Raw genomic sequence first — 57,119 nt, forward strand, 5'->3', positions numbered from 1 at the left:
CCCGGCTGCGCCCTGCCCGCCACCACCGCCGGCCGCGCCGGCACCGGCGACGGCCTCCGCTACACCACCGCCCTCCCCGCAGCCACCGCCCAGCCAGGCAACGGCCCCTACCAGGACACCGGCACCCGCACACCGCCCGACAAGGCAGACCGCCCCACCGGGGCACGCCCCGACACAACCGCCCGGCCAGGGCACCGGCAGGGGACTACTCCGCCGCCGCCCGCCCCGTCAGCGCCGCCAGGCTGGAGCGGACGTGGCTCATGTGGGCCCGCATCTCCTCCGCCGCCTCCGCGTGCTCCCGCAGGATCCGCTCCGTCTCCCGCCCCACCCGCTCCTCCGCGACCCGCGCCTGCGCGACCAGCTCCTCCGCCCGCGCCTCCGCGTCCTCCTGACCGTGCCGCGCCGACTCCTCGGCCTCGGCGTACCCCCGCCGCACCTCCGCCAGCCGCGCCTGCGCGTACCGCTCCAGCTCCGCGTTCCTGGCGTCCGCCTCCTCGGCCCGGGCCGCCAGTTCCCGCCCTTCCGCCTCCCACCGCTCCGTCTGCTCCTGCTCCTGCTCCGCGAGCAGCGCCCGCGACCGGCGCCCCGCCTCCGTCAGCGCGGCCTGCGCCTCGGACCGCCACCCCGCCGCGTCCTCCCGCGCCTGCGCCCGGATCCCGTCCGTCTCCCGCTGCGCCCGCAGCAGCCCCTGCCGCGCCCGCACCTCGGTCTGCTCCCGCACCGCCTCCGCGTCGTGCCGCGCCAGCTCGGCCACCCGGCCGGCGTGCGCTTCGGCCGCGTCCGCCGCCTCCGCCGCGTCCGCCCGCGCCTCGTCCCGCAGGGCCTGCGCCTCCTCCTGCGCCAACTGCAGGATCCGCCGCGCGCGCTCGCTCAGCTCCTCGTACGTCTGGGGAGCCAGCGCGGCGACGGCCACCCGCAACCGCTCGGACTCCGCCTCCATCTGACGGGCCAGCACGGTGAGCCGGGCCACCCGTTCCCAGGCCTCGTCCCGGCTGCCGGCCAGCCGCGCGAGATACCGGTCGACCTCGTCCGTCCGGTAGCCACGACCGCGCACGATCGCAAAGGGTGCAGTCATCCTGGGAGCGCCTCTCTCGCGGGGATTGCTGTCAAGGATGCGTCATTTGCACTCAGAAGCCGGAATGGCCGGGCCGGTCCCCCCTTCCGAGGGGACCGGCCCGGCCACACATCCGGTCCTACGGTCAGAGCAGGCCGTCCCACATCTGCTCCAGCAGCACCGACCACCAGCTCTCCGGGGAGGCCAGGGCCGCACTGTCGAGGCCGGCCAGATTCGCCTGGAAATCGACGGTCCAGCGGCCCGCCTGCTCCGGCGTCAGATGCTGGCGCAGCCGCCACATGTGACCCAGCATCGCCAGCGAGCGGGCGAACTGCGGCAGGCTCGAGTTCACGAACTGCGGCGGCACGGGCGCCCCGCCGGGACCGGCCTCCACCGGCACCGCCACTATGTGCGCGGTCCCGTACTGCACGCACAGCGCCTTGCCGAAGTCGCTGCCGACGACGAGGTACGAGCCCGCGTCGGACGCCGGCTGCACCCCGCGCTGCGCGGCCAGCTCGGCCAGCGTCGGCACCGGCTGGCCGGGCACCGCCTGCGCCCAGAAGAACGGCCCGAAGTCGACCGGCAGGCCCGCCCACATGAGCGTCTGCGCCACGATCTCCGGCACGCCCTGACGGGACACGGCCCGCTGGTCGTAGCGGAACACCCCCTGCGGACCGAAGGCCCCCGCCAGCTCCTGCGCGATCGCGTCCATCGGGATCGCCGGCTGGAGCGGGACCTGCGGCAGCGGCGCCCGGACCGGCGCCGGCCGCGCCGGCCCGTCCGCCACCTGGTGCAGCTCACCCTGATGGGTGAGCAGGTGGCGCATGCCCTGCTGACGGCCCGCGTGGTCGGTCCCGTACGGGGCCACGCTGGTGATCCGCACCTGCGGCCAGGTCTCCCGGATCATCCGGGCGCAGTAGCCGCCGGGCAGCTCGCACGAGGCCAGCTCGGTGTGCAGCTCCAGCACCTGCTGCGGCGGCACGTTCATCGCGCGGAGCTCGTACAGGATCTGCCACTCGGGGTGCGGCGTACCGGGCGCCGAGCGGCGGATGAGCTGCTGCTCGGAGCCGTCGGGCGCGCGGTAGCGCAGCACGGCCTGGTAGCCGGGGCCCACCGTGGGGACGCCGGACACGGCCGCCGGCAGCTGCGGAGCCGGGCCGGGAGGCGTGCCGGGCGGACCGGGCGGCTGCGGCACACCCCCGGGACCGGCCAGCATGGTCGCGGCATGGTGCGCCCCAGCCCCGGGCGCGCCGGGCGCACCGGGAGCCCCGGGGGCCCCTGGCGGACCGGGAGGCGCGGGCGGACCGGGCGGCTGCACGACGGCCGGACCGGCCAGCATCGTGGCGGCATGGTCCAGCCCCCCGCCCAGCGACCCGTGGGCACCGGGCACACCGGGAGCCCCGGGAGCCCCAGGGGCGCCGGGCGGACCAGGAGGCGCGGGCGGCCCGGACGGCGCAGCCGCACCCGGACCGGCGAGCATCGTCGCGGCATGGTGCGCCCCACCCCCGGGCGCACCGGGCGCACCAGGCGCTCCGGGGGCGCCCGGCGGACCAGGAGGCGCGGGCGGACCAGGAGGCCCCGGCGGCTGTACGACGGCCGGACCGGCCAGCATCGTGGCGGCATGGTCCAGCCCCCCACCCAGCGACCCGGGAGCACCAGGCGCCCCGGGCGCACCGGGCGGACCAGGAGGCGCCGGCGGCGTCCCCGGAGGTGCCGGCGGCCCACCCGGCGCCAGCATCGTGGCGGCGTACTGCGCCCCGCCCCCCGGCGTCCCAGGCGCACCCGGCATCCCAGGCGCACCCGGCGCCCCGGCCGGCGGCGCCGCGGGAGGTGCCGGCGGCTGCGGAGCCCCGCCCGCCCGGGGAGCCCGGGCCCGGCTGGTCGGCGCGTCGGCGATGGCGGCGGCCTCCGCCGGCACCGCCAGCGCCGGAGCGACCGTGGTCTTCGGCAGCCGGCTGCCGCCCGCCATCAGCGTGGTCTTGGCCTCCGGGGCCACCCCGGAGGGCGAGGGCGCGTCGTCCAGGTCGGACCCGGACAGCGGCGGCGCGAACACCGTCGCCGGCAGCGGCACCGAGCCGTCGTCGGCACCGGAGTTCACATCGGTCCCGGCCCACGGCGTGGACCCGGCCGGCACCCCGTCGTTCGCGGTCGGCTCGTAGGGGACCTCGCCCCCGCGGCTCAGCGGAACAGGCTCGTCCGCACCGGCCGCAGCCGAAGCCGCAGCCGACCCGGCCGAAGCACCCGAAGCACCCGCGGACGCGTCCCCGACCGCCGGCGGGATCCCCGCCCGGTCCGCCGCCTCCTGCAGCCACTGCGGCGGGGTCAGCATGAACGAGGTCTGCTCCGAGTCGATCCGCGGCGGCGGAACCGAAGCCTCCGAAGCCGCCGACGCAGCAGCCGCCCCGTACTCCTCCTCGTACCGCCGGATCACCTCGCCCACCGGCAGGCCCGGCCACAGCGTCACCTCACCGCTGTCCCGCGCGATGACCAGCCGCTGCCGCCCACCACCGGACACCGGACCGGCCGCCCGGTCCTCGGCCCACACCACGAACCCGAGCCCGAACTCCCGTACCCGCACCTCACGGTGCTGGTAGCCGGGCACGTCCCCGTTGATCCACTCCTCGGCGCGCTCCTGCGCCTGCGCGAACGTCACCACGACGCCGTCACCCCTCACCCATGCCGGCGCCGGACACTGCAACCGAACGCGCGAATCCGCCGTCCACCATCAGACCGGCCACCGTCTCCAGCTCCGGCGGGTTCCCCGCCAAGCGCTCCAGGAAGGCATCGAAATCGGCACCGCACGGCAGCAACAGACGCTCCACGCGCTCCTGCACCGACCAGCCGTCCCGGTCGCGCGCGTCGTCGTACGGGGAGAACCAGACAGAGCCCACGCCCTCCCCCTTCACCTTCACCGCGAGCAGCCCGCCCTGCACGAAGGCCACGCACAGGTAGTCCTTCGTCAGGTGGTCCCGCAGACACTTGTTGACGTACACGAGGTCGTTGACCGCCGCCTCCTCACGCACCGTGAAGAACGGCTGGTCCACCAGCAGCCCCAGCTCCACCAGCAGCCCCGCACCCACCGGCGCACAACCGCCCGCCGCCTTCAGGAACGAGCGGTACGCCTCCGGCAGCCGGTACCCCAGGTCCTCCTCGACGCCCTGCACCTGCGACTCCGACACCGACACCAGCGCCTTCGGCAGCCCCAGGTGCGCCGGACGCACCTCCTGCAACGGCCGGGCCCCGCGCTTGTCGTGGTCCACCGGAGCCGTCGCCAGACCCGCGTGGTGCCGCAGCAGCGCCTTGACCTCGACCGGAACCAGCTCCATCCGGCGCGAACCCGCCACGTGGTGCCACGTCCAGCCGTGCGGCGTCGCCACCGGGCCCACCGTGTCCCACAGCGGATGGCCCGCCGCCCGCATGGCCGCGTTCGCGGACACCACGTCCGTCAGCCGCAGCTCGTCCACCCCGAAGCCCTCCGGAGGCTCGGCGATCTCCACCGCCGCACGCGCGTAACGCGAGAAATCGGGATGACCGTTGCCGTCCATCCGCACCCCGTGGGGATGCCGAGCGGCCCGGACCGGGTCCGGGAAATGCACGACCTGCCCCGAGTAAGCGGCGTTGGGTGGCGCGGCCTGCTGCCCGAGCCGACCTGTCGTCATGGCGGTAGCCCCCTGCTGGATCTGGCTGGTTCACCACAGCCTATGTGCTCCGGCAAGACCCACGGCCGCCCGCGGGCCACGCACCGGCGAGCGGGACGGGAACATCCGAATTGATACGAATATTCGACCCCGCTTCCACGTGACAGAGGACGTTTGACAGGCTGTCCCGCAGCACGGGGGCGTGCGCGACAGCGACCGGCACCGCCGCCACGGGAGGGAAGAGCACATGCAGACCGCGACCACACAGACTGCGACCACACAAAACGCGGCACCCCGCACGGGCCGCCCGCAACCGGCCGAGACGGGCCCCGCCGGCGACCCCCGCCTGCGCTGGAGCAGCACCGGCACCGCCCACACCCCGCCCGTGCTCCGCTTCCGCCGCGACGGCATCCTCCCCACCGTCGCCGCCGCGCTCTCCGTCCGCGGCGAAACCCTCACCGGCACCGCCGGCAAGGGCGACCAGGCACCCGTCCTGCACCCCCTCGTCCAGGACTTCCTCGACACCCTCACCAGCGGCCAGCGGGAACGCTTCACCGGCCGCTGCCCCGAAGCCATCCTGCTCTCCCGCCACCTCACCGCCGTCGAGGGCTCCCGCAGCAAGCGCGCCTCGCGCAAGCCCCTCTCCGCCGGCGAAGCCCGCCGCTCCCTCAAACACGCCCGGATCACCGCCCGCCGCATCCGCGAGGACGGAGACCCCCTCCACGGCAGCTACGCACCGCCCTGCCGCTCCTGCGACGCGCTCCTCAACCACTTCGGCGTACGCCCCGTCGACCTCACCCACCCCGAGTAGCCACCATGACCGTCTCCTCCGCCTCCTACGACCGCTCCTCGGCCACCCGGTTCCCCGGCCCCGTGGACTCCGCCCTGCGCACCGCCGGCTGGGAACCCGGCCGCTGGGACATCAAGCAGGCCGAATACTGGGCCGACGCCCTGCGCGACCACACCACCCCCGCCGGCCACCGGCACACCGTCTTCCCCGCCGCCGTCGAAGCCTGGGCCGAATTCGGCGGCCTCACCCTCACCGCACCCGGCCCCGGCCGCCAGATAGCACCCACCCCGGTACGCGTCGACCCGCTCACCGGCCTCCACCTCGCCCGCACCTTCGCCGACCTCGGACGCGCCCTGTCCACCCAGATCTGCCCGCTCGGCGCCGGCACCGACGGCGACTCCCACCTGGCGATCGACCGCGAAGGCCGCACCTACCTCATCGACCACACCGGCGACTGGTACCTCGGCGCCGGCCTCGACGAAGCCCTCACCCTCCTCCTCACCGGCCTCCAGCCCGCCCGCCTCACCACCGGCTAACGGAACGGCAGCACCGCCGACACCTTGAAGCCGCCCCCGTCCGTCGGCCCCGACACGAACACCCCGCCCAGCCCCAGCACCCGCTCCCGCATGCCGACCAGCCCGTTGCCGCCGCTGGGCAGATCGGCCCCCCGCGCCTCCCCCTCGCACGGCCCGTTCTCCACCTGCATCGCCACCTCCCCCTCCCGGTGCGCCAGCCGTACGACGACCCGCGCGCCCGGAGCGTGCTTGTGGCAGTTGGTGAGCGCCTCCTGCACCACCCGGTACGCCGTCTGCTCCACCGCGGCCGGATACCCGCCCCCCTCCCCCTGCACCAGCACCTCCACCGACATCCCCGCCGCCCGGGACTGCCCCACCAGCGCCTCCAGCGCGTCCAGCGAAGGCCCCTCCTCCGGGCCCGCCGCCCGAGCCGCCACCCGCACCGGCTGCTTCGCCGGCGCCCGCAGGACCCCCAGCATCTCCCGCAGCTCCGTCAACGCCTGCCGGCCCATGTCACCCACCAGCGCCGCGTTGCGCACCGCCTTCACCGGATCCTTCGCCGCCACCGCCTGCAACGCCGCCGCGTGCACCACCATCAGCGACACCCGGTGCGCCACCACGTCGTGCATCTCCCGCGCGATCCGCGTCCGCTCCTCCTGACGCGCCCACTCCGCGCGCTCCTCGGCCCGGTCCGCCAGCAGCGACAGCTCCCGCTCCAGCGAGTCCGCCCGCTCCTGCAGGCTCTCCATCAGCCGCCGCCGCGCCCCCACGTACAACCCGAGCAGGACCGGCGGCACGGTCAGCGCCACCGCCATGAACACCGACAGCACGATCACGAGCGTGCCGTCGGCCTCCACGTCCCCCCGCGTCTGGACGTACGTCACCACGAACGTCCCGGCCAGCGACATCGAGGCCAGCGTGGCCGTGACCTGCCGGGGCACCTCGCAGGCGGCCAGCGTGTAGAGGCCGACCACCGACAGCAGGAAGCCCATCGTGGCCGGCGTGACGGCGATCCCGACGAGCACCACCGCGACCGGCCAGCGCCTGCGCAGCACGAGCGCCGACCCGGCCAGGGCCCCGAACAGCACCCCCGCCCACACCGGCAACCCGGCCTCACGGGCGCTCGGCACCCCCTCGAAGCCGCACTCGACGGCGGACACCACCCCGAGCCCCACATCGAGCAGCGCCGCCCGGCGCCGCCCCCACCACCAGGGCCCGTCCCGGCCCGTCCCCCCGCGCTCTTCCCCCGTACTGGTCATGCGCTCCAGCCTACGCAGCGGCCTCAGCACGCCGCCGAACGAAATTCCGGCAAACCCGAGGTAATCGCACGTACGACTGAATCGCCCGGCTCCCGAGACCTGAATCCCACATTCCGGACGAACCTGAGCCCATGAGCAAATACGCCGACTTCGAGGGCCTGCGCGAGCAGGCCCTCGCCCTCCGCCGCGAGGGCCTCAGCCGCCGGCAGATCCGCGACCGGCTCCACGTCGACAACAACGACATCCTCAACCGCCTCCTCCAGGGCGAGCCCCCACCGGCGTGGACCAAGCGCCCGAACGCGAAGGACGACCTCCGCGACCGGGCCAGGGAACTCCGCCTCCAGGGCATGACCTACGACCAGATCCAGCTCGAACTGGGCTGCTCGAAGAGCTCCATCTCCCTCTGGGTCCGCGACCTGCCGAAACCGGACCGCCGACGGACGCGCGAAGAGGCTTCCGCCATCGCAAGGAGGGGTTGGGAGCGAACGCTCCTGACTCGAGACACGGAAAGGCGCAGAGTCAAACAGCAGGCCGCCGCCGAGATCGGCCGGATGTCCGACAGGGAGCTCTTCCTCACGGGCGTCGGCCTCTACTGGGCCGAGGGCAGCAAGGACAAGCCCTACGACCGGCGCGAACGGGTGATCTTCGTGAACAGCGACCCGGGGATGATCAGCGTGTATCTCGCCTGGCTCCGCCTGCTCGGCGTGAACCCGGAACACCTGCGCTACTGCGTCACCATCCACGAAACAGCCAACGCCGCGGATGCGGTGCGGTTCTGGGCGAACCTGGTCGGCGTCGACGCCGACCGATTCCTCAAGACGGCCCTCAAACGCCACAACCCCAAGACCATCCGGAAGAACACCGGCGAGAACTACTACGGCTGCCTCACCGTTCGCGTTCTCCAAGGCGCCGATCTGTACCGTCGCATCGAAGGCTGGTGGTGCGGCATAGTAGGGGCTGCATCCGAATCCGATCAACCAAATCGGACATAGGGGACGAGCCATCCCGGATCGTCTAAGGGCAGGACAAATGGTTTTGGTCCATTGAATGAGGGTTCGAATCCTTCTCCGGGAGCACACAGAGGAAACAAGCTCAGTTCGGGTCCTGACCTCGCGGTCGGGACCCGGCCTCGTTTCCGGGCCGTGACCCCCCGCTATCCTTCACGGGTCCACCCCCGAAGCCGAAGGGCCCACCCGTGAGCGCAACCCGCCCGGCAGCCGTCGTCGTACTCGCAGCGGGTGAGGGCACCCGCATGAAGTCGGCCACACCCAAGGTCCTGCACGAGATCTGCGGGCGCTCGCTCGTCGGTCACGTCGTCGCGGCCTCCCGCGAACTCGACCCGGCCCACCTCGTGGTCGTCGTGGGCCACGCGCGCGAGCAGGTCACCGCGCACCTGGCCGGCATCGACGCCGGCGTCCGCACCGCCGTCCAGTACGAGCAGAACGGCACCGGCCACGCCGTCCGCATGGCGCTCGAGGAGCTCGGCGAGAGCCCGGCCGGCACCGTGATCGTCGTCTGCGGCGACACCCCGCTGCTGACCGGCGAGACCCTGCGCGCCCTGGCGGACACGCACGAGGCCGACGGGAACGCCGTCACCGTCCTGACCGCCGAGGTCCCCGACTCCACCGGCTACGGCCGCATCGTGCGCGACCCCGGCACCGGCGCGGTGACCGCCATCGTCGAGCACAAGGACGCCACGAACGCGCAGCGCGCGATCCGGGAGATCAACTCCGGGGTCTTCGCCTTCGACGGCGCCCTCCTCGCCGACGCGCTCGGCAAGGTCCGTACCGACAACAGCCAGGGCGAGGAGTACCTCACCGACGTGCTCGGCATCCTGCGCGAGGCGGGGCACCGCGTCGGTGCGGCGGTCGGCAGCGACCACCGGCAGATCCTCGGGATCAACAACCGGGTGCAGCTGGCCGAGGCGCGGGCGCTGCTGAACGCGCGCCTGCTGGAGCGGGCGATGCTCGCGGGCGTGACGGTCGTGGACCCGGCGAGTGTCTTCGTGGACGTCACCGTCACCTTCGGGCAGGACGCGGTGGTCCACCCCGGCACGCAGCTGCTCGGTGCGACGCACATCGGCGAGGGTGCGGAGGTCGGTCCGAACACCCGGCTGAAGGACACCCGCGTGGGCGCGGGCGCCCGGGTGGACAACACGGTGGCGGACGGCGCGGTCGTCGGCGACCAGGCGAGCGTGGGTCCGTTCGCGTACCTGCGGCCGGGCACGAACCTCGGTGTGAAGGCCAAGGCCGGCACGTACGTGGAGATGAAGAACGCGACGATCGGCGAGGGCACGAAGGTTCCGCACCTCTCCTATGTCGGTGACGCGACGATCGGCGAGTACACGAACATCGGCGCGGCGAGCGTGTTCGTGAACTACGACGGCGAGCACAAGCACCACACCACGGTCGGCTCACACTGCAAGACGGGCTCGGACAACATGTTTGTGGCTCCCGTCACCATCGGGGACGGCGCCTACACGGCGGCCGGCTCGGTGATCACGAAGGACGTGCCGCCCGGTGCGCTGGCCGTGGCCCGTGGCCAGCAGCGGAATATCGAGGGTTGGGTGGCTCGCAAGCGCCCCGGCAGTGCGGCCGCGACGGCCGCGCAGTCGTCGGCGGAGGAGGACTCCGGCAGCCGTTGAGGTGAACTGACCGGAAACAGGTACGCCCTGGACGGCGTACCGTGATAGGTGCACGCAATTCGGCTGGCTCACCGTGTGCGGGACGGACGCACACGGGGGCGAGCAGCTTTCACACGTCTGAGGAGACAGTGCTGTGACCGGGATCAAGACGACCGGCGAGAAGAAGCTGATGCTCTTCTCCGGCCGCGCCCACCCCGAGCTGGCCGAGGAGGTCGCGCACCAGCTCGGTGTCGGCCTCGTGCCGACCAAGGCTTTCGACTTCGCGAACGGTGAGATCTACGTCCGCTTCCAGGAGTCGGCTCGTGGCGCGGACTGCTTCCTGATCCAGAGCCACACGGCTCCGATCAACAAGTGGATCATGGAGCAGCTGATCATGATCGACGCGCTGAAGCGCGCGTCGGCACGCTCCATCACCGTGATCATCCCGTCCTACGGGTACGCCCGCCAGGACAAGAAGCACAAGGGGCGCGAGCCGATCTCGGCGCGCCTGGTCGCGGACCTGCTGAAGACCGCGGGTGCCGACCGCATCCTGACGGTCGACCTGCACACCGACCAGATCCAGGGCTTCTTCGACGGCCCGGTGGACCACCTGTCGGCCCTGCCGGTCCTCGCGGACTACGTGGGCGCGAAGGTGGACCGCACGAAGCTGACGATCGTCTCCCCGGACGCCGGCCGTGTGCGGGTGGCCGACCGCTGGTGCGACCGGCTGGACGCGCCGCTGGCGATCGTGCACAAGCGCCGTGACAAGGACGTCGCCAACCAGGTGACGGTCCACGAGGTCGTGGGTGAGGTCAAGGGCCGCGTCTGCGTCCTGGTCGACGACATGATCGACACCGGTGGCACGATCTGCGCCGCGGCCGAGGCGCTCTTCGCGCACGGCGCGGAGGACGTGATCGTGACGGCCACGCACGGCATCCTGTCGGGCCCGGCGGCCGACCGCCTGAAGAACTCGAAGGTCAGCGAGTTCATCTTCACGAACACCCTGCCGGACCCGTCCGACCTGGAGCTCGACAAGATCACGGTCCTGTCGATCGCGCCGATGGTCGCGCGTGCGGTGCGCGAGGTCTTCGAGGACGGCTCGGTGACCAGCCTCTTCGAGGAGCAGCAGTAGTCACCGCGGTCACGCGGTAGATCCTTTTGGGCGCGGCCTCCCCGCCGGGTACACTCACTGAGTTGCTCGGCGAGGGAGGCCGTACCCGTTCTGCGGTACGGACGCTCCGTTATCGACGCGCTCTTCGTAGCAGGCCGTTCCGGCCGGGTGACCTCTGTCCGTTTTCGTCACCCCACGAGGAGTGAACATGTCCGAGATCAAGCTTGCCGCCAAGCTCCGTGAGACCTTCGGCAAGGGCTCTGCCCGCCAGTCCCGCCGCGACGCCCTGACCCCGGGTGTCATCTACGGTCACGGCACCGACCCGAAGCACGTCGGTGTCGAGGCCCACGCGCTGATGATGGCGCTGAAGACCCCGAACGCCCTGCTCTCCCTGGACATCGAGGGTGCCGGCACCGAGCTGGTCATCCCGAAGGCCGTGCAGCGTCACCCGCTGCGCCGCAACATCCAGCACGTCGACTTCCTGATCGTCCAGAAGGGCGAGAAGGTCACGGTCGAGGTCGCCGTGGTGACCGAGGGCGAGCTGGCCCCCGGCGGCAACCTGCTGGAGACCCTCCTGACCACGATCACGGTCGAGGCCGAGGCCACCCACATCCCCACCGAGGTCACCGTCTCCATCGCGGGCCTCGAGGCCGGTGCCTCCATCCACGCCAAGGACCTGGTCCTGCCGGCCGGCACCACGCTGGCCGTCGACGGTGAGACCCCCGTCCTGCAGGTCGTCGCCCCGCAGGCCGAGGAGCCGGCCGCCGAGGCCGCCGAGGGCACCGAGGCCTGAGCCTCGCCCCACCCCCTCAGCAGTTGCTGACCGACCGCCGTCCGGCTCCACTGGAGCGGGACGGCGGTCGTTCTCGTTCACGGGCTTAAGGAGCTTTTGATGTCGGACGACGCGGCACCCTGGCTGATCGTCGGTCTGGGGAACCCCGGTGCGGAGTACGCCGGCAACCGCCACAACATCGGGTTCATGGTGGCGGACCTGCTGGCCGAGCGGATCGGCGGCCGGTTCAAGGCCCACGGCAAGGCCCGCGCGCAGGTGCTGGAGGGCCGGATCGGGTCTCCGGGGCCGGCGAGCCGGCGGATCGTGCTGGCGAAGCCGATGTCGTTCATGAACCTGTCGGGCGGGCCGGTGACGGCGCTGCGGGACTTCTACAAGGTGCCGCTGGAGCGGATCGTCGCGGTCCACGACGAGCTGGACATCGACTACGCGACGCTGCGTCTGAAGCTGGGCGGCGGGGACAACGGCCACAACGGGCTGAAGTCGATGACGAAGTCGATGGGTGCGGACTACCACCGGGTGCGGTGCGGCATCGGCCGTCCGCCGGGCCGGATGCAGGTCGCGGACTTCGTGCTGAAGGACTTCTCCTCGACGGAGCGCAAGGAGCTCGACTGGTTCGTGGACCGGTCGGCGGACGCGGTGGAGTGCCTGGTCCAGGAGGGCCTGGAGCGCGCCCAGTCCGCCTACAACTCCTGATCCCGTACGCCTGTACGAGGAAGCCCCCGCCGGCCGGCGGGGGCTTCCTGCGTGTACGGGCCGGGTCAGCCGGTGTTGCGCAGGCCGGCGGCGACGCCGTTGACGGTGAGCAGCAGGGCCCGGGCGAGCAGCGGGTCGGGGTCCTCGCCGCGGGCGGCGGCCTGGCGCTGGCGGGCCAGCAGGGAGACCTGGAGGTAGGAGATGGGGTCCAGGTAGGCGTCGCGGACGGCGAAGGTCTGCTGGAGGATGGGCTGGGAGTCCAGGAGCTTCTCCCCGCCGGTGATGCGCAGGACCTCGCGGACGGTGAGTTCGTGCTCGGCCTCGATGCGGTCGAAGACGTGCTTGAGTTCGTCGGGGACGAGGGTGTCGACGTAGTGGCGGGCGATCCGCAGGTCGGTCTTGGCCAGCGTCATCTCGACGTTGGACAGGAAGTTGCGGAAGAAGTGCCAGCGCTCGCCCATCTCGGTGAGGACGGTGTCCTGGCCGGCTTCGCGCAGGGCCTTGAGGCCGGAGCCGACGCCGTACCAGCCGGGGACGATCTGGCGGGACTGGGTCCAGCCGAACACCCACGGGATGGCGCGCAGGCCGTCGAGGCCGGCGCCGGAGTCGGGGCGGCGGGAGGGGCGGGAGCCCAGGTGCAGGTCGGCGAGCTGGTCGACGGGGGTGGCCGCGAAGAAGTACGCGGGCAGGTCGGGGTCCTCGACGAGTGCGCGGTAGGCGGCGTGGGCGGCGTCGGAGACGATGTCCATGGCCGCGTCCCAGCGGGTGAGGGCGTCGTCGGACTGGCGCGGGGCGGTGTGCAGGGCGGAGGCCTGGAGGGTGGCCGCGACGGTCAGTTCGAGGTTCTCGCGGGCCAGGGACGGCACGAGGTACTTGTCGGAGATGACCTCGCCCTGCTCGGTGACCTTGATCTCGCCTTCGAGGGTGCCCCAGGGCTGGGCGAGGATCGCGTCGTGGGAGGGGCCGCCGCCGCGGCCGACGGTGCCGCCGCGGCCGTGGAAGAGGCGCAGGCGCACGCCGTGGCGGTGGGCGACGTCGCGCAGCCGGCGCTGGGCGCGGTGGATCTCCCACTGGCTGGTGGTGATGCCGCCGAACTTGGAGGAGTCGGAGTAGCCGAGCATGACCTCCTGGACGTCGCCGCGCAGGGAGACCAGGCGCCGGTAGGAGGGGTCGGCGAGCATCTCGTCGAGGATGACGTCGGCCGCGCGCAGTTCGTCGGTGGTCTCCAGGAGCGGGACGATGCCGATCTTGGCCCAGCCGGAGTGGAGGTCGATGAGGCCGGCTTCGCGGGCGAGGACGGCGGCGGCGAAGACGTCGTCGGCGCCCTGGCACATCGAGATGATGTAGGACTCGATGACCTCGGGGCCGAACTTCTCGAAGGCGTCCTTGATGGCCGTGAAGACGCCGAGGGTCTTGTGGCCGGCGGCGTCGAGGGGGGCCGGGGTGGGGGCGAGGGGGCGGCGGGAGCGCAGTTCCTTGGCGAGGAGCTTCTGCCGGTAGTCGCGCGGCATGTCGGCGTAGCGCCAGGACTCCTCGCCGAGGCGGTCGAAGAGCTGGCCGAGGGCGTGGTGGTGGGCGTCCGCGTGTTCGCGTACGTCCATGGTCGCGAGCTGGAGGCCGAAGGCGGCCAGGGTGCGGATGGTGCGGTCCATGCGGCCGTCGGCGAAGAGGGCGCCGCGGTGTTCGCGCAGGGAGGTCTGGATGAGGGTGAGGTCGGCGAGGAGCTCGGACGTGCCGAGGTAGTCGCGGCCCTCCTCGTGGGGGATGCCCTTGGCGAGGCGCTCGCGGGTGTTGAGGAGCTTCTGGCGGATGCAGGTGGCCTTGAGGCGGTAGGGCTCCTCGGCGTTCAGCCGCTTGTAGCGGGGGCTGATCTCGGGGAGCCGCTCGAGGTCGGCCTGGAGGGAGGTGAGGAGTTCCTCGGTGGCGCCGGTGTAGCGGATGGAGTTGGAGAGCAGTCCGCGCAGGAAGTCGACGAGTTCGAGGGCGTCGGTGATGCCGTGCTCGTGCTGGAGGATCAGGACGTCGCGGGTGACGTCGGGGGTGACGTTGGGGTTGCCGTCGCGGTCGCCGCCGATCCAGGTGCCGAAGGTGAGGGGGCGGGTGCCGGCGGGCAGTTCCACGCCGACGCGCTGGAGCTCGGCGGCGAGGTCCTCGAGTACGTCGCCGACGGCGCCGGCGTGGAGTTCGTCGAGGTAGTAGATGGCGTTGCGGGCCTCGTCGGCGGGCTCGGGCCGCACCACGCGCAGTTCGTCGGTCTGCCAGACGAGGTCGATGTTCTCGGCGAGCCGCAGGTCGTGGCGGCGGCGGTCGCCGGCGCCGGTGACGGGCTCCTCCAGCAGGGCGGCGATGCGGCGCAGCTTGTTCAGGACGCTGCGGCGGGCGGCCTCGGTGGGGTGCGCGGTGAAGACGGGGCGGACGTTGAGGTTCTTGACCGTCTCGCGCAGGTGCTCGGGGTCGGCGTCCTTCAGCATGTCGGCGGTGCGGGCGAGGAGCCCGCCCTCGGCGGCGCGGTGGGCGCGCAGCTCCTTGCCGCGGTGCACCTGCTCGGTGACGTTGGCGAGGTGGAAGTAGGTGGAGAAGGCGCGCACCAGCTTGGCGGCGGTCTCCAGGTCGGTGTCGCCGAGGAGCGCCGCGGCGGCCTCCCCGTCGGTGCGCGTGAGGGCGCGGACCCGTTCGACGAGGTCGAGGAGTTCCCGGCCCTCCTGGCGGACGAGGGTCTCGCCGAGGAGGTCGCCGAGGCGGCGGATGTCCGCGCGCAGCTCGGCGTTCGCCGTCTCCGCCGTCCGCGGGGCGGCGGCGGGGCGGGCGGGCTGGGTGACGGGGGCCTGGGCGGCCTGGTCAGCACTGCTCACAGGTGCGGCTCCTTGCAGTGTTCGAGCGCTACTGGGCTGTGGGCTCCCGGGGTGCGCGGCCGTGCCGGTCGTGCTGCGCAGCCCGAGCTGCCCGTGCGGACCGCGCTGTCCGACGACAACAGGATAGGTGTCCTGCCCCTGTGCCCCGGCAGAGCGCCCGCACTGTGGGCAGGGTTCGCCCTCGTGGCGCGGGTCCTGTTGCCGTCCGCGCCGTCTTTGCCATACTTACGTTGCCGTAGGTTACGGATCCGTAGGTCGGGTGCCCGGCGCCTGCGGGCTCTCTCCCCCCGACTCCTCACCCCCCAGGGGACCCCCTTATGACCTTCAGTCCCGAACTGATCGAGGACTCCTCGGCGCCTTCCGCGCCCTCCGCGACGCGCGGCGGTGAGCAGAAGCGCTCCGTGGAGCAGATCGCGCTGCTGTTCTTCATCACCGTGCCGTTCCTGGCGCTGCTGGCGGCGGTACCGCTGGCCTGGGGCTGGGGGGTGAGCTGGCTGGACCTGGGCCTGATGGTGTTCATGTACTTCCTGGCGTGCCACGGGATCACGATCGGCTTCCACCGCTACTTCACGCACGGCTCCTTCAAGGCGAAGCGGCCGCTGCGCATCGTGCTGGCGGTCATGGGGTCGATGGCGGTGGAGGGGCCGCTGGTGCGCTGGGTGGCGGACCACCGCAAGCACCACAAGTACTCCGACCACGAGGGCGACCCGCATTCGCCGTGGCGGTTCGGCGAGACGCTGCCGGCGCTGGTGAAGGGGCTGTGGTGGGCGCACATCGGCTGGCTCTTCGACGAGGAGCAGACCGATCAGCAGAAGTACGCCCCGGATCTGATCAAGGACCCGGCGATCCGGCGGATCAGCCGTGACTTCGTCTTCTGGACGGTGCTGTCGCTGGCGATCCCGCCGCTGGTGGGCGGTCTGGTCACGATGTCGTGGTGGGGTGCGTTCACGGCGTTCTTCTGGGGTTCGCTGGTGCGCGTCGCGCTGCTGCACCATGTGACGTGGTCGATCAACTCGATCTGCCACGCGGTGGGCAAGCGGCCGTTCAAGTCCCGGGACCGCTCGGGCAACGTGTGGTGGCTGGCGGTGCTGTCGTGCGGGGAGTCCTGGCACAACCTGCACCACGCGGACCCGACGTCGGCGCGGCACGGGGTGCTGCGCGGCCAGGTGGACTCGAGTGCGCGGCTGATCCGCTGGTTCGAGCAGCTGGGGTGGGCTTCGGACGTGCGCTGGCCGTCCGGGGCGAGGATCGACGCCCGGCGCAGGGAAAAGACGCCGAACGCGGCATGATGGGGGACGTGGCGATCGACGGCAGCAGTACCAGCAGCGACAAGCCCAGGCGTGGTCGCCGGGTCCGGATGACGGGCGCCGAGCGGCGCCAGCAACTGCTGGACATCGGCCGCACCCTGTTCGCCGCGAAGGGTTTCGAGGGCACCTCGGTGGAGGAGATCGCGGCGAAGGCCGGGGTGTCCAAGCCGGTGGTGTACGAGCACTTCGGCGGCAAGGAGGGCCTGTACGCGGTGGTCGTGGACCGCGAGATGCGCCAGCTGCTGGAGGGGGTCACGGGCGCGCTGACGGCGGGGCACCCGCGGGAGCTGCTGGAGCAGGCCGCGTTCGCCCTGCTGGACTACATCGAGAACTACACGGACGGCTTCCGGATCCTGGTGCGGGACTCTCCCGTGGCGCAGTCGACGGGCACCTTCGCGTCGCTGATCAGTGACATCGCCACGCAGGTGGAGGACATCCTGGGGCTGGAGTTCAAGGCCCGGGGCTTCGATCCGAAGCTGGCGCCGCTGTACGCGCAGGCGCTGGTCGGGATGGTGGCGCTGACCGGGCAGTGGTGGCTGGAGACGCGCCGGCCCAAGAAGGCCGAGGTGGCGGCGCACCTGGTGAACCTGGCCTGGCACGGGCTGGAGAACCTGGAGGCGAAGCCCCGGCTGGTGGGGCACCGCAGGAGCTGAGGTCCGTACGGCGCTGACGCGACGGCGCCCCGTCACCGGTCCTTCCGGTGGCGGGGCGCCGTCGTGTCGTGCGGGGCCCGTCGGGGCCGTGGCTGTGTCGGTACGTCGATAAGTCGGTACGCGGGTCCGTCAGCTCTGCGGGCCGTGCTCGTGCACGCTCTCCGCGCCGGGCGCCGCCGGGCCGCGCTTCTCCAGGAACTCCAGCCGGTTGCCGACCGGGTCGTGGGAGTAGAAGCGGCGGTGGCCCGGCAGGTTGTCGTCCCAGACGACGTCGGCGCCGCGTTCGCGGAGTTTGCGGGCGTAGTCCTCGATGCCGGTCACCCGCAGCCCGGGGTGGGCCTTGCGGGCCGGCCGGAAGTCCTCTTCCACGCCGAGGTGGAGCTGCACGCCCCCGGCGGTGAACCAGCAGCCCCCGCGCGCGGCGAGGACCGGGGGTTTGGAGATCTCCGTCATGCCGAGGACGTCCTGGTAGTACGCGCGGAGCCGGTCTTCCGATCCGGGCGGGGCCGCGAGTTGGACGTGGTCGACTGCGGTCAGCAAGGTCAGGCCTCCTTGTGGGCGACGGCGAAGATGCGGCGGAACGGGAAGACGGTGCCCCGCGGGCCCGGCGGGTACGCGGTGCGCAGGGCTTCTCGGTATTCGGAGAGGAAGCGGTCGACGGCCTCGCGGTCGTCGCCGAGTGCGGTGAGCACGGGCCGCAGGGCGGTGCCCTTGACCCAGTCGAGGACGGGGTCGGGCCCGGGCAGGAGCTGGGAGTAGGTGGTCTCCCAGACGTCGACGGCGCAGCCCAGTTCGGTGAACCGGGCCAGGTACTCGGCGGGTTCGAGGAGGTGGATGTAGCGCGCCCCGTGCCCGGCGAGGCGGTCGCGCCAGCGCGGGGTGTCGCACAGTTCGGCGAGGAGGCGGTGGCTGGGGGCGGTGAAGTTGCCGGGGATCTGGAAGGCGAAGGTGCCGCCGGGGCGCAGGCCGTTGATCCAGGCGGCGAAGGAGCCGGGGTGGCTGGGCACCCATTGCAGGGCCGCGTTGGAGACGATCAGGTCGTACGTCTCCTCGGGCATCCAGTCGGCGAGGTCGGCGTGGCGGAAGTCGAGCGTGCCCCCGCCGGGCGTCGGGCCGGCGTGCTCGGCGGTGGCGCGCTGGAGCATCTGCGGGGAGAGGTCGAAGCCGGTGATGCGGGCGTCGGGCCAGCGGTCGGCGAGGAGCGCGGTGACGTTGCCGGGGCCGCAGCCGAGGTCGGCGATGCGCGCGGGCCGAGTGGGGAGCTCGGGTATCCGGGTCATCAGGTCGAGGAACGGGCGCGTGCGGTGCCCGGCGTGGCGCAGGTACTGCTGGGGGTCCCAGACGGGTGCGGAGCCGTCCAGGGCGTGCGGGCGCACGGCCGGCGCGATATCGGAATGCATGTTCGAGCCTCCCTACTGGTGGGGCGGTCGGAAGCGGAAGCTGTTCCGGCCCCCTCCATGCCCCATGCTCGGCCAGACTATATCTCGATGTCAAGATTCTTGATCTGAAGAGACTCCATATCGACAGACCCCGTACACTGATCGGCATGGAGGACGAGGTCGACCGACTGGTCGCGGCATGGCGGCGAGAGCGCCCTGACCTCGACGTGGAACCGCTCGAAGTGCTCAGCCGCGTCAGCAGGCTCGCACGCCACCTCGACCGGGCCCGCAGGCTCGCCTTCTCCGAGCACGGCCTGGAGCCGTGGGAGTTCGACGTGCTGACCTCGCTGCGGCGCGCGGGCGCGCCCTACCAGCTCTCCCCCGGACAGTTGCTGACGCAGACCCTCGTCACCTCCGGCACCATGACCAACCGCATCGACCGACTCGCCAAGAAGGGCCTCGTCGAGCGGCTGCCCGACCCCAGCGACCGGCGCGGGGTCCTGGTCCGGCTGACGCCCGAGGGGCGCGACCGCGCGGACCAGTCCCTCGCCGGCCTGCTGGCCCAGGAACGCGCGATCCTGGCCCAGCTCTCCACGGCCCAGCGGGGCGAGCTCGCCGGGCTGCTACGCCAGTTGACCGCTCCGTTCGACAACATCCCCGGCTAGCTCCGCGGGACGTACGCCGGCCCGCCGGGCCAGTGCCACGGCGGCCAGGGTCGAGTGCACCCCGAGCTTGCCCAGCACGTTCTGCATGTGCGTGCGCACCGTGTGCGGGGACAAGAACAGCCGCGCGGCCACGTCCTTGCGGCCCAGCCCCGCCACCATGCAGCGCAGCACCTCGTGCTCGCGCGGGGTGAGGGACTCCACGAGCCGCTCGCTGTCGCTGCGGTGCTTGCGGGCCGCCGTCAGCTCCCGCAGCACCCCGGTGAGCAGGGCGGGCGGCAGGTGGGTCTCCTCGCGCAGCACCCCGCGGATGACGGCCAGCAGGCGCGAGAGCGAGCAGTCCTTCGCCACCCATCCCGACGCCCCGGCCTGCAGGGCCAGCGCGGCCCGCCGCGGGTCGTCCCGCTCGGCGAGCACCACCGTGCGCACCCCGGGGTGGGCCACCCGCACCCCGGCGACGAGGGCGATCCCGTCCGCGGGCGGCGGCGCCGGACCGGAACCCGCCTCCCGCTGGCCGGGCACGGTCCCCGACAGGGCTCCCGGCGCGGCCGCGCCGGCGCCGAGGTCGGCGTCGACGAGCAGCACGTCGTAGCGGCGGCCTTCCGCCACCGCCCGCTCCAGGCAGCGCGAGGCGGCGGGACCGCTGCCGGCCGCGGACACGTCCACGTCCGGCTCGGCCGCGAGCGCGGCTGCGAGGGACTCGGCGAAGATGCGGTGGCCGTCGACCACCAGGACCCGGATACGAACCACAAAACCCCCAAGGGTCGGGGAACGGACGACTACGGGTACGGCGCCCGGCCGGACGGCCACAGGCCCCGCGGCCGCCGCCGCGACTTCTGTGCACTACCCCGGACCGGACGCCGTACCCGGCGTGTCTCGACCCCTGAATCAACACCGGCCCCCACCGGTGTCACGCATCAGCGTAGAGCGGGCGGCGTCTCGCGGTTGGCCGAATAGCAGAAGTTTTCCGAGCGGTTTTCCAGGAGGACCGTCGGCGGCCGCCCGCGGGGTGGCTTGTTTTCAGCTGTCCGGAAGATCCGGCGGGACGGCTCGCGGACGGCGTGTGCCGCGGGCAGTTGCACGGGAGGTGTTTCACCCGGCGTACGCACGCCGGGCGCCCGCGCACAGCGCCTGCCGGCCGCGCCCGGCCCCTACGCGCGCGCCCCCCGCACCGTCGGGTGCGGGGGGCGCGCGGGAGGGCGGCGGGAGGGTCAGGAACGCTGCTTGCGGGCGAAGTTCCAGGCGTCCTGCACGATGTTGGTGAGGTCCGAGCGGGTCGGGGTCCAGCCGAGGCGCTCGTGCGCCGTGCGCGCGGAGGCGACGAGGACCGCCGGGTCGCCCGCGCGGCGCGGGGCGACGATCTCCGGGATCTCCCGGCCGGTGACCTTGCGGACCGTCTCGATGACCTCGCGGACCGAGAAGCCGCTGCCGTTGCCGAGGTTGCACACCAGGTGCTCGCCCTCGGCCGCGACGCGCAGCGCCGACAGGTGGGCCTCCGCCAGGTCGGCGACGTGGATGTAGTCGCGTACGCAGGTGCCGTCGGGCGTCGGGTAGTCGTCCCCGAACACCGAGATGGACTCGCGCTCCCCCAGGGCGACCTGGAGCACCAGCGGGATCAGGTGGGTCTCGGGGTCGTGGCGCTCGCCGAACTCGCGGTAGGCGCCGGCGACGTTGAAGTAGCGCAGCGAGACCGCGGCCAGGCCGTGCGCCGCGCACTCCCCGGCGATCATGTGGTCGACGGCCAGCTTCGAGGCGCCGTACGGGTTGGTCGGCGCGGTCACCGAGGTCTCCGTCAGCACCCCGCCCGACGGCTCCCCGTAGGTGGCGGCGGTGGAGGAGAAGACGAGCCGGCGCACGCCGGCCTCGCGCATCGCGGTCAGCAGGGCGAGGGTGCCGCCGACGTTGTTGTCCCAGTACTTGCCGGGGTTCACCACGGACTCGCCGACCTGCGAGGAGGCCGCGAAGTGCAGCACCGCGTCGAAGGAGGCGTCCAGGTAGCGGGCGGCGTCCTGGATCCGCCCGTCGATCAGGGTCGCGCCCGCGGGGACGCCCTCCGCGAAGCCCGTGGAGAGGTTGTCGAGGATGGTGACCTCGTGTCCGGCCTCCAGCAAATGGGCGGCGACGACACTGCCCACGTAGCCGGCACCGCCGGTGACCAGGTACTTGCTCACTGCCACTCCTACCTCTCGCGGAAGCGCGCGGATGCGCGCGCTCTGGTGACTGGCTTACCGGATTCCGCGCCTCCGGGGAAATCGCCGGGGAAATCGCCCGGGGGAAACCGCCCGGGGAGACCGCCGCCGTGCGGGACCTAGTCGCCGGGCGGCGGGACGGAGTCCTGCGGCCACGGCCGGGCCGGCGGCGCGGCCCGGTCCAGCAGCCCGGTACGGGCGGCCAGCGCGGCGGCCTCCAGGCGCGAGCCCACGCCGAGCTTCATCAGGACCCGCTGCACGTGCGTACGGGCCGTGCTCGGCGCGATGGCCATCCCGGCGGCGATGAGCCGGGTGTCCTCGCCCTCCGCCACCCGTACCAGCACCTCGACCTCGCGCGGGGTCAGCAGCCGCAGCAGCCGGCCGGCCTCGTCGTCGGGCTGCGCGGCCGGGTTGAGCAGCTCCGCGAAGGCCGCCTGGAGCAGCTGCGGGGCGATGGCGGCCTCCCCCGCCCGGGCCTTGGCCAGGGCCCGCTCGACGCCCTCGATGCGCTCGTCCTGGCGCACGTACCCCGAGGCTCCCGCGGCGAAGGCGGCCGCTATCCCGCGCGGGCTCGGCACCGGGCCCAGCACCACCACGGCGATCTGCGGGCGCTCCCGCTTGATCCGCACCACCGGCTCGAACACCCCGGGCTCCGCCGGGACGGCCGTGCCGAACAGGCACACCTCCGGGGCGCGGCCGATGACCAGTTCGGCGGCACCGGCCGCCGGCGCGGCCGCCGCGAGCACGCGGTGCCCGCGGAGTTTCAGGGCCGAGGCGAGCGCCTCGGCCAGCAGCCGGTGCTCGTCGACCACCATGACCCGTACGCCCATCAAGGCTCCCACCCCAGATCCTTCTGACCCGGCAAGCTACACGCTTGTTCGACGGGGCGCGGCGGTTACCGCGCGAAAGCCCCCGATCGGTGGGTACCGTCCGGGGGCTTCCGCGATCGGGGCGGGCCGGGGGTCAGCTCGCCGCGAAGGAGACGAAGAGGTACTCGGGGTCGGCCTTGTCCGAGTACGGCTTGCGCACCGTGGTGCGGGAGATGAACAGGCGACCGTTGTGGTAGCGGAACTCCGAGTGGTCCAGCGAGAAGCTCGTCTCGGCGCGCTGGCTCGTCTTCTCCGCCGGGTTCTGCATGAGCAGGGTCTCCTTCATCGTCTTGCCGTCGATGCTGACGACCTGGCCGCCTCCGTCGTACGGGGGCACCTTGTAGGCGATGATGTTCGACCCGTCCATGCGCAGCGGGTACATGGTGTACCGCTCGCCCGCGTCGGCGCGGTCGCTGGTGGCCTTGCCGGTCTCCAGGTCGAAGGAGACGATCTCGTTGGTGCGGCCGACGGAGGCCGTGCCCTGGTGCTCGTAGGACGGCAGGTAGACCTTGCCGTTGCCGATGACCATGTTCGAGCACTGCTCGACCTCGGTGGCGGGGCACTTGGGGGCGTAGCTGCCGCCGGCGAGGCCGATGCGGGCCTTGAGCTGGCCGGCGTCGTCGAGGACGAAGAGGTCGCTGACGTTGGTGGCGTTCTTGGCGGTGTTGCCGACGTTGGCGGCGATGACGAGCGGCTTGGTGGAGATGATGCCGGCCCACTCGATGCCGGCGGACAGCTTGTACGAGTACTTCGGCGCGCCCGTGGCCGGGTCGAGGGCCTGCGCGTACAGCGTCGGGCTGGAGCTGCGGCCGCACTTGCGCAGGACGGCGAGGGCCTCGCCGCCGGCGTAGCCCATGTCGTAGCAGCCTTCGCCGTCGGTCTTGGGCGTCCACAGGGACTTGCCGTCGGCGAGGTTCCAGGCGGCGCCGCCGGACAGGCCGCCCGCGGCGACGGTCTGGCCGCTGATGGTGACCTCGCTGAAGGCGACCGGCTTGTCGCCGCCGGTGGCGGACTTGGCGGTGCCGGACCACAGGAGCTTGCCGGTGTTCAGGTCGATGACGCCGACCTGGGTGCACTGGGGGTACTTCTTGTCGTTGGTCGCCATGCCCTCTTCGAAGAGGATGGCGCTCTTGTTGTCGCTGACGTGCTTGGTGGCGCCGCAGACGTTGGCCGGGAGCGCGAGCTCCCACTTCTTGCCGCCGTCGACCAGGTTGTAGCCGACGACCTTCGCCACGTCGGACTTGACGTACGTGGTGTCGGTCAGCCAGGAGCCGTCGACGGAGACCACGTCGGCCGGCGCCGGGCTGGGGACGTTGACCAGCGACTTCGACTTGGGGTTGGTCGGGACCTTCTCGCTGCCGGGGGTGCCGGCCTGGTTCTTGTCGCCCTCGGGCGAGCCGCTCGCGCCGTTCGCGGCGGGCTGGGCGCCGCCGTCGTCGCCGGAGACGTACCAGAAGCCGCCGCCGATGATGAGGGCCATGGCCAGCACGGCCGCCGCGACGATCAGCAGCTGATTGCGCACGTCGTTGCCGCCGCCGCCCGCGGGCGCCGCGTACGGCTGGGCCGGGGCCTGGACGGTGCTCGGCTGCTGCGGGTAGCCGTAGCCGGGCTGGGCCTGCGGCTGCGGGTAGCCGTAGCCCGGCTGACCCACGGGCGGCTGGGGAACGGTCGGCGGCTGGGCCGGCGGCTGCGGGGGGCCGGGCGGCGGCGGGCCGCCGAAACCGCCGGACGGCGGCTGGCTGGGGGGCGGCGGGGTACTCATCGCGTGCTACTGCCTCTCGGTGGGACGCTCGGTGGGCTCGTTCACTTGCCGAAGACCATCAGGAGTCGCTCGTCCTTGCCCTCGCCGATCAGCCGGGTCGCGGAGGTGAAGTACCGGCCGTCCTCGAAGGCCCGCACCTGGAAGGTGACCATCGAGCTCTCTATGTTGGCGGCGGGGCCCGACGGCATGCGCAGCAGCACCTTGGGCTCACCGCTCCCGGCCGCCATGGAGACCATCTCGCCGGGTTCGCGCAGGGCGTTGGAGCGGTAGGCGATGAGCTGGCCGTTGCCCGCCTTGACCGGGTACCAGTTGCGCTTGTCGCCGGCCTTGCGGCGCCACTTGGCCTTGCCGGTCCCGAGGTCGAAGGCGACGACCTCGTTGTCGAACCCCTTGTCCGCGGCCGTGCGCAGGAAGAGGGTGTCGCCGTCGACCACCGAGTTGCCGCAGCCCTGAAGGTTCTCGATGCTGCCGGCGTTGCAGTTGGTCTCGAAGGAGCCTTCGGCGGCCATGCTGGCGCGCTTCTTGCCGTCGGGCGTCAGGGAGACGATGGCCCGCTTGCTCTCTTCGCGGTTGTTGATGTCGATGACGGTCGGAGAGACGGACAGGACGCTGCCGACGCGCCAGCCCTTGGGCAGCCGGTAGGTCCAGGTCTTCTTGCCGGTGACCGGGTCGGCGTCCTGGATCTCGGTGGTCTTGTCGTCGTCCATGCACAGGGCGACGGCGAGCAGCTTGCCGTTGCCGGCGGCGTACTGGCTCGGCTGGCAGCCTTCGGCGCTCTGGCCGGAGAAGAGCTTGTCGCCGGTGCTGACGCGGTGGGCGCTGGTGCCGCCCATCCGGTTGACGACGAAGGTGTCGCCGGTGAGGGCCATGCCGACGGACGCGGCGCCGTCGAAGAGGTTCTCCTTGACGAGCTCCTTCGTCCAGCCCTCCTTGCCGGCCTTCAGGTCGACCAGCTTCATCTGGTTGCAGGTGGCGTTGGAGCCCTCGCCGTCCTTGACGGTCAGGACGGTCTTGCCGTCGGCGGTGGTCTGGTCGGCGTACCCGCAGATCTCGGTACGGAAGTCGACTTTCCACTTCTCCTTGCCGTCGGTGACGGCGTACCCGATGACGGACTTGTCGACGGTCTTGACGACGGTGTCGCCGACCACCCACATCGCCGGGGTGGGGATGCCCGCGCCGGGGCCGGTGAGCTTGGCCGTCTTGAGCCACAGCACCTTGTCCTCGCCGGACTTGCGGCCGGCGTTGAGGTCGGTCTGCTCGGCCATGCCGTTGCCGCTGCCGTCGCCCTTGTCCACGGACGGCGAGCCGGAGGGCTTGGGGTCGGCGGGCGTGGAGCCCTGCGCGACGGGCGTCTTGGGGTCCTTGCCGTCGTCCCCCAGGAAGGCGAAGTAGGCGCCGGTGCCGAGTACGAGGACACCCGCGACCGCCGCCGCGACGATGACCGCCCCCTTGCGGCGGCCCGGGGCGCCGGGCGCCGGCGGGCCGGGGGGCATGCCGGGCCCGGGCGGCGGGAAGCCGTACCCGCCCTGCGCCACCGGCTGCGGGACGGTGGGCGGCTGCTGCGCGTACGGGTTGGCGCCCTGCGGTGGGTAGCCGTAGCCCGGCTGCGGCGGTCCGGGCAGGTGCCCGTAACCGGAAGGGGTCGGCGGCTGGTTCGGCGGCTGGGGCGGCTCGGTCATCAGCGCATACCTTCGGGTTCGGGCGGTGGGGCGATCCGGAGATCGAAAAGAACCGACCCTTTCTATCACCCGTGGCCGACACGCAGCGGGCCGGTCGCACCCCTGTTCCCAAGGGAGGACCGGCCCGTGACACGGCCGTTATCCGTCCGGCCGGCGTTTTCCGGGGCCCTGGCGGCCCGCTGGACTCAGGCCTCTTCGGCCAGTTCCAGCCAGCGCATCTCCAAGTCGTCGCGCTCGGAGATCAGTTCCCGCAGCTCCGCGTCGAGCTTGGCGACCTTGTCGTAGTCGGTGGAGTGCTCGGCGATCTGCGCGTGCAGGTTCGACTCGCGGTCCGACATCTTGTTGAGCTGGCGCTCGATCTTCTGGAGTTCCTTCTTCGCGGCGCGCGAGTCGCCGGACGCCGTCGTCTTGGCGGCGGCGGCCGGGGCCGGCGCGGGGGCGGCGGCCTCGATCATGCGCCTGCGGCGCTCCAGGTACTCGTCCAGGCCGCGCGGCAGCATCCGCAGGCTCGCGTCGCCGAGCAGCGCCATCACCGTGTCGGTGGTGCGCTCGACGAAGAACCGGTCGTGGGAGATCACGATCATCGAGCCGGGCCAGCCGTCGAGGAGGTCCTCCAGCTGTGTGAGGGTCTCGATGTCGAGGTCGTTGGTGGGCTCGTCGAGGAAGAGGACGTTCGGCTCGTCCATCAGCAGGCGCAGGATCTGCAGCCGGCGCCGCTCGCCGCCGGAGAGGTCGCCGACCGGCGTCCACTGCTTCTCCTTGGTGAACCCGAACTGCTCGCACAGCTGGCCCGCCGTCATCTCGCGGCCCTTGCCGAGGTCGACGCGGTCGCGGACGCGCTGGACGGCCTCCAGGACGCGCAGCGACGGGTCGAGCTCGCCGACCTCCTGGGAGAGGTAGGCCAGCCGTACGGTCTTGCCGACGGTGATCTCGCCGGCGGCGGGCTGGGTCTCGCCCTGGGTGCGGGCGGCCTCGGCGAGGGCCCGCAGCAGGGAGGTCTTGCCGGCGCCGTTGACGCCGACGAGGCCGACGCGGTCGCCGGGGCCCAGGTGCCAGGTGAGGTGCTTGAGCAGGGTCTTGGGCCCGGCCTGGACGGTGACGTCGTCCAGGTCGAAGACCGTCTTGCCGAGGCGGGCGTTGGCGAAGCGCATCAGCTCGGACTTGTCGCGCGGCGGCGGCACGTCGGCGATCAGCTCGTTGGCGGCCTCGATGCGGTAGCGGGGCTTGGAGGTGCGCGCGGGCGCGCCGCGGCGCAGCCAGGCCAGCTCCTTGCGCATGAGGTTCTGCCGCTTGGTCTCCTCGGTGGCGGCGATCCGTTCGCGTTCGGCGCGGGCGAAGACGTAGTCGCTGTAGCCGCCCTCGTACTCGTAGACGGAGCCGCGCTGGACGTCCCACATGCGGGTGCAGACCTGGTCGAGGAACCAGCGGTCGTGGGTGACGCACACGAGGGCGGAGCGGCGGGTCTGCAGGTGCTCGGCCAGCCAGGAGATGCCCTCGACGTCGAGGTGGTTGGTGGGCTCGTCGAGGACGAGGAGGTCCTGGTCCTCGACGAGCAGCTTGGCGAGCGCGATGCGGCGGCGCTCGCCACCGGAGAGCGGGCCGATGACGGTGTCGAGGCCCTGGCCGAAGCCGGGCAGGTCGAGGCCGCCGAAGAGGCCGGTGAGGACGTCGCGGATCTTGGCGTTGCCGGCCCATTCGTGGTCGGCCATGTCGCCGATGATCTCGTGCCGGATGGTGGCGGCCGGGTCGAGGGAGTCGTGCTGGGTGAGCACGCCCATGCGCAGGCCGCCGTTCTGGGTGACCCGCCCGGTGTCGGGCTCCTCCAGCTTGGCGAGCATCCGGATGAGGGTGGTCTTGCCGTCGCCGTTGCGGCCCACGACACCGATCCGGTCTCCCTCGGACACGCCGAGGGAGATGCCGTCGAGCAGGGCACGGGTGCCGTACACCTTGCTGACTGCCTCGACATTGACCAGATTGACGGCCATCAGACGCGCTCCAGGGAAAGGGTGTGGATCAGCCCCTCAGCCTAACCCTCCGCGCCGACGCGGAACGTTCCACCAGCCAGGCGCCCCCCACTGCCATGCCGATGGCGGCGGGTGCGGTCACCGGAAGGGCGATCAGGGTGGCGCTGTGGCCCTCCAGCAGACCGCCGAGGCCGGTCGTCGACAGGCCGAGGACGCCCAGCAGGCACAGGGTGGTGCCGAGGGCGGCGGCGGGCCCGCTGCCGGGGGCCGCGTCGGCGGTCCCCGGTGCCTCGAAGCGGCGCAGGCAGGCCACGAGCAGGGCGGTCAGGGCGGCCGCGAGGAGGATCCGCGGCGGTACCTGCGCCCACCAGCCGGCGGTGGCCGGCTCGGGCAGCGGCAGGCCCAGGGCGAGCTGGGCGGCGTACACGCCGAGCATGGCGGTGAGGTGCCAGAGGAAGGCGGTCATGGCGATGCCGTTGGCGGCGACGACCCCGCGCCAGACGCGCGGGCGGGCGAGCCAGGCCGTCGCGGGCCGGGCGAGCAGTTGCACGGCGCCGACCAGCCACATGCCGTGGCAGAGCAGGGCGAGGGTGGGCGGGGCCATGTTGGACACCTTCTCCCCGGGCATCCCGACCATGGACAGCGGGTACGGCCCGACGGCCACCAGCAGCACCGCCCCGGCGAGCCCGGCGGCCCCCAGGAGGGCGGGCCGGGTGATGCGGCCGTCGGCGCGCAGGAAGCCGAGCTGGTGCACGGCCAGCCACACGAAGGCGAAGTTCAGGAACTCCGCGTACGGGACTCCGAGCGCGAAGCGCAGGACGTCGACCAGGGCCGCGGCGCCGGCCAGGGCGGCGAAGGCGGCCCAGCCGCGGCGGGCGTGCAGCCTCAGCAGCGGCGGGGTGAAGGCCACCATCGCCAGGTAGATCCCGATGAACCACAGCGGCTGCGTGACCATCCGCAGCGCGGCCCCCGTCAGCCGGCCGCCGCCGGCTCCGGCGAGCTGCACGGCCAGCGCGAGGGCCGCCCAGAGCAGGACGAAGACCAGGGTGGGCCGCAGCAGCCGCCGGAGGCGGGCGCGCAGGAAGACGGCGTACACGGGCCGGCCGCCGGCGCGGCGCTCCAGCGAGCGGTACGACAGGGCGTGCGAGAACCCGCCGACGAAGAAGAACACCGGCATGACCTGGAGCCCCCAGGTGAGCACCTGGAGCGGGGGCACGAGTGCGAGCAGGTTGCCCACGCCGTCGGTGCTGACGGCCGCCATCAGCCAGTGGCCGAGGACGACCGTGCCGAGCGAGGCGACCCGGAGCAGGTCCACGTACCGGTCGCGGGAGGCGGGCGTGGCGGCGGCCATGCCGCGTGCGCTGACTGTCATGCCCCCAACAGTCGCGGCCGCGCACCGCCCTCCGACAGGGCGCAGATACTCAGCCGGCGCCTGGGTACCCGCGCCCGCGGCCCGCCGCCCGCCGCCCGCCCGTCAGGACGTGACGGCCGTGGCCCCCGGGGCGGGAGAGGAGGTGATCCGGGTGGCGCGGCAGGTGCCCGACGCTTCGAGGGCGGCGGCGACCTTGGCGGCGGACTCCGCGTCCCGGACCAGGAAGGCCGTCGTCGGACCCGACCCGGACACCAGCCCGGCCAGGGCCCCCGCGTCGGCGCCCGCCGCGAGGGTGGCCGCCAGCTGCGGGCGCAGCGACAGCGCGGCCGGCTGGAGGCCGTTGGAACCGGGCAGCACCGCGGCCAGCGCGTCGGCGTCGCCCGAGGCGAGGGCCGCCAGCAGCGCCGGCGAGGCCTCGGGCTCCGGCACGTCCGTACCGGCGGTCAGCCGGTCGAACTCCCGGAACACCGCCGGGGTGGACAGGCCGCCCTCGGCGACCGCGAACACCCAGTGGAACCGCCCGGCCGCCACCGGGGTGAGCAGCTCCCCGCGCCCGGTGCCCAGCGCGGCGCCGCCCACGAAGCTGAAGGGGACGTCACTGCCCAGCTCCGCGCACAGGGCCAGCAGCTCCTCCCGCGGGGTCCCGAGCCCCCACAGCAGGTCGCACGCCAGCAGCGCGCCCGCCCCGTCCGCGCTGCCGCCGGCCATGCCGCCGGCGACCGGGATGTTCTTGGCGATGTGCAGGTGGACGGCGGGCTCGATGCCGGCCCGGGCCGCAAGGAGCTCGGCGGCGCGCGCCGCGAGGTTGCCGCGGTCCAGCGGCACCTGGTCGCAGTCGGGGCCCTCGCAGGTCACCGTCAGCTCCGCCGCCGGGGCGGCCGTGACCTCGTCGAAGAGGGAGACGGCCAGGAAGACGCTGGCCAGGCCGTGGAAGCCGTCGGGGCGGGCGGCGCCCACCGCCAGCTGGACGTTGACCTTCGCGGGGACGCGTACCGTCACGCTCACAGCGCGGGCCTCTCGACGGCCGGCTTGTGCTCGGCGATCGCCGCGAACTGCTCCACCGTCAGGGACTCCCCGCGCGCCAGCGGGGAGATGCCGGCGGCCGTCAGCGCCTGCTCGGCGGCGGCGGCCGAGCCGGCCCAGCCGGCCAGCGCGGCGCGCAGGCCCTTGCGCCGCTGCGCGAAGGCAGCGTCGACGACGGCGAAGACCTCGGCCTTGGAGGCGGTGGTGTCGACCGGCTGCGCGCGCCGTACGAGCGAGACGAGGCCCGAGTCGACGTTCGGCGCGGGCCAGAAGACGTTGCGGCCGATGGCCCCGGCGCGCTTGACGTCCGCGTACCAGGCGGCCTTGACGGAGGGGACCCCGTAGACCTTGTTGCCCGGGCGGGCGGCGAGCCGGTCGGCGACCTCGGACTGGACCATCACGAGGGTCCGCTCGATGCTCGGGAAGCGGTCGAGCATGGTGAGCAGGACCGGCACGGCCACGTTGTAGGGGAGGTTCGCGACGAGCGCGGTCGGCGCCGGGCCGGGGAGTTCGGTGACGAGCATCGCGTCGGAGTGGACCAGCGCGAAGCGGTCCTTCCGGTGCGGCATCCGCGCCTCGATGGTGGCGGGCAGCGCGGCGGCCAGGATGTCGTCGATCTCGACGGCGGTCACCCGGTCGGCGGCCTCCAGCAGGGCGAGCGTCAGCGAGCCGAGGCCCGGGCCGACCTCCACGACCACGTCGTCGGCCCGCACCCCGGCGGTCCGCACGATCCGGCGCACCGTGTTGGCGTCGATGACGAAGTTCTGGCCCTTCTGCTTCGTCGGGCGTACGCCGAGGACGGCGGCCAGCTCTCGGATGTCGGCCGGCCCGAGGAGGGCGTCTGAAGGGACCTCGGGGGTCTGGTGGGGCTGCTGCTCTGCGGTGCTCACCGTCAAAGCCTACGGCCGCAGTGCGGCCACGGACTCGCCCCCCGCTGCACGTAGAGCTTCTTCGCCCGGTACGTCTGCTCGGAGGCCGGGGCGTCCTGGGGGCGGCCGCTGCCGCCGAGCGCCTGCCAGGTGCGGACGTCGAACTGGTAGAGGCCGCCGTAGGTGCCCGAGGGGTCGGTGGCGGAGGGGCGGCCGCCGGACTCGCACTGGGCGAGCGCGGCCCAGTTGAGGCCGTCGGCGCCGGAGACGGAGGCGGGCAGCGGCTTCGTGCCGACCAGGACCCGCTGGCTGACGGGTTCGCGGACGACCTCCTCGGCGATCTTGCGGGGCTGCTGGCGGACGCCGTTGACGGTGCGCAGGGCGTACGTGACCCGGCGCGCTCCGGGCCGCCCGACGCGCTCGACGACCTCGGTGCCCGCGAAGAGCGCCGCGTCCTCGACGCGTTCGGTCTCGTACGGGATGCGTTCCTCGCGGACCTCGCGGGTGCCGGTGATGCGCAGCACGGTGACGGTCTGGCCGTCGCGGGGGAAGGAGTCCGGGGGGACGGAGGTGGTGTCCTGGCCGTGGAGGGTGATGCCGGCCTGGTCGAGGGCCTCCTGGACGGTGGCGGCGTTGGTGCGGATGGTGCGTTCGCGGCCGTCGGCCATGAAGGTGACGCCGCGTTCGGTGCGCACGCCGAGGGTGAGGCCGGAGCGGGGGACGGGGGCGGTGCGGGGGGTGGAGAGGTAGGCGCCCTCGACGCGGACGCCGAGCTGGCGCAGGGCGCCGTCGACGGTGCGGGCGGTGGTCCACACCTGACGGGTGGTGCCGTCGAGGGTGAGCCGCAGGGGGCGGCCGTAGCGGACGACGACCTGCTGGCCGTCGTCGAGGGGGGAGCCGGCGGCGGGGGCGACGAGGTCGTGGGGGCCGACGCCGAGGCCTTCCGCCGCGAGGAGTTCGTCGACGTTCCCGGCGAAGGTGTGCAGGGTGCGCGGGACGCCGTCGACGGTGAGCCGCACCGCCTTGTCGGCGGCGACGAAGGCGGTGGTGCCGCCGGCGAGGAAGGCGACGACCAGCGCCTGGGGGATGATGCGCCGCCAGCTGTCGCGGGCGGCGGCGCCCTGGCCGACGGGGGTGTGCACGGGGCGCCTGCGCCGGCCCGACCCGGCGCCGGGCGGCCGGCCGGCAGCGGGGTCCGCGGCCGGGGCGGGCGGGGGCGGTTCCGCCGCGGGGGCGCCGCGGCGGCTGCCGTCGGCGGCCCGGCGGCGGCCGCCGCCGCCGGGGCGGTCGGGGTCCGGTGCGGGTGGCGGGGCGTCGGCGGGGGCGGTGGCGGGGGCGGCCGCGCGGCGGCGGGCGGCCCGGCGGCCTTCGGCCCGGGGGGCGGGGACCTGCGGGTCGGGGGCGGGGTGGTGGTGCCCGTCGTACGGGTCCTCGTAGGGCCCGGCGTCGTCGTCGTACGGGGCGTGGGGCCCGGGTGCCGCGAACGTGCCGCGGTCCGGCTGCGTCCCCGGCCAGGAGGCACGGCGGTGACTGCCCTGCGTTTCGCTCACGTCGGTTCGCTCCACTGGTCCGGCCCCCGGCTGCTCGGGCACGGCACCCTAGCGGGAGCGGCGGTCACGCATCAAAGCCGTTCGACCACTCAGCGTGTCGGACGAACGGGTGCGCGAGCCGGACCCCGGCGCGGGGGCGGAGGGACGAGGGGGCGCGGGTCAGTAGTCGAAGGCGCGCGCGGTGTTGGCGGCGAGGGCGGTGGCCATGGCGTCCTCGCCGATGCCGCGCACCGCGGCCATGGCCCGCACCGTCAGCGGGATGAGGTACGGGGCGTTGGGCCGTCCGCGGTACGGCGCCGGGGTGAGGTACGGGGCGTCGGTCTCCACCAGCACCAGTTCGAGCGGGGCCACCGCGAGGGCCTCGCGCAGCGGCGCGGCGTTCTTGAAGGTGACGGTCCCGGCGAAGGACATGTAGTAGCCGGCGGCGGCGCACTCGCGGGCCATCTCGGCGTCGCCGGAGTAGCAGTGGAAGACGGTCCGCTCGGGGGCGCCCTCCTCCCGCAGCACGCGCAGGACGTCGGCGTGGGCGTCGCGGTCGTGGATGACCAGGGCCTTGCCCTGCCGCTTGGCGATCTCGATGTGCGCCCGGAAGGAACGCTCCTGCGCGGCCATTCCCTCCGGCCCCGTGCGGAAGTAATCCAGGCCCGTCTCGCCGACCGCCTTGACGTGGTCCAGCGCGGCGAGCGCCTCGATCTCGGCGAGGGCCTCGTCGAGCGCGGCTGCGCCGCCGCCGGCCCGGGCCCCCTGGCGGGACCAGCCGTCGGGGTCGCCGTGGACGATGCGGGGGGCCTCGTTCGGGTGCAGGGCCACGGCGGCGTGGACGTTCGCGTACGCGGCGGCGGTCTCGGCGGCCCAGCGCGAGCCCTTCACGTCGCAGCCGACCTGGACGACGGTGGTCACGCCCACCGACGCGGCCTTCGCCAGCCCCTCCTCGACCGTGCCGGACTGCATGTCGAGGTGGGTGTGCGCATCGGCCACCGCCACCCGAAGCGGCTCGGGCAGCGGGGGCGGCACGTCCTTCGAAGCCTTGGAGGCGGCGGCCGGGGAGGAGGAGGGGCTAGGGCTCATGAGCCGATCTTATGACCGCCCGAAGAGGCCCATGATGCGGGAGAGCAGGCCGCGGCGCGGCTCCGAGGCGTCGACGGCGACGGGCCCGGGGGCGTCGTGCGCCGCGACCCTGCGCTGCTTCGGCGGGCGGGGGGCGTTCTCGCCCGCCGGCACCGGCCCGGCGATCCCGGGGGCGATGCGGTGGTGGTAGAGCCGGTCGATCGTGCCGAGCACCGTGGAGACCTGGCCCGCGCGCATGATGCGTACGACGTGCCCGCCGCAGTTCAGGCAGGTCGGGTTCGACAGCGGTGAGGGCACCCGCTCCCCGTTCACGGTGTACATGATGAACGGCTCGCCCCTGCCGTCGACGTGGTGCTCTATCGCGTAGGACTGCTCCCAGCCGAAGCCGCACTTCATGCAGGCGAAGGAGTACGCCTCGTGCACGGTCTGCACGCCGGAGGCGGGAGGGGCGGCCGGTCCCGCGGCCGTGACGGGTACCGGGGTGTCTGCGATCTCACTCATGCCAGCTCCTCTTGTTCCACTGGTGCCACTGCCAGTGGACGCCTCTTCGGGCGGGAGCGCATCAGGCCATGTCCAGTAATGGACGGTCCTTGGGCCAGTCATTCCACAAACGCCCGGTGCGCGGTCTGAGCTTTGCTTTTCAGGTTAGCTCTTTACCGTCTTACGGCACCTTTTGTGCCGCGTTCTTTGCCGCGACGACCGCGTCGAAGACCTCGCGCTTGGGTACGCCGGCCTCCGCCGCGACCGCCGCGATGGCCTCCTTGCGGCGCTCGCCGGCCTCCTCGCGCACCCGTACGCGGCGCACCAGTTCCTCGGCGTCCACATCGCCGGGCGCGGCCGCCGGGGCGCCCTCGACCACGATGGTGATCTCGCCGCGCACGCCCTCGGCCGCCCACGCGGCCAGCGCCCCGAGGCCGCCGCGCTTGACCTCCTCGTAGGTCTTGGTCAGCTCGCGGCACACCGCGGCCCGCCGGCCGGCGCCGAACACCTCGGCCATGGCCGCCAGGGTGTCGTCCAGCCGGTGCGGCGCCTCGAAGTAGACGAGGGTGCGCCGCTCGCCCTCCACCTCGCGCAGCCGGCCGAGGCGCTCGCCGGCCTTGCGCGGCAGGAAGCCCTCGAAGCAGAAGCGGTCCACCGGGAGCCCGGACAGGGCGAGCGCGGTGAGCACGGCGGACGGACCGGGCACCGCCGTGACCCTGATGTCCTTCTCGACGGCGGCGGCCACCAGGCGGTAGCCGGGGTCGGACACCGAGGGCATTCCGGCGTCCGTCACCAGCAGCACCCGCCGGCCGGCCTCCAGGGCCTCGACCAGCTCGGGGGTGCGGGCGGACTCGTTGCCCTCGAAGTACGACACGACGCGCCCGGTGGTGTGCACGCCGAGCCCCTGGGTGAGCCGGCGCAGCCGCCGGGTGTCCTCGGCGGCGATCACATCGGCCCGCTCCAGCTCGGCCGCGAGCCGCGGCGGGGCGTCGGCGAGATCGCCGATGGGTGTCCCGGCGAGGACGAGTACGCCGGGGGAGGAGGGGGCTTCGGCACCGCGGGGCAGGTCAGCTGTCACCGCCTCATCCTCTCATTGGGGCTCGTGGGGACTGGGGCTCGCACAGGGGCGTTCCCTACGATGACCCGGTGACCAGTACCGCGACGCCGCCGCCCAGCCCCGCGGGGGCCCCGCCCGTCCCGCCGGGCGCACGCGAGTCCGCCTACGAGCCGCCCGTGTGGCTGCGCCGCCTGCGCGGGTTCGGCTACGCGCCGGCCGCGCCGGTGACGGACGTCCGCACGCGCCTCGTGCCTCCGTACGCACGGCCGTCCACGCAGCTGTGGACGGCGCTCGGGATCCCCGAGGCGAGCCGGCGGACCTGGCAGCGGGTGATGGCCTGGGCGGGGCCGCTGCTGATCACTCTGGTGGCGGGGGTGCTGCGGTTCACGCACCTCGGCAGCCCCAAGGCGGTGATATTCGACGAGACCTACTACGCCAAGGACGCGTGGGCCACCATCCGGCAGGGCTACGAGGCCAGCTGGCCCAAGGATGTCGACAAGTCGATCCTGTCGAATCCCGACGCCGTACCGCTGCCCCTGGACCCGGGCTACGTCGTGCACCCGCCCGTCGGCAAATGGGTGATCGGGCTCGGCGAGTGGATGTTCGGCTTCACCCCGTTCGGCTGGCGGTTCATGACGGCGGCGCTCGGCACCCTCTCGGTGCTGATGGTGTGCCGCATCGGCCGGCGCCTGCTGCGCTCCACCTTCCTCGGCTGCCTCGCGGGCGCGCTGCTGGCGGTCGACGGACTGCACCTGGTGATGAGCCGCACCGCACTGCTCGACCTGGTGCTGATGTTCTTCGTCCTGGCGGCCTTCGGGGCGCTGCTCCTCGACCGGGACAGGGCGCGGGCGAAACTCGCGGCGGCGCTGCCGGTGGACGAGGAGGGCCGCGCCCACCCCGACGTCACCGTCGCGGAGACCCTGCGCCTGGGCCTGCGCCCGTACCGGCTGCTGGCCGGCGTCTGCCTGGGCCTGGCCTTCGGCACCAAGTGGAACGGCCTCGTGGTGCTGGCCTTCTTCGGGGTCCTCACCGTCCTGTGGGACGCCGCCGCGCGCCGCACCGCCGGCGCGGGGGCCCCGTACGCGGCGATGCTGCGCCGCGACGCGCTGCCCGCCTTCCTGTCGACGGTGCCGGTGGCGATCGGCGTGTACGTGGCCTCCTGGCTCGGCTGGATCCTCAGCCCCGACGACGGCAAGGGCGGCTACTTCCGCGACTGGGCCGCCAGGAACGACCAGCACAGCTCGCTCTCCTTCCTCCCGGAGTGGCTGCGCAGCCTGTGGCACTACGAGACGGAGGTCTACGACTTCCACGTGGGCCTGACCTCGGGCCACACCTACGAGTCGAACCCGTGGAGCTGGCTGGTGCTCGGCCGGCCCGTCTCCTACTTCTACGAGTCCCCCGCGCCCGGCACCGACGGCTGCCCGGCGTCCGCGGCGGGCAAGTGCGCCCGCGAGGTGCTGGCCCTCGGCACGCCGCTGCTGTGGTGGGCGGGCTGCTTCGCGCTGCTGTACGTCCTGTGGCGCTGGTTCTTCCGCCGCGACTGGCGGGCGGGCGCGATCGCGTGCGCGCTGGGCGCCGGCCTGCTGCCCTGGTTCAACTACCAGGAGCGGACCATCTTCTACTTCTACGCGGTGGTCTTCGTCCCGTACCTGTGCCTGGCGGTGGCCATGATGGCCGGCGCCATGCTGGGCCCGGCGGGCTCCACGGAGCGCCGGCGCGCGATCGGCGCGATCGGCGCGGGCGTCCTCGTCCTCCTCATCATGTGGAACTTCATCTATTTCTGGCCGATCTACACCGGCCAGAGCGTGCCCATGGACTCGTGGCGTGGCCGGATGTGGCTGGATACCTGGATCTGACCCTTTACCGACAGGTAAGGTCGCTTCCCTAGGTTCTTTGAACATGTTCAGAGGACGGGGGCTCCTGGGGAGGGGACGCAGTGAACGGGGCGGCGAAGGGTGCCATCGTCGGCGGGGTGTTCCTCGCGATGGTCGGCGGTACGGCGTACGGGGTGTACACCCTGGTGGGGGACAGCGGCGGCAGCGGCGCGGACGGCGGCGACGGCGGCGGTGCGAAGAGCAGCGCGTCGTCCGCCGCTAAGGCGAGCGGGCCCGTCACCGGCAAGGAGGCCGCCGCCACCGCGCAGGCTTTCCTCGCCGCGTGGGCGGCGGGCGACGACCACAAGGCCGCCGGCCTCACCACCGACACGCAGGCCGCACAGGCCGCGGTGGCCGACTTCAAGGCCGGGGCGATGGTGTCCAAGGCCGTCATCACCCCCGGCACGCCGGACGGCACCACCGTGCCGTTCAAGGTCGAGGCCGAGATCAGCTACGAGGGCACGACCAAGCCCCTCGCGTACGACTCCCGGCTGACGGTCGTCCGCGGCGCCGGAACCGGCGAGCCGCTCGTGGACTGGCAGCCCGCGGTGATCCACCCGCAGCTCCAGAAGGACGAGAAGCTGCGCACGGGGACCCCGGCCAGCCCGCCCGTCAAGGCGGTGGACCGCCACGGCAAGGAGCTGACGGCGGAGCAGTACCCGTCGCTGCGGCCGGTGCTGGACTCGCTGCGCAAGACGTACGGGGAGAAGACCGGCGGCACGCCCGGCGTCGAGCTGTGGATCGAACCGGCCGCCCAGGACGCGCCCAAGCGCAGCCTGCTGACGCTGGTGGAGGGCAAGCCCGGGCAGATCCAGACGGTGCTGGACGCCGACGTGCAGGCGGCGGCTGAGAAGGCGGTGGCGCTGCACCCCGAGGCCTCGGTCGTCGCGGTCCAGCCGAGCACCGGTGACATCCTGGCGGTGGCCAACCACCGCAGGGACGGCTTCAACGCGGCGATGCAGGGCCGGCGGGCCCCCGGCTCGACGATGAAGATCGTGACGGCGGCGATGCTGCTGGAGAAGGGCCTGGTGGCGGCCGACCGCCCGGCGGACTGCCCGCAGACCGTCTCGTGGGAGGGCAAGGTCTTCCACAACCTGAACAACTTCTCGCTGAAGGGGCAGCCCTTCTCGACCAGCTTCGCCAAGTCCTGCAACACCGCCTTCATCAGCCTGATCAACGAAGTGGGGGACAACGGTGCGCTGCCGCGGGTGGCGCGGGAGGCCTTCGGGATCGGGCTGGACTGGAAGACCGGCATCCCCTCGCAGGACGGCAGCGTGCCGGTGACCTCCGGTCCGGCGGCCGCCGCCGAGTACATCGGCCAGGGCGCGATCCAGATGAACCCGCTGAACATCGCCTCGATCACGGCCACCGCCCGGACCGGGGTCTTCCGCCAGCCGGTGCTGGTCAAGGCCTCCCTGGACGGCCGCACCCTGGCCGCCACTCCGCGCTCGCTGGCGCTCGGGGTCTCGCAGCAGCTGGTGCGGATGATGAAGCAGGCCGCCGGCCCGGGCGGCACCGCGGCGGGCGCCATGTCCTCGGTCGCGGGCTCCGACAAGGGTGCGAAGACCGGCTCGGCGGAGGTGGACGGCGCGACGGCCCCGGACAGCTGGTTCACGGGCTTCCGCGGCGACGTGGCGGCGGCCGCGATGGTCGAGGGCGGCGGCCACGGCGGCGACACGGCGGGCCCCATCGTCGCGAGCGTCCTCAACGCCTCCTGAGGCCCTGCGGCCGGGACGGGGGCCGGGCCCGCGGGCTTGCGGGTCTCGGGCCGCGCCGGGGGACGGGGCGCGGCAGTCCGGCGGGTCGGCGCGTCGACGGGTCGCGGGCCATGGGCGGCACGCGAGCGGCCCCAGTCCGGCCCCCGCCTCCGCCCGGGCGCGCGCGGGCGCAGCCGGTCCCGCCCGGGCGCAGGCGGAACCAGGCGGGGAACGGGAGACGGCAGAACGACGGCCCAGGGACGGACGTGGCGCCCTCGGGCGGAAGAGACGCACCCGGGGAGACGCGACGCCCCGGCCCGCCAGGTGAAAACGCCTCGCCTCCGGGGGCCGGGCGGCGCTAGCGTCCCGGCATGACGACGACCATCCCGCACCCCCTGTTCGCCCGGGCCCTCGCCGAGCTGGGCCTCGACCTCGACGTCCGCGCCTTCCCCGAAGGGACCCGCACGGCCGCCGACGCCGCCGCCGCGATCGGCTGCGAGCTCAGCCAGATCGTGAAGTCGCTGGTCTTCGCGGCGGACGGCGTCCCGGTGATGGTCCTCATGGACGGTGCCTCGCGGGTCGACGTCGACGCCGTGCGGCGTCAACTCGGCGCCGCGAAAGTCACCCGCGCCGACGCCGCGCTGGTCCGCGAGACCACCGGCTACGCCATCGGCGGTGTTCCGCCCTTCGGCCACCGCACCCGCACCCGCGTGCTGGCCGACCGGTCCCTGCTGGAGCACGACGTGGTCTGGGCCGCGGCCGGCACCCCGCACACGGTGTTCCCCATGGCCCCGCGGGAGCTCGTCCGGCACGCCGCGGCCGCGCTGGCCGACGTACGCGAAACCACCTGACCGCGCCCGCACCCGCGCACCCCGCCGCGGGGGCCGGCCGGGCCCGTGCCCGGCACCCGGCCGGCACCCGTCAGAGGCAGGACCGCAGTGCCCGGACCAGCGCCTGCGCGCGCGGGTCGGCGGTGACCGACTTGGCGTGGGAGTTGGTGACGTAGCCGAAGCCGATGCCCGACTCCGGGTCCGCGAAGGCCAGGGACCCGCCCCGCCCCGGGTGGCCGAAGGAGGCCGGGGACAGCAGCGGGGACGCCGGCCCGTGCAGCATGTAGCCCGGGCCGAAGCGGGTGTTCACGACCAGCACCCGGTCGGCCCCGGACGCGAACTCCGTGCCGGCCAGCGCCGAGGTGGCGGGCGTGAAGATCCGCGCCCCCTCCTCCACCACGCCGATGGTCGCCGCGTAGAAGCGGGCCAGGGCGCGCGCCGTGCCGATGCCGGCGGAACCGGGCAGCTCGGCCGCCTGGTAGACGGGGTCGTTCTCGTCCGGCAGGGGGTCGATGGCCGCGAAGGCGCGGCGGGTGAGGGAGCCCGGGTCGGCGTACGCCTCCGAAACGTTTCTCCTCGGCCGGGTCTTCAGCAGTCCCGCACCCGGCGGCGGCTCGACCGGCGCCACCCGGCCCACCCGGTGCGCCTCGCCTTCCGGCAGGCCGATCCAGAAGTCCAGCCCGAGCGGCTCGGCGATCTCCTCGGCCAGGATCCCGCCGACGGTGCGGCCCGTCGCCCGGAGCACCAGCTCGGACAGCAGCCAGCTGAAGGTCTGGGCGTGGTAGCCGTGCGCGGTGCCCGGCTCCCAGAAGGCCTGCTGCGCGGCGACCGCGCGCGCCCCGCTGACCCCGTCGGCGGCCTGCGCCGTGGTGAGGCCGCGCTCCAGTGCGGGAACGCCGGCCTGGTGGGCGAGGAGGTGGCGGACCAGCGTCTTCTCCTTGCCGCCCGCCTTGAACTCGGGCCAGTACGAGCCCACCGGCGCGTCCAGGTCCAGCAGTCCGCGCTGGTGCAGCAGCAGCGGCACGGCCGCGGCCACGCCCTTGGTGGCGGAGCGCACGATCGTCGCGGTGTCCTCGGTCCAGGGCCCGCCGCCGTCGCCGTCCGCGTCCTTCGTGCCGCCCCACAGGTCGACGACCTTGCGGCCGTCCCGGTAGACGGCCACCGCCGCGCCGCGGTCCCCGAGCGTCTCGAAATTGCGCGCGAAGGCGTCTCTGACGGGCTCGAAGCCCTCGGTCACCACACCCTGGATGTTCACGAGCAGACCAACAACCGCCGACGGTTGCTTATGCCGCCATATCGCCATGTCGCCATTTCGGCTGTGGCTACGCCGCGGCCACCGAGCGCGGGTCGAAGCCGAACGGCAGCTCCAGCCGGTGCGCACCCATCAGCGCCTCGTCGCACAGCAGGTCCCGGGTGCGTCCGTCGGCGGCGATGACACCCTCGCTCAGGATCACCGAGCGCGGGCAGAGCTCCAGCGCGTACGGCAGGTCGTGGGTCACCATCAGCACCGTGACGTCCAGCGAGCGCAGGATGTCGGCGAGCTCGCGCCGCGAGGCCGGGTCGAGGTTGGAGGAGGGCTCGTCCAGGACGAGGATCTCCGGCCGCATCGCCAGTACGGTCGCCACGGCCACCCGGCGGCGCTGCCCGAAGGACAGGTGGTGCGGGGGCCGGTCGGCGAGCCCGGCCATGCCGACCTGTTCGAGGGCCTCGCGGACCCGCTCCTCCAGTTCGGCGCCCCGCAGGCCGGCCGCCGCCGGGCCGAAGGCGACGTCCTCGCGCACGGTCGGCATGAACAGCTGGTCGTCGGGGTCCTGGAAGACGATGCCGACCCTGCGCCGGATCTCGGCGAGGTTCCGCTTCTCCACCGGCAGCCCGGCCACGGTCACCGACCCGACCCCGCCCCCGAGGATGCCGTTGAGGTGTAGGACCAGGGTGGTCTTGCCCGCGCCGTTGGGGCCGAGCAGGGCCACCCGCTCCCCGCGGCCGATGGTGAGGTCGACCCCGAAGAGGGCCTGGTGCCCGTCCGGGTAGGCGAAGGCAACTCCGGACACCTCCAGGGAGGGCGCGGCGGAAGCGGCGGGGGAAGCAGCGGAAGCAGACGTCACAGCGTCCAACCCATCAGACAGACGGCGAGCGCCGTAACCGGGAGCACGGCCGAGTACGCCCACTGGGCGCGGGTGGCCGTGACGTCGTCGATCACCGGCATGGAGCCGGCGTAGCCGCGGCTGACCATCGCGAGGTAGACCCGCTCGCCGCGTTCGTAGGAGCGGATGAACAGCGCGCCGGCCGTCTTGGCGAGCACTCCCCAGTGCCGGATCCCGCGCGCCTCGAACCCGCGCGAGCGCCGGGCGATCGACATGCGGCGCAGCTCGTCGGTGATGACGTCGCCGTACCGGATCATGAAGGAGGCGATCTGCACCAGCAGCGGCGGCAGTTTCAGCCGCTGGAGTCCCAGCAGCAGCGCCCGCAGTTCGGTGGTGGAGGCGAGCAGTACGGAGGCGGCCACCCCGAGGGTGCCCTTGGCCAGGACGTTCCAGGCACCCCACAGGCCCGAAACGCTCAGCGACATGCCGAGCACCTCCACCCGTTCGCCCTGGGCGACGAAGGGCATGAGGACGGCGAAGAGGACGAACGGGACCTCGATCAGCATCCGCCGCAGCAGGAATCCCACGGGAATGCGGGCCGCCGCGGTGACGACGGCGATGAGGGCCGCGTACCCGGCGAAGGCCCCCACCGCCTCGCGCGGGGTGGAGACGACGACGACCACGAACGCGAACGTCGCGGCGATCTTGCAGTGCGGCGGCAGCTCGTGCACCGGCGAGTGCCCGTGCCGGTAGAGCTTGTGCGCGTGGCCCGCCCCCATGTCAGCCAGCCGACGGGGCGGCCGTGGAGGCCGCGGTCAGGTCCTGCGCGCGGCGGCGGCGCACGACCCAGAAGACGCCGGTGCCCACGGCGACGGTCGAGCCGACGCCGATGACGCCCGCGAGGCCGCCGGACAGGCGTGCGTCGGTGACGTCCTTGACGCTGTAGTCGGCGAGGGGCGAGCCGGCGGCGGCGTGCTCCTCCACCTTGGTGTCGATGCCCTTGTCGGCGGCGACCTTCTCCAGTCCGTCGGGGCTGGCGGAGGCGTAGAAGGAGACGAAGCCGGCCAGGACGAGGGCGGTGACGAGGCCGCTCAGCCACAGTGTGCGGGTGGAGCGGGCGGCCGCGGGCTCCGGCGTGGCGGCGGGTGCGGGGGCGTCGACCAGCTCGCCGCCGACGCGCAGCTTCAGCGGGACGGTCAGCCGGCGCGCGCCGTGGACCAGGTCGGGCCGTACGGCGATCACGGCGCCGACGGTCGCGGCGGTGATGGCGGCCTCGCCGATGCCGATGAGCACGTGGACGCCGACCATGGCCGTGACGACCTTGCCGATCGGGACGTCGGTGGTGCCGCCGACCGCGTAGAGGGCGGTAAAGGCGGCGGCCGCGGCGGGAACCGAGAGCAGGGCGCCGGTGAAGGCGGCGACGGTGACCGAGCGGCGGCCGGCGGGCAGCAGCCGCAGGAGGCCGCGGAAGACGGCGTAGGCGACGACGACGGTCACCACGGCCATGTTGAGGACGTTGACGCCGAGCGCGGTCAATCCGCCGTCGGCGAAGAGGATGCCCTGCATCAGCAGGACGACGGCCACGCACAGCACACCGGTGTACGGGCCGACGAGTATCGCGGCGAGGGCCCCTCCCAGCAGGTGCCCGCTGGTGCCGGCGGCGACCGGGAAGTTCAGCATCTGCACGGCGAAGATGAAGGCGGCGACGAGCCCGGCCAGCGGGGCGGTGCGCTCGTCGAGCTCGCGGCGGGCGCCACGCAGGCTGACCGCGACAGCGGCGGCGGCCGCCACTCCTGCGGCCGCCGAGACGGGTGTGTTGATGAATCCGTCGGGCACATGCATGGAGAAGCTCCGCTTCCTCTTTCTCGCACAGGTCTACAGCCGTTCAAGAGTAGTACCCAGTTGCAAATGGTTGGCAAGAGCGGTCGGGTCACAAATAGATCCCTGCGCTTTCGTCGGAATGTGCGAGGCTGGACACGGACAAACGGACGTAAATGATCCGATTTCGAGGAGTCTGGTCGATGTCAGCCGCCGCCGAGAATCCACCAGCCACCGCGGGCACGACCGCGACCGCCGCCCCCGACGCCCCCACCGTGACCGCCACCGCGGCCACCGCCGACGCCGTCCGGGGCGTCGCCATCGAGGAGCGGGTACGCGCGCGGGTGATCACCGACGACCCCCTCTACCGGGCCATTCCGGTGGCCCTGCGCTTCACCCCCGCCGAGCCGCTGGCCGTGCGCGTCGTCTTCCCTGCGGAGCTGTCCCCCGAGGACACCGACAACGAGTGGGTCTTCCCCCTCGCCCTCCTGGAGGCCGGCCTGCTGGCCCCGTCCGGGAGCGGGGACGTACGCATCTGGCCCTGCGGCCGCGTCCAGGCGGTGGTCGAGTTCCACTCGCCCGAGGGCGTCGCCGTCCTCCAGTTCGACAGCGCCGCGCTGCGCCGCTTCCTGCGCCGTACGTACGCCACCACCCGGACGGCGTAGCCGGACGCGACCGGCCCCGCACCTGGGTTCCAGGTGCGGGGCCGGTCGTGCGCCGGGTGAGTTCCCGGGCCCGAGGTTGACGCGTCGCGGGTGAGTTCCCGGGCCGGAGGTTGACCCGCGTCGCCGGTGAGTTCCCGGGCCGCGGGTTGACCCGCGTCGCGGGTGGGTTTCAGGGCCGGGAGTTGACTCAGGCGTTGACGAGCTCGCGCTGCTTGCCGGGGTCCTCCGGGGAGCCGGGCCCGGACTCGCCGAGGTGCTTGCGCAGGCTCTCGCCCTCCACGTCCACGTTGGGCAGGATCCGGTCGAGCCACTTCGGCAGCCACCAGGCCTTGTGTCCGAGCAGCGCCAGCACCGCCGGGACGATGGCCATGCGGACCACGAAGGCGTCGAAGAGGACGGCGACGGCCAGGCCGAAGCCGATCATCTTGACCATCGAGTCGCTGGCCCCCAGGAAGCCGGAGAAGACGGCGATCATGATGACCGCGGCCGCCACGACCACGCGGGCGCTGTACTGGAAGCCGGTCACCACGGCCTGGCCGGGGCGCTCGCCGTGGACGTACGCCTCCCTCATCCGGGTGACCAGGAAGACCTCGTAGTCCATGGCGAGGCCGAAGACCACGCCCACCATGAAGATCGGCATCATCGACATGATCGGACCGGTCTGCTCCACCCCGAACACCGAGCCGAGCCAGCCCCACTGGAAGACCGCGACGACCGCGCCGAGGGCCGCGACGACCGACAGCAGGAAGCCGAGGGCCGCCTTGAGCGGGACCAGGATCGAGCGGAAGACCAGCATCAGCAGCAGGAAGGCGAGGCCGACGACCAGTGCCAGGTAGGGCAGCAGCGCGTCGTTCATCTTCTGCGAGAAGTCGATGTTCATCGCGGTCTGGCCGCTGACGAGCACGTCCTTGCCGTTGCCGTCGCGGATCGAGTGGACCAGGTCCTCCGTCTCGGTGGAGGAGGGCCGGTCCTTCGGGATCACGCTGACGATCGCCGCGTCCTTGGCCTCGTTCTGGCGCGGGGGCATCACGGCCGCCACCCCGTCCAGGCCCTTGATCCGGTCGGCGGTGCGGTCGGCCAGCGCCTTGTCGCCGTCGACGACCACCATCAGCGGACCGTTGAAGCCGGGGCCGAAGCCCTCGGACAGCATGTCGTACGCCTTGCGCTGGCTGGTGGAGACCGGCTTGGAGCCGTCGTCCGGCAGGCCCATCTCCAGCTTGGACGCCGGGATCGCGATGGCGCCGAGGCCGATGACACCGACCAGCAGCACCATGACGGGGCGGCGCAGCACGAAGCGGGCCCAGCGGGTCCCTCCGTTGGCCTTGGGCTCGGCGCCGGCCGGGCGGCCCTTGCCGAACAGCTTGCTCTTCTGGCCGGCGGGCAGCACCTTCCTGCCCGCGAAGCCCAGGATCGCCGGCACCAGGGTGAGGGCGACGAGCACCGCGATGACCACCGTGCCGGCGGCGGCGACACCCATCTTCGTCAGCATCGGGATGTTGACGACGGCCAGGCCCACGAGGGCGATGATCACGGTCAGTCCGGCGAAGACGACGGCGGAGCCGGCGGTTCCGGCGGCCCGGCCGGCCGCCTCGTCGCGCTCACGGCCCTCGGCGAGCTCCACGCGGTAGCGGGAGACGATGAAGAGCGCGTAGTCGATGCCGACCGCGAGGCCGATCATCATCGCGAGGGTGGAGGTGGTGGAGCCGAGGTCCAGCACGTTGGCGAGCGCGGTGATCGAGGACACGCCGATGCCGACGCCGATCAGCGCGGTCAGCAGCGGCAGCCCGGCGGCGACCAGCGAGCCGAAGGTGATGACCAGGACGATGCCGGCGATCAGGATGCCGATGGCCTCGCCGGAGCCCGTCTCCGGGGCCTCGATCAGCGCGTCGCCGCCGATCTCCACCTGGAGGCCGGCCTGCTGGGCGCCGTGGCCCGAGTCCTTGAGCGCTTCGCGGGTCTCGTTCTTCAGCTCCATGCCGCTGACCTTGTACTTCACGCTGACGTAGGTGGTGGAGCCGTCCTGGCTCACCGCCTTCGTCTGGTACGGGTCGTCGACGGTGGCGACCTGGGCGGCGCCCGGGCCGCTCTTCAGGCCGGAGATGAGCTTCTCGACCTCGGCCTTGGTGCCCGGGTCGGTGACCTTGGCACCCGCCGGGGCCTTGATGACGATGCGGGCGGTCGCGCCGTCGGCGGACATGCCCGGGAACTTCTCGTCCAGCAGGTCGAAGGCCTTCTGGGCCTCCGTGCCGGGTATCGAGAACGAGCCGGAGGTGGGCGCGGAGGCCGTCGCGGCGCCGAAGCCCGCGGCGACGAGCAGCGCCACCCATACGAGGGCGACCAGGCCGCGGCGCCTGAAGGCACCGCGCCCGAGCCGGTAGAGGAAGGTGGCCACGTCGTGGTTCTCCCGTTTCAGGTCGTGGGATGGATCCGGGTCGGATCAGGGCGTGGAAAGCCGGCCCGACGACGAGAGCGGCGTGTCAGGAGCAGCAGGAGGGACGTTGTGTACTTCTGAGGAGCTGTGCCCGTTCGTCAGACGCCGAGGGCGGGGAACACCACGGCGTCGATGAACTGGCCGAGGAAGGCCTGGTCGACGGACCGGTCCTCGATCAGCGGGAGCGCGATGAACGCCCCGATGAGCATGTGCGGTACGAAGTCCAGCGCCGGGCAGTCCGGCCGGATCTCGCCCCGCTCGACCGCACGCCGGAGCATCGCCTGGAGACCGTTGATCTCGGGGTCGACCAGCAGGTCGCGCAGCGCCCGGTGCAGTTCCGGACTCTCGTGGACGGCATGGGCCAGGCCCCGCATCAGCGCGGTGTCCTTGGCCATCTGCGCGTCGTCCGAGCACTCGACCATCCGGGCGAAGTCCCCGCGCAGGCTGCCCGTGTCGATCTCCCGGAGGGTGACCGGCTGGGTGCACCGCAGGGCCTTGGCGACCAGCTCCGGCTTGCTCCCCCACTGGCGGTAGAGGGTGGCCTTGCTGGACTTCGTACGTGCGGCGACCGCGTCCATGGTCAGCGCCTCGTAGCCGACCTCCCGCAGGAGGTCGAGGACCGCCCCGTGGAGTTCGGCTTCCCGTTCGGGGGTGATCCGGCTGCGCCGAGCCGACATCACGTCGCTCACCCGGCAACCTGCCTTCATCGCGACACCTCCGAACGAAACGGTTCCGTACTCCTCACTCAGAGACTACCCGCCCGCCTAACGAAACGAAACCGTTCCGTTTCGATAGCGGGCGTGTTGTGGGTCACGCGCCCGGCGGGAACCTTCGGAAACCCCCGCTCACCTGTACGAGTTGCCGGGCCCCCCTGGCGCGGAAAGCATTGGGGGGTGAGCCACGACGTCGCGTACCTCCGCTATCCGCACCTGCACGACGACCTGCTGTGCTTCGCCACCGAGGACGACCTGTGGGTGGCCCCCCTCGTCCCCGACGGCCAGACCCCCGGCCGGGCCTGGCGGATCACCGTCGACCGCACCCGCGTCGGCCACCCGCGCTTCTCCCCGGACGGACGGCACATCGCCTTCACCACCTGGCGCAGCCTCGACCCCGAGATCCACCTCGCCCCCGTGGACGGCGGCCCCGCCCGCCGGCTCACCTACTGGGGCTCCACCGACACCCGCGTCTGCGGCTGGGACCCCGACGGGAACATCCTGGCCGTCTCCTCCCACGGCCAGCCCTTCTCCTACTACTCCTGGGCGTACAAGCTGCCCACCGACGGCAGCCCGGGCGGACGCCTGCCCTGGGGCCCGGTCTCCGACCTCCAGGTCGCCGACGCCGGCGGCGAACACCGCAGCCTGCTGCTGACCGGCAAGCCCCCGCACGAGCCCGCCGCCTGGAAGCGCTACCGCGGCGGCGCCACCGGCCGGCTCTGGCTGCACGGACAGCGGCTCCTGGAGGACCTGGAAGGCCACCTCGACTCGCCGATGTTCGTCGGCGACCGGATCGCCTTCCTCTCCGACCACGAGGGAGTCGGCAACCTCTACTCCTGCCTGCCCGACGGCACCGGCCTGCGCCGCCACACCGACCACGACGAGTTCTACGCCCGGCACGCCTCCAGCGACGGCTCCCGCGTCGTCTACCAGTGCGCCGGCGACCTCTGGCTGGTCGACTCCCTCGCCGCGGACGCCTCCCCGCGCAAGCTGCCGGTCCGCCTCGGCGGCCCGCGCGCGGGACGGCGTACGTACCAGGTGCCGGCCGCCAGCAACGTCGACTCGCTGTCCGTCGACACCACCGGACGCGCCAGCGCCGTCGTCGTACGCGGCAGCCTGTACTGGCTCACCCACCGCGACGGCCCCGCCCGCACCATCGCCGACACCCCCGGCGTGCGGGTACGGCTGCCCGAGATGCTCGGCAGCGGCGGGCAGGTCGCCTACGTCACCGACGCCGAGGGAGAGGACGCGATCGAGATCGCCTACCTCCCCCGCGCCTCCGGCGACCGCGAACCGCGCCGGCTGGCCTCGGGCGAGCTGGGACGCGTGACGGAACTGCTGGCCGATCCCGACGGGGAGCGGCTCGCCATCGCCTCCAACGACGGACGGCTGCTGCTGCTCGACGCGACGGAGGAGTCCAACGGGGAGGTCACCGAGCTCATCCGGTCCATCAACGGCCCCGTCACCGACCTGGCCTTCTCCCCCGACGGCTGCTGGCTGACCTGGTCGCACCCCGGCATCGGGCGGTCCCTGCGCCAGATCAAGATGGCCAGGATCTCCGGCCCGGGCGCCCACGTCGTCATCGACGTCACCAACGGCCGCTTCGAGGATGAAAACCCGGTTTTCACCCGGGACGGCCGTTACCTCGCGTTCCTGTCCTGGCGCGGGTTCGACCCGGTGTACGACGTCCACACCGGCGACCTGTCCTTCCCGCTCGGCTGCCGCCCCTACCTCGTGCCGCTTTCCTCGGCCACCCCCTCCCCCTTCGCCTTCTCCCCAGACGGCCGGCCCGCGGCGGGCGGACTCGACCCCGTCGACGGCGAGTCCGGCGAGGGCGACGGCACGGTGACGGTGGAGGTGGAGGGCCTGGAGAGCCGGGTCACGCCCTTCCCCGTCTCCGCGTCGAAGTACTCGGCCCTCTACCCCGTGCACGGCGGCGGACTGGTCTGGCTGCGCTGGCCCATCTCGGGCGCGCTCGGCGAGACCTTCGCCAACCCGGCCGACACCAGCGGCAAGCCCACGCTGGAGCACTTCGACATGACCAAGGCCCGCAAGGCGGAACTGGCCTCCGGGCTCGACTGGTTCGCCGTCAGCGGCGACGGCACCCGCCTCGTCGTCAACGACGACGGCGACCTGCGCGCCGTCCCCGCGACCGAGCCGGGCGACGGTGACTCCACCGTCTACCTCGACCTGCGGCGCATCCTGCACGAGGTGGACCCGGCCGCCGAGTGGCGCCAGGCCTTCGAGGAGGCCGGCCGGCTCATCCCCGCGTACTTCTGGGAGCCGAGGATGTGCGGGATCGACTGGGACGGCGTACTGCGCCAGTACCGCCCCCTCGTCGAACGGATCGCCTCCCCCGACGAGTTCGCGGACCTCATGCGCGAGGTGCTCGGCGAGCTCGGCACCTCCCACGCGTACGTCTCCCCCGCCCGCCGCAACGAGGGGCCGCCCCACTACCAGCGGGCCATCGGCCTGCTCGGCGCCAACCTCGTGCACCGCGAGGAGGGCTGGGTGGTCAAGCGGATCCTGCCCGGCGAGTCCTCCGACTCCAAGGCCCGCTCCCCGCTCGCGGGCACCGGCATCCGCGAGGGCGCGGTCCTCACCCACGTCGACGGGCGGCCGGTCGACCCGGTGACCGGCCCGTACCCGCTGCTCTCGGCGGCCGGCGGCACCACCGTCGAGCTCACCTTCGAACCCGCCGAGGGAGAGGGCCGGGCCCGGCGGGTCGCGGTCGTCCCGCTGATCGACGAGCGGCCGCTGCGCTACCAGGACTGGGTGTCCAAGCGCCGCGCCGTGGTCCGCGAGCTGAGCGGCGGCCGCTGCGGCTACCTGCACATCCCCGACATGGGCGGCTCGGGCTGGGCGCAGTTCAACCGGGACCTGCGCATGGAGATGTCCCGGCCCGCCCTTATCGTGGACGTACGCGGCAACGCGGGCGGGCACATCAGCGAGCTGGTGGTGGAGAAACTCACCCGTTCGATCCTCGGCTGGGACCTGACCCGGGGCGCGCAGCCCGTCTCGTACGCGTCGAACGCGCCGCGCGGCCCGATCGTGGCACTGGCCGACGAGGCGACCTCCTCCGACGGCGACATGATCACGGCCGCCTTCAAACTGCTGGGGCTGGGCCCGGTGGTGGGCCAGCGCACCTGGGGCGGGGTCGTCGGGATGACCGGCCGGCACACCCTGGGCGACGGGACGGTGATCACCGTGCCGATGAACGCCGCCTGGTTCCCGGAGTACGGCTGGTCGGTGGAGAACCACGGCGTGGAGCCGGACCTGGCGATCCTGCGCACCCCGCTCGACTGGGCGGAGGGGCGGCACGCGCAGCTGGACGACGCCGTGCACCTGGCGCTGGAGCTGCTGGAACAGGATCCGGCCGCGGTGCCGCCCGGCTACACCGACGTACCGGACCTCCGGCGCCCGAAGCTGCCGCCGCGGGAGTAGGGCCCGGCGGCGGAGCGAGCCGTGCGGAAGGCGGCATGCGGAAGGGGCCCGGTCCGTACCGCGGTACGGACCGGGCCCCTTCGCGTGTGAGCGCGGTGAGCGCGGTGAGCGTCAGGCCCGGCCGTCGAGCCCGTCCCTCACGTCGTCGGACGACGCCTCCCCCGGCTCCCTCTTCTCACCGACCCCGACGGCGCGCCCGGACACCCCGTCCTTCGCGCCCTGCCCGGCCTTCTCGGCCCGCTCCCTCAGCTGGTTCGCCTTGTCCCTGAACTGGTCCTTGAGAGACATGCTTCATCACTCCGTACGGAACTCGGTGGTGGGGGCCCGACCAGACTGACACGGAGTGACAAAGCGCGCATGTCGGTCAGCTCCGCCGGGAGCGCTCCTGCTCGTCGGCCGCCCCGCCCGCCCCGACCAGCCCCTTGGAGACGCCGGCCAGCCTCGGTTCGAAGCGCCTCATCTCCCGCTGACCGCCCGCCGCGATGACCGCGGGCAGGTAGCCGCGGACGCCCTGCATCCCGCGCAGCCACCACTGCGCGTACACGTGCGCCGAGCGCCGTTCGACGCCGGCCACGATCCGGTCCACGGCCGGCCCCAGCGGGTAGGTGCGGTTCGCGGGCCACGGCAGCCGCCGGCGCAGCTCGCGCATCACGTCGTTCTGGTCGGCGCCGCGCACCATGTCGGTGTCGGTCCAGGAGAGGTAGCCGACGCCCACCTTGACGCCCTTGTAGCCGACCTCGGCGCGCAGGCAGTGGGCGAAGGCCTCGACGCCGGACTTGGAGGCGCAGTACGCCGTCATCATCGGCGCGGGGGTGATCGCGGCGAGCGAGGCGATCTGGAGGAAGTAACCGCGGCTCTCCATGAGTACGGGCAGGAAGGCGCGGGCGGTGACGGCCCCGCCGATCAGGTTGACCTCGATGACGCGGCGCCAGGCCACGGGGTCGGAGTCCGCGAACGGCCCGCCGACGGCGACGCCCGCGTTGGCTATCACTATGTCGACTTTCCCGAAGCGCTCCTTGACCTCCTGCGCGACGCGGGCCATCGCCTCGTGGTCGGTGACGTCGGCGTACCAGTGGTCGCTGTCGGTGTGCAGCCGCTCGGAGACCTCCTTGAGCGCCTCCGGCTCCAGGCCCACCAGGGCGACCTTCGCGCCGCGCGCGGACAGCTTGCGGGCGAGCAGTTCACCGACCCCGCGCGCGGCGCCGGTGACGACGGCGACCTGGCCTTCCAGACTCCTGCGAGCGCTCACGCGGTCTTCTCCTTCGGTGTGTCGGATACGTCGGATACGGCGGATGCGCTGGATGTGCCGGATGCGCCGGCGTCGGAAGGTACGGCAAGTACGACGACCGCGGCCGGTCCGGCAGGTGCGGCGGACGGGCTCGGTACGGCAGCCGGGGCGGACGGGCCGGCCGCGGAGCCCAGGTACCGGGTCGTCAGTTCGCGCACGGCGCCAGTGACGGCCTCGGGGGCCTCGACCGGCGTCATGTGCCCCATGCCGGTGAGTTCGGTCAGGCCCACGCAGTGCGGCAGCGCGGCCGCGATCCGCCGGGCGTGCGCGACCGGGGTGAGCCGGTCGTCCCTGCCCACGAGGACGGCGGTCGGCACCGTCAGCCCGGCCAGTCCGGCGTCCAGGTCCAGCCCGGCCAGCACCTCGGACCAGGCGTGGCGCACCCCTGCGGGGCAGGCGTGCACGATGCGGGCACAGGCCTCCACCCGGTCCGGCGCGGAGCCGGGCCCCATCGTCGCGTACTTGAGCACCGCGCGGCCGAGGGGCGTGACCGGCCCGAGCGGCGCGCGGGAGCCGAGCACGGCGCGGGTCGTACGGGTCCGCGCGCGCCCGGCGCGCAACGGCAGCACGGTCGCCTCCGCGACCAGCCGCGAACTGCCGGTGCTGCACAGCAGGGCGGCCGCGACGTGCTCGGCGAACTCGGGCCGGCCGGCGGCGGCCATGACGGTCATGCCGCCCATGGAATGCCCGGCCACCACGGCCCGCTCGCCGGGGGCGAGGGCGGCCTCCAGCACGGCGGCCAGGTCGTCGGCGAGGGCGGTGGTGCTGTAGGCGGCGGCCGCCGGGCTGCGGCCGTGGCCGCGCTGGTCGTACGCGATGACCCGGTGGTCGCGGGACAGTTCGCGGATCTGCGCCGCCCAGAAGGCGGTGGAGCAGGTCCAGCCGTGGGAGAGCACGACGGCCGGGGCGCCTTCCGCCCCGTGCACCTCCACGTGCAGCCGGGCCCCGTCGGCGGAGACCGCGACCAGTTCGCGGGCGGCGGCCGGGGGCGCGTACCGGCCGGTGGTGACGTGTCCCGGCCGGCTCACGCGGCTCCCTCCCCGGCGGGAGCGGCCGGGGCGACGGCCGCGGAGCCGGCGTTCGGGGCGACGGCCGCGGAGCCGGCGTTCGGGGCGACGGCGACCGCGACCCGGTCCGGGCCGCGCTCGCGCACCCGTACAACCTCGTACTCCGAAAGGTCGACCGTGCGCGTCTCGCGGCGGAACTCCCCCGTCGTCCCCGGCCAGACGGTGGTGTTGCGGCCCTGGGAGTCGAGGTACCAGCTGGTGCACCCACCGGTGTTCCACACGGTCCGCTCCATCCGCGTCTGGACGCGGCGGTTCCACTGGTTCACGGCGGAGGGCCGGGCGGCCAGCGCGGTGCGCCCGCCCAGGCTGCTCCCGTCGAGCAGGGAGAGCTGGCGCAGGTAGTCCGCCATGTAGTTCAGCTGCGACTCGATCATCAGGATCATGGAACTGTTCCCGAGGCCGGTGTTCGGGCCGATGATCGTCATCCAGTTCGGGAAGCCGGCCGCGGTCGCGCCGCGCAGCGCCTGCATCCCGTCCTTCCAGGCCTCCGCGAGGCTCTGCCCGTCGGCGCCCACCACCCGGTCGGCGATGGGCATGTCCGTGACGTGGAAGCCGGTGCCGAAGATGATCGCGTCCACCTCGGTCTCGGTCCCGTCGGCGGCGACGAGGACCGAGCCCCTGATCTCCTTGAGCCCGGAGGCGACCAGGTCCACGTCGGGCCGGGCCAGCGCCGGGTAGTACTCGCTGGAGAGCAGGATCCGCTTGCAGCCGATCCGGTACGAGGGCGTGAGCTTGGCCCGCAGCGCCGGGTCCTTGATGGAACGCGCCATATTGGCCTTGGCCAGGGATTCGATCAGCCCGAGCTGGTTCGGGCGCTTGGTGAAGGCGCTGACCTGGAGCTCGCGGATCCCCCACAGCAGCCCGCGGCGGGCCGACTGGGTGAAGGGCAGCTGCCGGTGCAGCCACCGCTCGACGGCGCTGATGGCCCGGTCCGTGCGCGGCATGACCCACGGCGCGGTCCGCTGGAAGAGCGTCAGGCGCTCCGTCCGGGGGGCGATGGCGGGCACGATCTGGATCGCGGAGGCGCCCGTACCGATCATGGCGACGCGCTTGCCGGTCAGGTCGTAGTCGTGGTCCCAGCGCGCCGAGTGGAAGACCTTGCCGGGGAACCCGGCGAGCCCGGGGATCTCGGGCATCTTCGGGTCGGACAGCGGCCCGGTCGCCGACACCACGACGTCGGCGGTCAGGTCGCCCGCCGAGGTCTCGATCTCCCAGCGCAGCTCGTGCGCGTCCCAGCGCATCATCAGGACCTCGTGGCCGAGCCGGATGTGCCGGCGCAACCCGAAGGTGTCGGCGACGTGCTCCAGGTAGGCGCGGATGGCGGGCTGCCCGGAGAAGGTCCGCGGCCAGTCGGGGTTCGGCGCGAAGGAGAAGGAGTAGAGGTGCGAGGGCACGTCGCAGGCGCACCCCGGATAGCTGTTGTCGCGCCAGGTGCCGCCGACCGAGTCGGCCCGCTCCAGCACGACGAAGTCGGTGATCCCCTCGCGCCGCAGCCGCACGGCGGCACCGAGTCCGCCGAACCCGGACCCGATCACCGCCACCCGTACGTGCTCGCGCCGGCCCCCGCCGGCCTTCCTGGCCCTACCGCCCATGCCCGCCGCCTTCCGCACCGCAATCCGAAACCGCAACGCTGCCAGCAATCACTGGCACAATCGGGAGAGTAGAGCAGCTCCGTACCCATGGGTAGGGGTCGTGCCCGGAAAGTTACTGCGGGTACGCCCCAGGGGTGCACAGTGATCAGGCCCGGCATGATCCACACGTCACCCCCTAGGCTGCGCGTGTGGACACACCGGTGAAGAGAGAGGCGGAACCCGCCGTGGCGCGCGAGTACCGGACCGGGGAACTGGCCGAGGCGGCCGGCATCCCGGTGCGCACCCTGCGCTTCTACCGCGAGCGCAAGCTTCTCCCGCCGCCCCGCCGCGAGGGCCGCATCGCCTGGTACGGCGAACACCACCTGGCCCGGCTGCGCACGATCGCCGCCCTGCTCGAACGCGGCCACACCCTCGGCGGCATCGCCGAGCTGACCGCCGCCTTCGAGAAGGGCCGCGACGCCAGCCAGCTGGGCGAGCTGCTCGGCATCGGCTGGTGGGAGGAGACCCCGGTCCGGCTCTCGCCGGAGGACCTGGCCGACTACTTCGAGGGCGAGGTGACCCCGGAGAACCTGGCGGCCTCGCTCGACCTCGGCTACCTCGCCACCGACGGCGAGGAGATCGTGCACGTCAGCCGGCGGCTGCTGGACGTCTCATCCGCCCTGGTCCGCGAGGGGGTACCGCTGTCGGCGGTACTGGAGACCGGCCGCCGGGTCCGCGAGCACGCGGACGCGCTGGCGGCGCTGTTCACCGAGCTGATATCCACCCACATCGGGCAGGACGCCGTCGCGCGGCTGCGCCCGCTGGCCAAGAGCGTGGTCGAGGCAGAGCTGACGATGGCGATGGGCCGCCTGCACCAGCAGCTCCCGCCGGAGCCGGAGGCACCCCAGGCACCCGAGGCGCCCGAGGCGTCCCAGGCGCCCGCACCACCCCAGGCGTCCCAGCCGCCACGGCAGCCGGGAAGGCCGCAGACGCCCCAGCCGCCTCAGACGCCGAGTTCGTAGACGACGGTCACCGGTGCGTGGTCCGACCACCGCTCCGGGTGCGTCTCCGCCCGCTCGACGAAGGCCTTCACGGCCCTGGCCGCCAGGCCGGGGCTCGCCACCTGGAGGTCGATGCGCCAGCCCGCGTCGTTGTCGAAGGCCCGGCCCCGGTAGGACCACCAGGAATACGGCCCGTCCGTCTCCGGGTGCAGCACGCGCACGACGTCGACGTACCCGGCCTCCGTGTACACCTTCCCCAGCCACTCGCGCTCCTCGGGCAGGAAGCCCGCGTTCTTGCGGTTGGTCTTCCAGTTCTTGAGGTCGGCCTCCTGGTGGCAGATGTTCCAGTCACCGCACACCACCACCTCCCGCCCGTCGGCGGCGGCCCGCGCCTTCAGCGCCCGCAGGTAGCCGAGGAACTCCCCCATGAACCGGTACTTCTCGTCCTGGCGCTCGGTGCCGGCCTCCCCGGACGGCAGGTACAGGCTCGCGACGGTGACGCCGGGCAGGTCGACCTCGACGTAGCGCCCGCTCGTGTCGAACTCGTCACTTCCGAAGCCCACCTGCACCCGTTCGGGTGCCCGCCGCGTGTACACGGCGACGCCGGCCCGCCCCTTGGCGGCGGCCGGCGCGAACACGGTGTGCCAGCCCCCGGGCGCCCCGGCCTCCGGCGGAATCTGCGCCGCCTCCGCCCGTACCTCCTGCAGGCAGACGACATCGGCGTCGGATCCGGCGAGCCACTCCACGAACCCCTTCTTGGCGGCGGCGCGGATCCCATTCACATTCACGGAGGTCACGGTGAGCATCCCTGCACCATAGCCGGAGGGATCCGTACGATATTCGAATGTCTCACGGTATAAACATCCGCGCCGTACCGTACGACCACCCGGACGCGGTGCGGCTCGACGCCCAGGTCCAGGTCGAATACCAGCAGCGCTACGACGGCGAGGGCGACGCCACCTTCCTCGACCCCGCCATGTTCGTCCCGCCGAACGGCCTCTACCTCCTCGCGTACGACGCCACCGGCACCCCGGTGGCCAGCGGCGGCTGGCGGGGCCAGGAGAAGAACGGCGAGGGCTACTCGGACGGCGACGCCGAGATCAAGCGGATGTACGTCGTCCCGCAGGCGCGCGGCCTGGGCCTGGCCCGCCGCATCCTGGCGGAACTGGAGACCGACGCCCGGGCGGCGGGCCGGCGCCGCATGGTCCTGGAGACCGGCGACCAGCAGCCGGAGGCCATCGCCCTCTACCTGTCGTCCGGCTACGCCCTGTCCGAGAAGTTCGGCTACTACCGCTTCCACGAGTCCAGCCGCTGCATGACGAAGCCGCTGCCCGCCGCCGGCTCCTGACGGACGACCCCGGGCGCGCAGAGCCTGCCGCTGCCCCGACGGCGGCGGGCGGGGCGCACAGGGGCGCGACCGATCGG

48 protein-coding genes and 1 tRNA gene are annotated in these 57,119 nt (G+C 73.1%); 18 read left to right on the forward strand and 31 right to left on the reverse strand.

What is annotated here, in order from left to right:
- Positions 1–205: 205 nt before the first annotated feature.
- From ACZ501_RS28150 to ACZ501_RS28160, 3 genes are all read right to left on the reverse strand, one after another.
- Positions 206–1,075, reverse strand: a complete 870-nt coding sequence (locus ACZ501_RS28150; RefSeq protein ID WP_468799243.1) for a cellulose-binding protein — start codon at positions 1,073–1,075, stop codon at positions 206–208.
- A 124-nt stretch (positions 1,076–1,199) separates the two neighbouring features.
- Positions 1,200–3,710 carry an SUKH-4 family immunity protein gene (locus tag ACZ501_RS28155; protein WP_468799245.1) on the reverse strand — a complete coding sequence of 837 codons (2,511 nt, stop codon included), beginning with the start codon at positions 3,708–3,710 and terminating at the stop codon, positions 1,200–1,202.
- Positions 3,711–3,717: 7 nt separating this feature from the next.
- Positions 3,718–4,713: an SMI1/KNR4 family protein gene (locus ACZ501_RS28160; protein WP_361600720.1), complete on the reverse strand. Its 996-nt coding sequence runs from the start codon at positions 4,711–4,713 to the stop codon at positions 3,718–3,720.
- A gap of 226 nt (positions 4,714–4,939) precedes the next feature.
- Between ACZ501_RS28160 and ACZ501_RS28165 the strand changes: the two genes are divergently transcribed.
- Positions 4,940–5,503, forward strand: coding sequence for a YwqJ-related putative deaminase (locus ACZ501_RS28165; RefSeq protein WP_361600717.1), 564 nt, complete (start codon positions 4,940–4,942; stop codon positions 5,501–5,503).
- A 5-nt stretch (positions 5,504–5,508) separates the two neighbouring features.
- Complete coding sequence (locus tag ACZ501_RS28170; RefSeq protein WP_468799247.1) at positions 5,509–6,018, forward strand: SUKH-3 domain-containing protein; 510 nt, start codon at positions 5,509–5,511, stop codon at positions 6,016–6,018.
- Here the strand turns inward: ACZ501_RS28170 and ACZ501_RS28175 are convergent.
- Positions 6,015–7,256: a sensor histidine kinase gene (locus tag ACZ501_RS28175; protein ID WP_361600711.1), complete on the reverse strand. Its 1,242-nt coding sequence runs from the start codon at positions 7,254–7,256 to the stop codon at positions 6,015–6,017. The genes ACZ501_RS28170 and ACZ501_RS28175 overlap by 4 nt on opposite strands.
- Before the next feature lie 131 nt (positions 7,257–7,387).
- Between ACZ501_RS28175 and ACZ501_RS28180 the strand changes: the two genes are divergently transcribed.
- From ACZ501_RS28180 to pth, 6 genes are all read left to right on the forward strand, one after another.
- Positions 7,388–8,248 carry a hypothetical protein gene (locus tag ACZ501_RS28180; protein ID WP_468799249.1) on the forward strand — a complete coding sequence of 287 codons (861 nt, stop codon included), beginning with the start codon at positions 7,388–7,390 and terminating at the stop codon, positions 8,246–8,248.
- Between the two features lie 11 nt (positions 8,249–8,259).
- Positions 8,260–8,330 (forward strand) — tRNA-Gln (locus ACZ501_RS28185).
- 121 nt (positions 8,331–8,451) lie between these two features.
- Positions 8,452–9,900 carry a bifunctional UDP-N-acetylglucosamine diphosphorylase/glucosamine-1-phosphate N-acetyltransferase GlmU gene (glmU, locus tag ACZ501_RS28190; protein WP_468799251.1) on the forward strand — a complete coding sequence of 483 codons (1,449 nt, stop codon included), beginning with the start codon at positions 8,452–8,454 and terminating at the stop codon, positions 9,898–9,900.
- Positions 9,901–10,033: 133 nt separating this feature from the next.
- The gene (locus tag ACZ501_RS28195) at positions 10,034–11,011 is read left to right on the forward strand and encodes a ribose-phosphate diphosphokinase (protein WP_361600702.1); all 978 of its coding nucleotides are present in this window, start codon (positions 10,034–10,036) and stop codon (positions 11,009–11,011) included.
- Between the two features lie 187 nt (positions 11,012–11,198).
- Positions 11,199–11,783, forward strand: coding sequence for a 50S ribosomal protein L25/general stress protein Ctc (locus ACZ501_RS28200; protein ID WP_361600699.1), 585 nt, complete (start codon positions 11,199–11,201; stop codon positions 11,781–11,783).
- Positions 11,784–11,882: 99 nt separating this feature from the next.
- Entirely contained in the window at positions 11,883–12,476 is a 594-nt protein-coding gene (pth, locus tag ACZ501_RS28205; RefSeq protein WP_361600696.1) for an aminoacyl-tRNA hydrolase, read from the forward strand.
- 65 nt (positions 12,477–12,541) lie between these two features.
- On the opposite strand, the gene ppc is transcribed toward pth, so the two are convergent.
- Positions 12,542–15,235, reverse strand: coding sequence for a phosphoenolpyruvate carboxylase (ppc, locus tag ACZ501_RS28210; protein WP_361600744.1), 2,694 nt, complete (start codon positions 15,233–15,235; stop codon positions 12,542–12,544).
- Between the two features lie 410 nt (positions 15,236–15,645).
- Here ppc and ACZ501_RS28215 point away from each other — a divergent pair, with 410 nt between their 5' ends.
- Together ACZ501_RS28215 and ACZ501_RS28220 are read left to right on the forward strand one after the other, a co-directional pair.
- Complete coding sequence (locus ACZ501_RS28215; protein ID WP_361600693.1) at positions 15,646–16,617, forward strand: acyl-CoA desaturase; 972 nt, start codon at positions 15,646–15,648, stop codon at positions 16,615–16,617.
- Positions 16,614–17,288 (forward strand): TetR/AcrR family transcriptional regulator, encoded by a 675-nt coding sequence (locus tag ACZ501_RS28220; RefSeq protein ID WP_361600690.1) that lies wholly within the window; start codon positions 16,614–16,616, stop codon positions 17,286–17,288. Before ACZ501_RS28215 ends, ACZ501_RS28220 begins: the two co-directional genes overlap by 4 nt.
- 129 nt (positions 17,289–17,417) lie before the next feature.
- On the opposite strand, the gene ACZ501_RS28225 is transcribed toward ACZ501_RS28220, so the two are convergent.
- Together ACZ501_RS28225 and ACZ501_RS28230 are read right to left on the reverse strand one after the other, a co-directional pair.
- Positions 17,418–17,828: a VOC family protein gene (locus tag ACZ501_RS28225; protein WP_468799253.1), complete on the reverse strand. Its 411-nt coding sequence runs from the start codon at positions 17,826–17,828 to the stop codon at positions 17,418–17,420.
- Between the two features lie 2 nt (positions 17,829–17,830).
- Entirely contained in the window at positions 17,831–18,688 is an 858-nt protein-coding gene (locus ACZ501_RS28230; RefSeq protein ID WP_362464832.1) for a trans-aconitate 2-methyltransferase, read from the reverse strand.
- Positions 18,689–18,834: 146 nt separating this feature from the next.
- On the opposite strand from ACZ501_RS28230, the gene tamR reads away from it, so the two are divergent.
- A complete protein-coding gene (tamR, locus tag ACZ501_RS28235; RefSeq protein ID WP_361600681.1) occupies positions 18,835–19,332 on the forward strand; it encodes a MarR family transcriptional regulator TamR in 498 nt (165 codons plus the stop codon).
- Here tamR and ACZ501_RS28240 read toward each other — a convergent pair.
- The 13 genes from ACZ501_RS28240 to rsmI all read right to left on the reverse strand — a co-directional run bounded on the left by ACZ501_RS28240 (position 19,291) and on the right by rsmI (position 35,232).
- Positions 19,291–20,079, reverse strand: a complete 789-nt coding sequence (locus ACZ501_RS28240; RefSeq protein WP_361600678.1) for a DNA-binding response regulator — start codon at positions 20,077–20,079, stop codon at positions 19,291–19,293. The genes tamR and ACZ501_RS28240 overlap by 42 nt on opposite strands.
- Before the next feature lie 461 nt (positions 20,080–20,540).
- Positions 20,541–21,500, reverse strand: coding sequence for a UDP-glucose 4-epimerase GalE (gene galE / locus ACZ501_RS28245; protein ID WP_361600675.1), 960 nt, complete (start codon positions 21,498–21,500; stop codon positions 20,541–20,543).
- A gap of 137 nt (positions 21,501–21,637) precedes the next feature.
- Positions 21,638–22,348, reverse strand: a complete 711-nt coding sequence (locus ACZ501_RS28250; RefSeq protein ID WP_361600741.1) for a response regulator transcription factor — start codon at positions 22,346–22,348, stop codon at positions 21,638–21,640.
- 133 nt (positions 22,349–22,481) lie between these two features.
- Complete coding sequence (locus tag ACZ501_RS28255; protein WP_468799255.1) at positions 22,482–24,149, reverse strand: outer membrane protein assembly factor BamB family protein; 1,668 nt, start codon at positions 24,147–24,149, stop codon at positions 22,482–22,484.
- Between the two features lie 41 nt (positions 24,150–24,190).
- Positions 24,191–25,828, reverse strand: a complete 1,638-nt coding sequence (locus tag ACZ501_RS28260) for an outer membrane protein assembly factor BamB family protein (RefSeq protein WP_468799257.1) — start codon at positions 25,826–25,828, stop codon at positions 24,191–24,193.
- A 185-nt stretch (positions 25,829–26,013) separates the two neighbouring features.
- Positions 26,014–27,813, reverse strand: a complete 1,800-nt coding sequence (locus ACZ501_RS28265) for an ABC-F family ATP-binding cassette domain-containing protein (protein ID WP_361600667.1) — start codon at positions 27,811–27,813, stop codon at positions 26,014–26,016.
- A 28-nt stretch (positions 27,814–27,841) separates the two neighbouring features.
- Positions 27,842–29,164, reverse strand: coding sequence for an acyltransferase family protein (locus tag ACZ501_RS28270; RefSeq protein WP_468799259.1), 1,323 nt, complete (start codon positions 29,162–29,164; stop codon positions 27,842–27,844).
- Positions 29,165–29,266: 102 nt separating this feature from the next.
- Positions 29,267–30,169: a 4-(cytidine 5'-diphospho)-2-C-methyl-D-erythritol kinase gene (locus tag ACZ501_RS28275; RefSeq protein WP_468799261.1), complete on the reverse strand. Its 903-nt coding sequence runs from the start codon at positions 30,167–30,169 to the stop codon at positions 29,267–29,269.
- Positions 30,166–31,077: a 16S rRNA (adenine(1518)-N(6)/adenine(1519)-N(6))-dimethyltransferase RsmA gene (gene rsmA, locus ACZ501_RS28280; protein ID WP_361600659.1), complete on the reverse strand. Its 912-nt coding sequence runs from the start codon at positions 31,075–31,077 to the stop codon at positions 30,166–30,168. Before rsmA ends, ACZ501_RS28275 begins: the two co-directional genes overlap by 4 nt.
- A gap of 2 nt (positions 31,078–31,079) precedes the next feature.
- Complete coding sequence (locus ACZ501_RS28285; protein ID WP_468799263.1) at positions 31,080–32,606, reverse strand: ubiquitin-like domain-containing protein; 1,527 nt, start codon at positions 32,604–32,606, stop codon at positions 31,080–31,082.
- A 159-nt stretch (positions 32,607–32,765) separates the two neighbouring features.
- Positions 32,766–33,674: a TatD family hydrolase gene (locus ACZ501_RS28290; RefSeq protein ID WP_468799265.1), complete on the reverse strand. Its 909-nt coding sequence runs from the start codon at positions 33,672–33,674 to the stop codon at positions 32,766–32,768.
- A gap of 9 nt (positions 33,675–33,683) precedes the next feature.
- Complete coding sequence (locus ACZ501_RS28295) at positions 33,684–34,175, reverse strand: hypothetical protein (protein WP_361597353.1); 492 nt, start codon at positions 34,173–34,175, stop codon at positions 33,684–33,686.
- Positions 34,176–34,335: 160 nt separating this feature from the next.
- Positions 34,336–35,232: a 16S rRNA (cytidine(1402)-2'-O)-methyltransferase gene (gene rsmI, locus ACZ501_RS28300; RefSeq protein WP_468799267.1), complete on the reverse strand. Its 897-nt coding sequence runs from the start codon at positions 35,230–35,232 to the stop codon at positions 34,336–34,338.
- A gap of 68 nt (positions 35,233–35,300) precedes the next feature.
- On the opposite strand from rsmI, the gene ACZ501_RS28305 reads away from it, so the two are divergent.
- The 3 genes from ACZ501_RS28305 (at position 35,301) to ACZ501_RS28315 (ending at position 39,633) form a co-directional block, all read left to right on the forward strand.
- Positions 35,301–37,067 carry a dolichyl-phosphate-mannose--protein mannosyltransferase gene (locus ACZ501_RS28305; protein ID WP_468799269.1) on the forward strand — a complete coding sequence of 589 codons (1,767 nt, stop codon included), beginning with the start codon at positions 35,301–35,303 and terminating at the stop codon, positions 37,065–37,067.
- Positions 37,068–37,147: 80 nt separating this feature from the next.
- Entirely contained in the window at positions 37,148–38,803 is a 1,656-nt protein-coding gene (locus tag ACZ501_RS28310) for a penicillin-binding transpeptidase domain-containing protein (RefSeq protein ID WP_468799271.1), read from the forward strand.
- 350 nt (positions 38,804–39,153) lie between these two features.
- Positions 39,154–39,633: a YbaK/EbsC family protein gene (locus tag ACZ501_RS28315; RefSeq protein WP_468799273.1), complete on the forward strand. Its 480-nt coding sequence runs from the start codon at positions 39,154–39,156 to the stop codon at positions 39,631–39,633.
- 70 nt (positions 39,634–39,703) lie between these two features.
- Here the strand turns inward: ACZ501_RS28315 and ACZ501_RS28320 are convergent, their stop codons facing one another.
- The 4 genes from ACZ501_RS28320 to ACZ501_RS28335 form a co-directional block, all read right to left on the reverse strand.
- Positions 39,704–40,867 carry a serine hydrolase domain-containing protein gene (locus tag ACZ501_RS28320; RefSeq protein WP_468799275.1) on the reverse strand — a complete coding sequence of 388 codons (1,164 nt, stop codon included), beginning with the start codon at positions 40,865–40,867 and terminating at the stop codon, positions 39,704–39,706.
- A 67-nt stretch (positions 40,868–40,934) separates the two neighbouring features.
- On the reverse strand, positions 40,935–41,717 hold the full coding sequence (locus ACZ501_RS28325) for an energy-coupling factor ABC transporter ATP-binding protein (protein ID WP_468799277.1): 783 nt from the start codon (positions 41,715–41,717) through the stop codon (positions 40,935–40,937).
- A complete protein-coding gene (gene cbiQ, locus ACZ501_RS28330) occupies positions 41,714–42,475 on the reverse strand; it encodes a cobalt ECF transporter T component CbiQ (protein WP_468799279.1) in 762 nt (253 codons plus the stop codon). The genes ACZ501_RS28325 and cbiQ overlap by 4 nt, the downstream gene beginning before the upstream one ends.
- Before the next feature lies 1 nt (position 42,476).
- Positions 42,477–43,538 (reverse strand): energy-coupling factor ABC transporter permease, encoded by a 1,062-nt coding sequence (locus tag ACZ501_RS28335; protein WP_468799281.1) that lies wholly within the window; start codon positions 43,536–43,538, stop codon positions 42,477–42,479.
- A gap of 179 nt (positions 43,539–43,717) precedes the next feature.
- Here ACZ501_RS28335 and ACZ501_RS28340 point away from each other — a divergent pair, with 179 nt between their 5' ends.
- On the forward strand, positions 43,718–44,179 hold the full coding sequence (locus ACZ501_RS28340) for an SsgA family sporulation/cell division regulator (RefSeq protein WP_361597377.1): 462 nt from the start codon (positions 43,718–43,720) through the stop codon (positions 44,177–44,179).
- Between the two features lie 187 nt (positions 44,180–44,366).
- Here ACZ501_RS28340 and ACZ501_RS28345 read toward each other — a convergent pair whose 3' ends face one another.
- Positions 44,367–46,571: an MMPL family transporter gene (locus ACZ501_RS28345; protein ID WP_468799283.1), complete on the reverse strand. Its 2,205-nt coding sequence runs from the start codon at positions 46,569–46,571 to the stop codon at positions 44,367–44,369.
- A 137-nt stretch (positions 46,572–46,708) separates the two neighbouring features.
- Positions 46,709–47,287, reverse strand: a complete 579-nt coding sequence (locus ACZ501_RS28350; protein ID WP_361597509.1) for a TetR/AcrR family transcriptional regulator — start codon at positions 47,285–47,287, stop codon at positions 46,709–46,711.
- 216 nt (positions 47,288–47,503) lie between these two features.
- Between ACZ501_RS28350 and ACZ501_RS28355 the strand changes: the two genes are divergently transcribed.
- Positions 47,504–50,767 carry a S41 family peptidase gene (locus ACZ501_RS28355; protein WP_361597383.1) on the forward strand — a complete coding sequence of 1,088 codons (3,264 nt, stop codon included), beginning with the start codon at positions 47,504–47,506 and terminating at the stop codon, positions 50,765–50,767.
- A 111-nt stretch (positions 50,768–50,878) separates the two neighbouring features.
- Here ACZ501_RS28355 and ACZ501_RS28360 read toward each other — a convergent pair whose 3' ends face one another.
- From ACZ501_RS28360 to ACZ501_RS28375, 4 genes are all read right to left on the reverse strand, one after another.
- Positions 50,879–51,055 (reverse strand): hypothetical protein, encoded by a 177-nt coding sequence (locus ACZ501_RS28360; protein ID WP_361597386.1) that lies wholly within the window; start codon positions 51,053–51,055, stop codon positions 50,879–50,881.
- Between the two features lie 76 nt (positions 51,056–51,131).
- A complete protein-coding gene (locus tag ACZ501_RS28365; RefSeq protein ID WP_468799285.1) occupies positions 51,132–52,016 on the reverse strand; it encodes an SDR family oxidoreductase in 885 nt (294 codons plus the stop codon).
- On the reverse strand, positions 52,013–53,083 hold the full coding sequence (locus ACZ501_RS28370) for an alpha/beta fold hydrolase (protein WP_468799287.1): 1,071 nt from the start codon (positions 53,081–53,083) through the stop codon (positions 52,013–52,015). The genes ACZ501_RS28365 and ACZ501_RS28370 overlap by 4 nt, the downstream gene beginning before the upstream one ends.
- Positions 53,080–54,714, reverse strand: a complete 1,635-nt coding sequence (locus tag ACZ501_RS28375; protein ID WP_468799289.1) for a flavin-containing monooxygenase — start codon at positions 54,712–54,714, stop codon at positions 53,080–53,082. Before ACZ501_RS28375 ends, ACZ501_RS28370 begins: the two co-directional genes overlap by 4 nt.
- A gap of 188 nt (positions 54,715–54,902) precedes the next feature.
- On the opposite strand from ACZ501_RS28375, the gene ACZ501_RS28380 reads away from it, so the two are divergent.
- Entirely contained in the window at positions 54,903–55,715 is an 813-nt protein-coding gene (locus ACZ501_RS28380; protein WP_468799291.1) for a MerR family transcriptional regulator, read from the forward strand.
- Here ACZ501_RS28380 and ACZ501_RS28385 read toward each other — a convergent pair.
- Positions 55,697–56,500 (reverse strand): exodeoxyribonuclease III, encoded by an 804-nt coding sequence (locus ACZ501_RS28385; RefSeq protein WP_468799293.1) that lies wholly within the window; start codon positions 56,498–56,500, stop codon positions 55,697–55,699. The genes ACZ501_RS28380 and ACZ501_RS28385 overlap by 19 nt on opposite strands.
- Positions 56,501–56,538: 38 nt before the next feature.
- Here ACZ501_RS28385 and ACZ501_RS28390 point away from each other — a divergent pair, with 38 nt between their 5' ends.
- Positions 56,539–57,042, forward strand: a complete 504-nt coding sequence (locus ACZ501_RS28390; protein WP_362463068.1) for a GNAT family N-acetyltransferase — start codon at positions 56,539–56,541, stop codon at positions 57,040–57,042.
- The last annotated feature ends 77 nt before the right edge of the window (positions 57,043–57,119 follow it).

The sequence above is a fragment of the Streptomyces sp. NPDC034085 genome (genome assembly GCF_055575555.1).

Coding starts and splice junctions, on each gene's coding strand:
- ACZ501_RS28250 (WP_361600741.1), bottom strand. CDS start 22,348: ATGGGCGTACGGGTCATGGTGGTCGACGAGCACCGGCTGCTGGCCGAG.
- ACZ501_RS28340 (WP_361597377.1), top strand. CDS start 43,718: ATGTCAGCCGCCGCCGAGAATCCACCAGCCACCGCGGGCACGACCGCG.
- ACZ501_RS28200 (WP_361600699.1), top strand. CDS start 11,199: ATGTCCGAGATCAAGCTTGCCGCCAAGCTCCGTGAGACCTTCGGCAAG.
- ACZ501_RS28165 (WP_361600717.1), top strand. CDS start 4,940: ATGCAGACCGCGACCACACAGACTGCGACCACACAAAACGCGGCACCC.
- ACZ501_RS28150 (WP_468799243.1), bottom strand. CDS start 1,075: ATGACTGCACCCTTTGCGATCGTGCGCGGTCGTGGCTACCGGACGGAC.
- ACZ501_RS28220 (WP_361600690.1), top strand. CDS start 16,614: ATGATGGGGGACGTGGCGATCGACGGCAGCAGTACCAGCAGCGACAAG.
- ACZ501_RS28255 (WP_468799255.1), bottom strand. CDS start 24,149: ATGAGTACCCCGCCGCCCCCCAGCCAGCCGCCGTCCGGCGGTTTCGGC.
- ACZ501_RS28315 (WP_468799273.1), top strand. CDS start 39,154: ATGACGACGACCATCCCGCACCCCCTGTTCGCCCGGGCCCTCGCCGAG.
- ACZ501_RS28295 (WP_361597353.1), bottom strand. CDS start 34,175: ATGAGTGAGATCGCAGACACCCCGGTACCCGTCACGGCCGCGGGACCG.
- tamR (WP_361600681.1), top strand. CDS start 18,835: ATGGAGGACGAGGTCGACCGACTGGTCGCGGCATGGCGGCGAGAGCGC.
- ACZ501_RS28260 (WP_468799257.1), bottom strand. CDS start 25,828: ATGACCGAGCCGCCCCAGCCGCCGAACCAGCCGCCGACCCCTTCCGGT.
- ACZ501_RS28230 (WP_362464832.1), bottom strand. CDS start 18,688: ATGCATTCCGATATCGCGCCGGCCGTGCGCCCGCACGCCCTGGACGGC.
- ACZ501_RS28385 (WP_468799293.1), bottom strand. CDS start 56,500: ATGCTCACCGTGACCTCCGTGAATGTGAATGGGATCCGCGCCGCCGCC.
- ACZ501_RS28160 (WP_361600720.1), bottom strand. CDS start 4,713: ATGACGACAGGTCGGCTCGGGCAGCAGGCCGCGCCACCCAACGCCGCT.
- ACZ501_RS28335 (WP_468799281.1), bottom strand. CDS start 43,538: ATGCATGTGCCCGACGGATTCATCAACACACCCGTCTCGGCGGCCGCA.
- ACZ501_RS28360 (WP_361597386.1), bottom strand. CDS start 51,055: ATGTCTCTCAAGGACCAGTTCAGGGACAAGGCGAACCAGCTGAGGGAG.
- ACZ501_RS28290 (WP_468799265.1), bottom strand. CDS start 33,674: ATGAGCCCTAGCCCCTCCTCCTCCCCGGCCGCCGCCTCCAAGGCTTCG.
- ACZ501_RS28170 (WP_468799247.1), top strand. CDS start 5,509: ATGACCGTCTCCTCCGCCTCCTACGACCGCTCCTCGGCCACCCGGTTC.
- cbiQ (WP_468799279.1), bottom strand. CDS start 42,475: ATGGGGGCGGGCCACGCGCACAAGCTCTACCGGCACGGGCACTCGCCG.
- ACZ501_RS28180 (WP_468799249.1), top strand. CDS start 7,388: ATGAGCAAATACGCCGACTTCGAGGGCCTGCGCGAGCAGGCCCTCGCC.
- pth (WP_361600696.1), top strand. CDS start 11,883: ATGTCGGACGACGCGGCACCCTGGCTGATCGTCGGTCTGGGGAACCCC.
- ACZ501_RS28215 (WP_361600693.1), top strand. CDS start 15,646: ATGACCTTCAGTCCCGAACTGATCGAGGACTCCTCGGCGCCTTCCGCG.
- ACZ501_RS28375 (WP_468799289.1), bottom strand. CDS start 54,714: ATGGGCGGTAGGGCCAGGAAGGCCGGCGGGGGCCGGCGCGAGCACGTA.
- ACZ501_RS28270 (WP_468799259.1), bottom strand. CDS start 29,164: ATGACAGTCAGCGCACGCGGCATGGCCGCCGCCACGCCCGCCTCCCGC.
- ACZ501_RS28350 (WP_361597509.1), bottom strand. CDS start 47,287: ATGTCGGCTCGGCGCAGCCGGATCACCCCCGAACGGGAAGCCGAACTC.
- ACZ501_RS28390 (WP_362463068.1), top strand. CDS start 56,539: ATGTCTCACGGTATAAACATCCGCGCCGTACCGTACGACCACCCGGAC.
- ACZ501_RS28175 (WP_361600711.1), bottom strand. CDS start 7,256: ATGACCAGTACGGGGGAAGAGCGCGGGGGGACGGGCCGGGACGGGCCC.
- ACZ501_RS28265 (WP_361600667.1), bottom strand. CDS start 27,813: ATGGCCGTCAATCTGGTCAATGTCGAGGCAGTCAGCAAGGTGTACGGC.